The sequence below is a fragment of the Microbispora sp. NPDC046973 genome (assembly GCF_040644495.1).
Taxonomy (GTDB): Bacteria; Actinomycetota; Actinomycetes; order Streptosporangiales; family Streptosporangiaceae; genus Microbispora.
In genome coordinates this window covers 115,343-169,380 of sequence record NZ_JBEYWQ010000017.1, presented here as the reverse complement: position 1 = coordinate 169,380, position 54,038 = coordinate 115,343, and the positions used below count along the sequence as shown (strand labels likewise).

61 protein-coding genes and 2 tRNA genes (1 of these 63 cut by a window edge) are annotated in these 54,038 nt (G+C 69.1%); 36 read left to right on the top strand and 27 right to left on the bottom strand.

Annotation, left to right across the window (positions count from 1 at the left end; all coding sequences use genetic code 11):
* Positions 1 to 636, top strand: partial view of a hypothetical protein gene (locus tag ABZ860_RS28205; protein WP_357225594.1) — the end only. Its footprint begins 819 nt before the window's first position; 636 of the gene's 1,455 nt are visible here — the last part of the coding sequence; its start codon lies beyond the left edge, outside the window; the stop codon is at positions 634 to 636.
* 96 nt (positions 637 to 732) lie between these two features.
* On the opposite strand, the gene ABZ860_RS28200 is transcribed toward ABZ860_RS28205, so the two are convergent.
* The 5 genes from ABZ860_RS28200 to ABZ860_RS28180 all read right to left on the bottom strand — a co-directional run bounded on the left by ABZ860_RS28200 (position 733) and on the right by ABZ860_RS28180 (position 7,304).
* Positions 733 to 2,541, bottom strand: a complete 1,809-nt coding sequence (locus ABZ860_RS28200; protein WP_357225591.1) for an ABC-F family ATP-binding cassette domain-containing protein — start codon at positions 2,539 to 2,541, stop codon at positions 733 to 735.
* Positions 2,542 to 2,553: 12 nt separating this feature from the next.
* Positions 2,554 to 3,480, bottom strand: coding sequence for a 4-(cytidine 5'-diphospho)-2-C-methyl-D-erythritol kinase (locus ABZ860_RS28195; RefSeq protein WP_357225590.1), 927 nt, complete (start codon positions 3,478 to 3,480; stop codon positions 2,554 to 2,556).
* A gap of 166 nt (positions 3,481 to 3,646) precedes the next feature.
* Entirely contained in the window at positions 3,647 to 5,104 is a 1,458-nt protein-coding gene (locus ABZ860_RS28190) for a hypothetical protein (RefSeq protein ID WP_357225588.1), read from the bottom strand.
* A gap of 393 nt (positions 5,105 to 5,497) precedes the next feature.
* Positions 5,498 to 6,529, bottom strand: coding sequence for a M4 family metallopeptidase (locus tag ABZ860_RS28185; protein ID WP_357225587.1), 1,032 nt, complete (start codon positions 6,527 to 6,529; stop codon positions 5,498 to 5,500).
* A gap of 106 nt (positions 6,530 to 6,635) precedes the next feature.
* A complete protein-coding gene (locus ABZ860_RS28180) occupies positions 6,636 to 7,304 on the bottom strand; it encodes a TetR/AcrR family transcriptional regulator (protein ID WP_357225584.1) in 669 nt (222 codons plus the stop codon).
* Between the two features lie 93 nt (positions 7,305 to 7,397).
* Here ABZ860_RS28180 and ABZ860_RS28175 point away from each other — a divergent pair, with 93 nt between their 5' ends.
* Positions 7,398 to 7,988: a TIGR03086 family metal-binding protein gene (locus ABZ860_RS28175; RefSeq protein WP_357225582.1), complete on the top strand. Its 591-nt coding sequence runs from the start codon at positions 7,398 to 7,400 to the stop codon at positions 7,986 to 7,988.
* Here ABZ860_RS28175 and rsmA read toward each other — a convergent pair.
* The 4 genes from rsmA to ABZ860_RS28155 form a co-directional block, all read right to left on the bottom strand.
* Positions 7,985 to 8,842, bottom strand: a complete 858-nt coding sequence (gene rsmA, locus ABZ860_RS28170; protein WP_357225579.1) for a 16S rRNA (adenine(1518)-N(6)/adenine(1519)-N(6))-dimethyltransferase RsmA — start codon at positions 8,840 to 8,842, stop codon at positions 7,985 to 7,987. The genes ABZ860_RS28175 and rsmA overlap by 4 nt on opposite strands.
* 19 nt (positions 8,843 to 8,861) lie before the next feature.
* A complete protein-coding gene (locus ABZ860_RS28165; RefSeq protein WP_357225577.1) occupies positions 8,862 to 9,719 on the bottom strand; it encodes a TatD family hydrolase in 858 nt (285 codons plus the stop codon).
* 2 nt (positions 9,720 to 9,721) lie between these two features.
* A complete protein-coding gene (gene metG, locus ABZ860_RS28160) occupies positions 9,722 to 11,308 on the bottom strand; it encodes a methionine--tRNA ligase (protein ID WP_357225575.1) in 1,587 nt (528 codons plus the stop codon).
* 70 nt (positions 11,309 to 11,378) lie between these two features.
* On the bottom strand, positions 11,379 to 12,620 hold the full coding sequence (locus ABZ860_RS28155; protein WP_357225574.1) for a glycosyltransferase family 2 protein: 1,242 nt from the start codon (positions 12,618 to 12,620) through the stop codon (positions 11,379 to 11,381).
* 395 nt (positions 12,621 to 13,015) lie between these two features.
* On the opposite strand from ABZ860_RS28155, the gene ABZ860_RS28150 reads away from it, so the two are divergent.
* Positions 13,016 to 14,554 carry a hypothetical protein gene (locus ABZ860_RS28150; RefSeq protein ID WP_357225572.1) on the top strand — a complete coding sequence of 513 codons (1,539 nt, stop codon included), beginning with the start codon at positions 13,016 to 13,018 and terminating at the stop codon, positions 14,552 to 14,554.
* Positions 14,555 to 14,587: 33 nt separating this feature from the next.
* Here ABZ860_RS28150 and rsmI read toward each other — a convergent pair whose 3' ends face one another.
* On the bottom strand, positions 14,588 to 15,409 hold the full coding sequence (rsmI, locus tag ABZ860_RS28145) for a 16S rRNA (cytidine(1402)-2'-O)-methyltransferase (RefSeq protein WP_357225571.1): 822 nt from the start codon (positions 15,407 to 15,409) through the stop codon (positions 14,588 to 14,590).
* 208 nt (positions 15,410 to 15,617) lie between these two features.
* Here rsmI and ABZ860_RS28140 point away from each other — a divergent pair, with 208 nt between their 5' ends.
* Together ABZ860_RS28140 and ABZ860_RS28135 are read left to right on the top strand one after the other, a co-directional pair.
* Positions 15,618 to 17,123 carry a phospholipid carrier-dependent glycosyltransferase gene (locus tag ABZ860_RS28140; protein WP_357225619.1) on the top strand — a complete coding sequence of 502 codons (1,506 nt, stop codon included), beginning with the start codon at positions 15,618 to 15,620 and terminating at the stop codon, positions 17,121 to 17,123.
* Between the two features lie 116 nt (positions 17,124 to 17,239).
* On the top strand, positions 17,240 to 18,604 hold the full coding sequence (locus ABZ860_RS28135; protein ID WP_357225568.1) for a hypothetical protein: 1,365 nt from the start codon (positions 17,240 to 17,242) through the stop codon (positions 18,602 to 18,604).
* A gap of 5 nt (positions 18,605 to 18,609) precedes the next feature.
* Here the strand turns inward: ABZ860_RS28135 and ABZ860_RS28130 are convergent, their stop codons facing one another.
* Positions 18,610 to 19,023 (bottom strand): VOC family protein, encoded by a 414-nt coding sequence (locus ABZ860_RS28130; RefSeq protein WP_357225567.1) that lies wholly within the window; start codon positions 19,021 to 19,023, stop codon positions 18,610 to 18,612.
* A gap of 79 nt (positions 19,024 to 19,102) precedes the next feature.
* Between ABZ860_RS28130 and ABZ860_RS28125 the strand changes: the two genes are divergently transcribed.
* Positions 19,103 to 20,059 carry a WYL domain-containing protein gene (locus ABZ860_RS28125; protein ID WP_357225566.1) on the top strand — a complete coding sequence of 319 codons (957 nt, stop codon included), beginning with the start codon at positions 19,103 to 19,105 and terminating at the stop codon, positions 20,057 to 20,059.
* 11 nt (positions 20,060 to 20,070) lie between these two features.
* Complete coding sequence (locus ABZ860_RS28120) at positions 20,071 to 21,003, top strand: amidohydrolase family protein (protein WP_357225563.1); 933 nt, start codon at positions 20,071 to 20,073, stop codon at positions 21,001 to 21,003.
* On the opposite strand, the gene ABZ860_RS28115 is transcribed toward ABZ860_RS28120, so the two are convergent.
* The 4 genes from ABZ860_RS28115 to ABZ860_RS28100 all read right to left on the bottom strand — a co-directional run bounded on the left by ABZ860_RS28115 (position 20,979) and on the right by ABZ860_RS28100 (position 24,273).
* On the bottom strand, positions 20,979 to 21,353 hold the full coding sequence (locus ABZ860_RS28115) for a VOC family protein (protein WP_357225560.1): 375 nt from the start codon (positions 21,351 to 21,353) through the stop codon (positions 20,979 to 20,981). The genes ABZ860_RS28120 and ABZ860_RS28115 overlap by 25 nt on opposite strands.
* The gene (locus ABZ860_RS28110; RefSeq protein ID WP_142566126.1) at positions 21,350 to 21,970 is read right to left on the bottom strand and encodes a TetR family transcriptional regulator; all 621 of its coding nucleotides are present in this window, start codon (positions 21,968 to 21,970) and stop codon (positions 21,350 to 21,352) included. The genes ABZ860_RS28115 and ABZ860_RS28110 overlap by 4 nt, the downstream gene beginning before the upstream one ends.
* A 69-nt stretch (positions 21,971 to 22,039) precedes the next feature.
* Positions 22,040 to 23,482: a HAMP domain-containing sensor histidine kinase gene (locus ABZ860_RS28105; RefSeq protein WP_357225556.1), complete on the bottom strand. Its 1,443-nt coding sequence runs from the start codon at positions 23,480 to 23,482 to the stop codon at positions 22,040 to 22,042.
* 533 nt (positions 23,483 to 24,015) lie between these two features.
* Entirely contained in the window at positions 24,016 to 24,273 is a 258-nt protein-coding gene (locus tag ABZ860_RS28100) for a hypothetical protein (protein WP_357225554.1), read from the bottom strand.
* A gap of 1,037 nt (positions 24,274 to 25,310) precedes the next feature.
* Here ABZ860_RS28100 and ABZ860_RS28095 point away from each other — a divergent pair.
* From ABZ860_RS28095 to ABZ860_RS28080, 4 genes are all read left to right on the top strand, one after another.
* A complete protein-coding gene (locus ABZ860_RS28095) occupies positions 25,311 to 26,243 on the top strand; it encodes a hypothetical protein (protein WP_357225552.1) in 933 nt (310 codons plus the stop codon).
* A 58-nt stretch (positions 26,244 to 26,301) separates the two neighbouring features.
* Entirely contained in the window at positions 26,302 to 26,751 is a 450-nt protein-coding gene (locus ABZ860_RS28090; protein WP_357225549.1) for a DUF488 domain-containing protein, read from the top strand.
* A 1,080-nt stretch (positions 26,752 to 27,831) separates the two neighbouring features.
* The gene (locus ABZ860_RS28085) at positions 27,832 to 28,377 is read left to right on the top strand and encodes a GIY-YIG nuclease family protein (RefSeq protein WP_357225546.1); all 546 of its coding nucleotides are present in this window, start codon (positions 27,832 to 27,834) and stop codon (positions 28,375 to 28,377) included.
* Positions 28,378 to 28,706: 329 nt separating this feature from the next.
* The gene (locus tag ABZ860_RS28080; RefSeq protein WP_357225545.1) at positions 28,707 to 29,645 is read left to right on the top strand and encodes a hypothetical protein; all 939 of its coding nucleotides are present in this window, start codon (positions 28,707 to 28,709) and stop codon (positions 29,643 to 29,645) included.
* Between the two features lie 945 nt (positions 29,646 to 30,590).
* Here the strand turns inward: ABZ860_RS28080 and ABZ860_RS28075 are convergent.
* Positions 30,591 to 31,019 carry an NUDIX domain-containing protein gene (locus tag ABZ860_RS28075; protein WP_357225543.1) on the bottom strand — a complete coding sequence of 143 codons (429 nt, stop codon included), beginning with the start codon at positions 31,017 to 31,019 and terminating at the stop codon, positions 30,591 to 30,593.
* A 61-nt stretch (positions 31,020 to 31,080) separates the two neighbouring features.
* Between ABZ860_RS28075 and ABZ860_RS28070 the strand changes: the two genes are divergently transcribed.
* The 18 genes from ABZ860_RS28070 (at position 31,081) to ABZ860_RS27985 (ending at position 40,641) form a co-directional block, all read left to right on the top strand.
* Positions 31,081 to 31,872: a GntR family transcriptional regulator gene (locus tag ABZ860_RS28070; protein WP_357225542.1), complete on the top strand. Its 792-nt coding sequence runs from the start codon at positions 31,081 to 31,083 to the stop codon at positions 31,870 to 31,872.
* Positions 31,873 to 31,962: 90 nt separating this feature from the next.
* Complete coding sequence (locus tag ABZ860_RS28065) at positions 31,963 to 32,316, top strand: hypothetical protein (protein ID WP_357225540.1); 354 nt, start codon at positions 31,963 to 31,965, stop codon at positions 32,314 to 32,316.
* 99 nt (positions 32,317 to 32,415) lie between these two features.
* On the top strand, positions 32,416 to 32,643 hold the full coding sequence (locus ABZ860_RS28060; RefSeq protein WP_357225539.1) for a hypothetical protein: 228 nt from the start codon (positions 32,416 to 32,418) through the stop codon (positions 32,641 to 32,643).
* Between the two features lie 9 nt (positions 32,644 to 32,652).
* Positions 32,653 to 33,816 carry an FtsK/SpoIIIE domain-containing protein gene (locus tag ABZ860_RS28055; protein WP_357225537.1) on the top strand — a complete coding sequence of 388 codons (1,164 nt, stop codon included), beginning with the start codon at positions 32,653 to 32,655 and terminating at the stop codon, positions 33,814 to 33,816.
* Between the two features lie 109 nt (positions 33,817 to 33,925).
* Positions 33,926 to 34,633, top strand: coding sequence for a DUF2637 domain-containing protein (locus tag ABZ860_RS28050; protein WP_357225534.1), 708 nt, complete (start codon positions 33,926 to 33,928; stop codon positions 34,631 to 34,633).
* 22 nt (positions 34,634 to 34,655) lie between these two features.
* The gene (locus ABZ860_RS28045) at positions 34,656 to 34,973 is read left to right on the top strand and encodes a hypothetical protein (protein ID WP_357225532.1); all 318 of its coding nucleotides are present in this window, start codon (positions 34,656 to 34,658) and stop codon (positions 34,971 to 34,973) included.
* 9 nt (positions 34,974 to 34,982) lie between these two features.
* Positions 34,983 to 35,141 carry a hypothetical protein gene (locus tag ABZ860_RS28040; RefSeq protein WP_357225530.1) on the top strand — a complete coding sequence of 53 codons (159 nt, stop codon included), beginning with the start codon at positions 34,983 to 34,985 and terminating at the stop codon, positions 35,139 to 35,141.
* Between the two features lie 15 nt (positions 35,142 to 35,156).
* Positions 35,157 to 35,855, top strand: a complete 699-nt coding sequence (locus tag ABZ860_RS28035; protein ID WP_357225527.1) for an NUDIX domain-containing protein — start codon at positions 35,157 to 35,159, stop codon at positions 35,853 to 35,855.
* Positions 35,852 to 36,358 carry a Pycsar system effector family protein gene (locus tag ABZ860_RS28030; protein WP_357225524.1) on the top strand — a complete coding sequence of 169 codons (507 nt, stop codon included), beginning with the start codon at positions 35,852 to 35,854 and terminating at the stop codon, positions 36,356 to 36,358. The genes ABZ860_RS28035 and ABZ860_RS28030 overlap by 4 nt, the downstream gene beginning before the upstream one ends.
* A 201-nt stretch (positions 36,359 to 36,559) precedes the next feature.
* Positions 36,560 to 36,703 carry a hypothetical protein gene (locus ABZ860_RS28025; protein WP_357225521.1) on the top strand — a complete coding sequence of 48 codons (144 nt, stop codon included), beginning with the start codon at positions 36,560 to 36,562 and terminating at the stop codon, positions 36,701 to 36,703.
* Positions 36,700 to 36,873, top strand: coding sequence for a hypothetical protein (locus ABZ860_RS28020; RefSeq protein ID WP_357225520.1), 174 nt, complete (start codon positions 36,700 to 36,702; stop codon positions 36,871 to 36,873). Before ABZ860_RS28025 ends, ABZ860_RS28020 begins: the two co-directional genes overlap by 4 nt.
* A 110-nt stretch (positions 36,874 to 36,983) precedes the next feature.
* Positions 36,984 to 37,184, top strand: a complete 201-nt coding sequence (locus tag ABZ860_RS28015; RefSeq protein ID WP_357225517.1) for a hypothetical protein — start codon at positions 36,984 to 36,986, stop codon at positions 37,182 to 37,184.
* A gap of 1 nt (position 37,185) precedes the next feature.
* Complete coding sequence (locus ABZ860_RS28010) at positions 37,186 to 37,311, top strand: hypothetical protein (protein ID WP_357225515.1); 126 nt, start codon at positions 37,186 to 37,188, stop codon at positions 37,309 to 37,311.
* A 235-nt stretch (positions 37,312 to 37,546) separates the two neighbouring features.
* A complete protein-coding gene (locus ABZ860_RS28005) occupies positions 37,547 to 37,681 on the top strand; it encodes a hypothetical protein (protein ID WP_357225512.1) in 135 nt (44 codons plus the stop codon).
* Positions 37,678 to 37,914: a hypothetical protein gene (locus tag ABZ860_RS28000; RefSeq protein WP_357225510.1), complete on the top strand. Its 237-nt coding sequence runs from the start codon at positions 37,678 to 37,680 to the stop codon at positions 37,912 to 37,914. The genes ABZ860_RS28005 and ABZ860_RS28000 overlap by 4 nt, the downstream gene beginning before the upstream one ends.
* The gene (locus ABZ860_RS27995; RefSeq protein WP_357225508.1) at positions 37,911 to 39,311 is read left to right on the top strand and encodes a replication initiator; all 1,401 of its coding nucleotides are present in this window, start codon (positions 37,911 to 37,913) and stop codon (positions 39,309 to 39,311) included. The genes ABZ860_RS28000 and ABZ860_RS27995 overlap by 4 nt, the downstream gene beginning before the upstream one ends.
* On the top strand, positions 39,308 to 39,511 hold the full coding sequence (locus ABZ860_RS27990) for a helix-turn-helix domain-containing protein (protein ID WP_357225506.1): 204 nt from the start codon (positions 39,308 to 39,310) through the stop codon (positions 39,509 to 39,511). The genes ABZ860_RS27995 and ABZ860_RS27990 overlap by 4 nt, the downstream gene beginning before the upstream one ends.
* Positions 39,511 to 40,641, top strand: a complete 1,131-nt coding sequence (locus tag ABZ860_RS27985; RefSeq protein WP_357225504.1) for a site-specific integrase — start codon at positions 39,511 to 39,513, stop codon at positions 40,639 to 40,641. Before ABZ860_RS27990 ends, ABZ860_RS27985 begins: the two co-directional genes overlap by 1 nt.
* 65 nt (positions 40,642 to 40,706) lie before the next feature.
* On the opposite strand, the gene ABZ860_RS27980 is transcribed toward ABZ860_RS27985, so the two are convergent.
* The 8 genes from ABZ860_RS27980 to galU all read right to left on the bottom strand — a co-directional run bounded on the left by ABZ860_RS27980 (position 40,707) and on the right by galU (position 45,948).
* Positions 40,707 to 40,783 (bottom strand) — tRNA-Ala (locus ABZ860_RS27980).
* Positions 40,784 to 40,833: 50 nt separating this feature from the next.
* Positions 40,834 to 41,556, bottom strand: a complete 723-nt coding sequence (locus ABZ860_RS27975) for a hypothetical protein (RefSeq protein WP_357225502.1) — start codon at positions 41,554 to 41,556, stop codon at positions 40,834 to 40,836.
* A gap of 308 nt (positions 41,557 to 41,864) precedes the next feature.
* Positions 41,865 to 42,074, bottom strand: a complete 210-nt coding sequence (locus ABZ860_RS27970; RefSeq protein WP_357225500.1) for a hypothetical protein — start codon at positions 42,072 to 42,074, stop codon at positions 41,865 to 41,867.
* A 116-nt stretch (positions 42,075 to 42,190) separates the two neighbouring features.
* The gene (locus ABZ860_RS27965) at positions 42,191 to 42,832 is read right to left on the bottom strand and encodes a GNAT family protein (RefSeq protein ID WP_357225497.1); all 642 of its coding nucleotides are present in this window, start codon (positions 42,830 to 42,832) and stop codon (positions 42,191 to 42,193) included.
* A 67-nt stretch (positions 42,833 to 42,899) separates the two neighbouring features.
* Positions 42,900 to 43,376 carry a MogA/MoaB family molybdenum cofactor biosynthesis protein gene (locus ABZ860_RS27960; RefSeq protein ID WP_357225496.1) on the bottom strand — a complete coding sequence of 159 codons (477 nt, stop codon included), beginning with the start codon at positions 43,374 to 43,376 and terminating at the stop codon, positions 42,900 to 42,902.
* Between the two features lie 4 nt (positions 43,377 to 43,380).
* Positions 43,381 to 43,857 (bottom strand): cyclic pyranopterin monophosphate synthase MoaC, encoded by a 477-nt coding sequence (gene moaC, locus ABZ860_RS27955; RefSeq protein WP_142566122.1) that lies wholly within the window; start codon positions 43,855 to 43,857, stop codon positions 43,381 to 43,383.
* Positions 43,854 to 45,038, bottom strand: a complete 1,185-nt coding sequence (gene glp, locus ABZ860_RS27950; protein ID WP_357225493.1) for a gephyrin-like molybdotransferase Glp — start codon at positions 45,036 to 45,038, stop codon at positions 43,854 to 43,856. Before glp ends, moaC begins: the two co-directional genes overlap by 4 nt.
* A gap of 4 nt (positions 45,039 to 45,042) precedes the next feature.
* The gene (gene galU / locus ABZ860_RS27945) at positions 45,043 to 45,948 is read right to left on the bottom strand and encodes a UTP--glucose-1-phosphate uridylyltransferase GalU (protein WP_357225491.1); all 906 of its coding nucleotides are present in this window, start codon (positions 45,946 to 45,948) and stop codon (positions 45,043 to 45,045) included.
* Positions 45,949 to 45,981: 33 nt separating this feature from the next.
* Between galU and ABZ860_RS27940 the strand changes: the two genes are divergently transcribed.
* From ABZ860_RS27940 to ABZ860_RS27920, 5 genes are all read left to right on the top strand, one after another.
* Positions 45,982 to 46,548 (top strand): 5-formyltetrahydrofolate cyclo-ligase, encoded by a 567-nt coding sequence (locus ABZ860_RS27940; protein ID WP_357225617.1) that lies wholly within the window; start codon positions 45,982 to 45,984, stop codon positions 46,546 to 46,548.
* A 33-nt stretch (positions 46,549 to 46,581) separates the two neighbouring features.
* Positions 46,582 to 48,087: a potassium/proton antiporter gene (locus ABZ860_RS27935; RefSeq protein WP_357225489.1), complete on the top strand. Its 1,506-nt coding sequence runs from the start codon at positions 46,582 to 46,584 to the stop codon at positions 48,085 to 48,087.
* 154 nt (positions 48,088 to 48,241) lie between these two features.
* The gene (locus ABZ860_RS27930) at positions 48,242 to 48,568 is read left to right on the top strand and encodes an FmdB family zinc ribbon protein (RefSeq protein ID WP_357225486.1); all 327 of its coding nucleotides are present in this window, start codon (positions 48,242 to 48,244) and stop codon (positions 48,566 to 48,568) included.
* Positions 48,569 to 48,630: 62 nt separating this feature from the next.
* On the top strand, positions 48,631 to 49,437 hold the full coding sequence (locus ABZ860_RS27925; protein WP_357225485.1) for an S-methyl-5'-thioadenosine phosphorylase: 807 nt from the start codon (positions 48,631 to 48,633) through the stop codon (positions 49,435 to 49,437).
* Between the two features lie 12 nt (positions 49,438 to 49,449).
* A complete protein-coding gene (locus tag ABZ860_RS27920) occupies positions 49,450 to 50,109 on the top strand; it encodes an SAF domain-containing protein (protein ID WP_357225482.1) in 660 nt (219 codons plus the stop codon).
* A 27-nt stretch (positions 50,110 to 50,136) separates the two neighbouring features.
* Here the strand turns inward: ABZ860_RS27920 and ABZ860_RS27915 are convergent, their stop codons facing one another.
* Positions 50,137 to 50,589, bottom strand: a complete 453-nt coding sequence (locus ABZ860_RS27915) for a MarR family transcriptional regulator (protein ID WP_357225480.1) — start codon at positions 50,587 to 50,589, stop codon at positions 50,137 to 50,139.
* A gap of 120 nt (positions 50,590 to 50,709) precedes the next feature.
* On the opposite strand from ABZ860_RS27915, the gene ABZ860_RS27910 reads away from it, so the two are divergent.
* Entirely contained in the window at positions 50,710 to 51,060 is a 351-nt protein-coding gene (locus tag ABZ860_RS27910; RefSeq protein WP_357225478.1) for a DUF1801 domain-containing protein, read from the top strand.
* Positions 51,061 to 51,094: 34 nt separating this feature from the next.
* Here ABZ860_RS27910 and ABZ860_RS27905 read toward each other — a convergent pair whose 3' ends face one another.
* Positions 51,095 to 52,225 carry a D-alanyl-D-alanine carboxypeptidase family protein gene (locus tag ABZ860_RS27905; RefSeq protein WP_357225476.1) on the bottom strand — a complete coding sequence of 377 codons (1,131 nt, stop codon included), beginning with the start codon at positions 52,223 to 52,225 and terminating at the stop codon, positions 51,095 to 51,097.
* A 129-nt stretch (positions 52,226 to 52,354) separates the two neighbouring features.
* Positions 52,355 to 52,942: a hypothetical protein gene (locus tag ABZ860_RS27900; protein ID WP_357225475.1), complete on the bottom strand. Its 588-nt coding sequence runs from the start codon at positions 52,940 to 52,942 to the stop codon at positions 52,355 to 52,357.
* A gap of 160 nt (positions 52,943 to 53,102) precedes the next feature.
* Between ABZ860_RS27900 and ABZ860_RS27895 the strand changes: the two genes are divergently transcribed.
* A tRNA-Arg gene (locus ABZ860_RS27895) sits at positions 53,103 to 53,175 on the top strand.
* The last annotated feature ends 863 nt before the right edge of the window (positions 53,176 to 54,038 follow it).

Below are 54,038 nucleotides of genomic sequence, written 5' to 3'. Positions count from 1 at the left end.
GGCACCCCGGCCGACGGCCCCTTCAAGGAGGGCACCGGCGTCACGGACAAGGAGTACACCTCCAAGCCCGACGGCTGGGACGAGGGCAAGACCTCGGCCGACGGCAAGGCCTTCTACCTCAAGAAGGGCGACAAGTACGTCGTCCGCACCTACTGGATCAACTACGACGTCGACTACCGCCTGACCGGCCGGGTCCTGTCGATCGGTCTGAAGGACGTCGGCACCCTCGGCTCCAACGTCGGCGGCCAGGGCCTCGCCTACAACCAGAAGATCGGCAGCGGCACCTTCGTCTTCGGTTACCCGAGCGGGTCGCACCCGGACGGCAACCACGCCTTCTCGGGCAACACCCTCAAGTGGTCGTACGGCAAGACCTTCAAGGCCAGCTCCCCCACCATCAACGCCCAGGAGCTCGTCGGGATCAAGTCGTCGTTCACCGGTGAGGGCGCGCTCGGCTCGGCGTGGCTGTACCGCTACAGCAACACCAAGCGGCTCGGCTACCTGAACGGCGTGACCATCGGCGTCGCCGACCGCGACGGCAATCAGCGCTTCGACACCAGCGTCTCCCCGTACTTCGACGGCGAGACCTACGGCGTCTACAAGACCGCCGCGAACAACTGGTCCGGCAAGATCGTCTGATCCGCCACCGCGCACGCGAAGGGGCCCGGCATCCAGCCGGGCCCCTTTCCGTTACTCAGCCCATCGGCGACGACGACGCAGCCGGCCGACGGCGCTCTACTCCCCGTCGAGGCGCTCCGCCACCGTCATCCACTCGAGCTCGGCCGACTCCTTCTGCGCGGCGATCTCCCGCAGCTCGGCGTCGAGCTTGGCCAGCCGTTCGAAGTCGCTCGCCGCCTCGGCCATCTCGGCGTGCAGCTTCGCCTCACGCTCGCCGAACTTGTCGATCTGCCGTTCCAGCCGGTTGAGCTCCTTCTGCAGCTCCCGCAGCTCCTTGGCGGACAGCCCGCCCGCGGGCGCCGGCTGGTCGTCCTGGCCGGTCCGCTCGGGAGCGCTTGCGGCAGAGGCCGCCCGGGCCGACAGGGCCGCGCCCGCCGCACGGCGTTCCAGGTATTCGTCCACGCCGCCGGGCAGCATCGACAGCCTGCCGTCCCCGAGGAGCGCGACGCAGCGGTCGGCCACCCTCTCCAGGAAGTACCGGTCGTGGCTCACCACCACCAGCGTGCCCGGCCAGCTGTCGAGGAGGTCCTCCAGCTCGGTGAGCGTCTCGATGTCGAGGTCGTTGGTCGGCTCGTCGAGCAGCAGCACGTTCGGCTCGTTCATGATCAGGCGGAGAAGCTGCAGTCGCCGCCGCTCGCCGCCCGACAGGTCGCCGATGACCTTCCACTGGGCCTCCCCCCGGAAGCCGAGGCGTTCGAGCAGCTGGGAGGCCGACCACTCCTTCTTGCCCACCTGGACGTACTTGCGGATCTCCTCGACCGTCTCCAGCACCCGCCGCGTGGGGTCCAGCTCGGCGAGCTCCTGCGACAGGTGCGCGAGCCGCACCGTCTTACCGCGCACGATGCGGCCGGAGTCGGGCTCGACCGTGCCGGACAGCAGGCGCAGCACCGACGACTTGCCCGAGCCGTTCACCCCGATCAGGCCGATCCGGTCCCCCGGGCCGAACTGGTACGTGGCGTGGTCGAGCACCAAAGGACCCGACGCCGGGCCGCCCGCGTGGAGCGTCACGTCCTCCAGGTCCACGACGGTCTTGCCGAGCCGCGCCGAGGCGAAGTTGAGCAGCTCGACGGTCTCCCGCGGCGGCGGCTCGTTCGCGATCAGCGCCTCGGCCGCGTTGATCCGGAACTTGGGCTTGGACGTCCGGGCCGGAGGGCCGCGCCGCAGCCAGGCGATCTCCTTGCGCATGAGGTTCTGCCGGCGCTCCTCCGCGGCCTGCGCGATACGCGCCCGTTCGGCCTTGGCCAGCACGTACGCCGCGTAACCGCCCTCGTATCGCTCGACGGAGCCGTCCACGACCTCCCAGGTGCGGGTGGAGACCGCGTCGAGGAACCACCGGTCGTGGGTGACGACGAGCAGCGCGGACTTGCGTTGCACGAGATGCCCGGCGAGCCAGGCGATGGCCTCGATGTCGAGATGGTTCGTGGGCTCGTCGAGGATCAGCAGGTCGTGCTCCTCGACCAGCAGCCGCGCCAGGGCCGTACGGCGGCGCTCCCCGCCCGACAGCGCGCCCGCGGGAGCCGCGAGGTCGATGTCGCCGAGCAGGTTGGCGAGGATCTCCCTGATCGCGGCGTCACCGGCCCACTCGTGCTCGGCCCGGCCGGCCAGGACGATGTCCTTCACGGCGGCGTCCGGGTCGAACTGGTCACGCTGGGAGAGCGCGCCGACCCGCAGCCCGCGGGTGTGGGTGACCCGGCCGCTGTCGGGCTTCAGCGTTCCGGCGATGATCGAGATGAGCGTGGTCTTGCCACCGCCGTTGCGGCCGACGACGCCGATCCGGTCGCCCTCCTCCAACCCGAGAGAGACGTCGGCGAGCAGGGGCTTGGGCCCGTAGGCGTGGGAGACGGACTCCAGATTGACCAGATTCATCGCCCGTAAAGCTTATCCGGCCACGGTGGCCCCGGGGACGGGCCCGTGGGCGGTGACGACGGACCTGCAGCCGTCCACGTCCTTGACCAGGGCGGCCAGCTCGTGCGCCCGCTCGGCCGACTCGACCAGGAAGGCGCAGGTGGGGCCGGAGCCGGAGACGATCGCGCCGAGTGCGCCGTGCTCACGGCCGGCGGCGAGCGTGTCCGCGAGCGAGGGACGCAGCGCCAGCGCCGCGGGCTGCAGGTCGTTGGACAGCGCCTGCCCGAGCGCCTTCGCGTCGCCCTCGCGCAGGGCGGCGAGCAGTGCCTCGCTCACCGCGGGCGTGGGCGCGGCCACCCCCGCCTCCTCGCGCAGCCGGTCGCACTCGCCGTACACCCTCGGGGTGGACAGACCGCCGTCGGCGAGCGCGAAGACCCAGTGGAAGATTCCTGCGGTCTCCAGCGGGGCGAGCCGCTCGCCGCGTCCGGTGCCTACGGCGGTGCCGCCGAGCAGCGCGAACGGCACGTCGCTGCCGATGTCGGCGGCGATCTCCATCAGGTCCTCGACGGGCAGGCCGAGGCCCCACAGCTCGTTGCAGGCCACCAGCGCCGCGGCGGCGTCGGCGCTCCCCCCGGCCATGCCGCCCGCCACGGGGATCGACTTGCGGATCAGCAGATCGGCCCGGTAGGAACGGCCCGCTCGTTCGGCCAGCGCCCTGGCGGCCCGGACGGCGAGGTTGTCGTCGCTCACCGGAACCTCTCCGGTGAGGTCCCCCTCGACCCTGACTCTGAGCGGGGCGGCGGAGGGGTCCGCGTCGAGCGGCTCGGCCGCGGTGACCTCGTCGAACAGCGAGACCGCGTGGAAGACGTTCACCAGGTCGTGGTAGCCGTCCTCGCGCAGCGGGCCGACCGCGAGCTGGAGGTTGACCTTCGCCGGCACGCGCACCGTGATCGCGCTCATCGCCCGCTCACCGCCTCGCGTCGCCGTCGCTCGTCGCCGTGCCTGAACCGCCTGGACATGGGACCCGAGCTTAGCGTCACCCTCGCCCCCGGAGACTCGGCAGAGGTCCGGGCAGCGGAAAGGGGCCCGGCTGGATGCCGAGCCCCTTCGCGTGCGCGATGGCAGATCAGACGATCTTGCCGGACCAGTTCTTCGCGGCGGTCTTGTAGACGGCCAGGGTCTCACCGTCGAAGTACGGGGAGACGCTGGTGTCGATGCGCTGGTTGCCGTCGGTGTCGGAGACCGCGATGGTCACACCGTTCAGGTAACCGAGCCGCTTGGTGCTGCTGTAGCGGTACAGCCAGGACGAGCCGATGGCGCCCTCACCGGTGAAGGAGGACTTGATGCCGACGAGCTCCTCGGCCTTCATCGACGGCGCGGCCGCCTTGAAGGTCTTGCCGTACGACCACTTGAGGGTCTTGCCCGAGAAGGCGTAGTTGCCGTCCGGGTGCGAGCCGCTCGGGTAACCGAACACGAAGACGCCCGTGCCGATCTTCTGGTTGTACGCCAGGCCCTGGCCGCCCACGTTGGAGCCGAGGGTGCCGACGTCCTTCAGACCGATCGTCAGAGCCCGGCCGGTCAGGCGGTAGTCGACGTCGTAGTTGATCCAGTAGGTGCGGACGACGTACTTGTCGCCCTTCTTGAGGTAGAAGGCCTTGCCGTCGGCCGAGGTCTTGCCCTCGTCCCAGCCGTCGGGCTTGGAGGTGTACTCCTTGTCCGTGACGCCGGTGCCCTCCTTGAAGGGGCCGTCGGCCGGGGTGCCCTCGGGGTTGAGCTTCTTCCACTCGTCCCGCTTGACGTAGACCCTCTCCGACTCGCGGGTGCCCTCCTTGACCACGTGGTCGGTGTCGATCACGGGACGGATGCTCACGTGCGAGTAGGCGCTGTCCTTGTCGAGCTTGGCCTTGGCCCACCGAGCCTGACGGGAGGTCTCGAAGGTGTGGTCGTAGCTCTTGCCGGAGGCGCTGGTCGGCAGGACGCCGTTGTAGACGGTGACGAACGCGTAGTCGCGGTCGCCGTCCTCGTAGACGTCGAAGTCGTAGTGGGTGTACGCCGTCTTGCCGACGTAGATGCCCCACGGGGTCTTGCCCTGGTAGTAGCCGGGGACGAAGACCCACTTGTCGAGGGTCGCCTTGTTGCTCTTGGTGTCGTACACGCAATGGCCGGCGGTCGCCACCAGGTTCTTGTACTGGCTCTGCACGGCGGTCGCCGAGCACCAGTGCGGCTTGTGGTCGGCGCCGATGAAGAACACCTTGCCGGTCGTCTTCGGCAGGTTCACGTTCTTCGACGTGCCGGAGGAGGCCTTCTGGTCACCGCTGGAGCCGACGACGCCGGCCTTGCTGTCCGCGGAGGCGCCGCCCGTGGAGACGTGCTTGGTGGGCAGCGTGGTCTCGACCGCGTACGGGGTGGCGTTGACCAGGTTGGCCTTGTTCTGGCCGTACCAGAAGGCGGCCACCTGCTTGGCGGCGAAGTTGGTGCTGGCCAGGGTGTCGTGCGGAACGGAGTCCGCGTGGGCGGGGGCGGCGACGGCCGCAGAGGCCAGCAGGCCGACCGCGATGCCGCCGAGGGTGAGGGTGCGCTTCAACTTACTTCTCCCTGGTCTGATCGTCGGGCGCCTCTCGCGCCCCATCCGTCAGTAAAGGACGGCTAAAAACTATCTGAGGATTTGTGAGAAGTGACCGCCTTAGTGGTTTTCAGTCTGATCATCAGGTCAAGATCGCGACTTTGACCGTCCTCCGCGCCCTCACCGCGGCCGCCGCGTTTCCGCTGATCACGAGGGCCTCCGTCGCCGACCCGTCACGAAGTGTCACTGATCGACACAGGTGGTTTGTGTGACGTAAATCACACTCGCCCGATGGAACGGGATCACTTGTCGATCACGTCAAAGTCAGCCCGCCGGAGCACTCGCGGAGCCCGGGCGCCGGGCGGTTCGGGGAGCGCCCCGCCCGGAGTCGCCGGGCGGGGCGGGGCACGATGCTCAGAGGATGCCGCGGTCGGCGAACGCACCGGTGACGGCGCTCGCCGCGCTCGCGCCGTACAGTCGCCGGGCAGCGGCGACGGTCGCCTCGGCGGCCGCCTTGAACGTGGTGTCGGGGGCGAAGTCGAACTGCGCCTCGATGATCAGAGTGCTCGCCTTCCGGTCGCCGAGCGCCCGCCGGATGTCCCACAGGGCGCGGGACCAGATCTCGCCGTCGGCGTGGACCTCGCCCCTGACGTCCTCCGGGTAGTGCTTGGTCCCGTCCAGGCGGCGCAGGCAGTGCGGGGCGGGCGAGTAGCTCACCGAGTCCCAGTCGGCCACGCACGCCTCGTCCGTCCTGATCGGAACACCGGTCGCCCAGCTGCTCACGGCCACGGCCAGATAGTCGCCGAAGGCCTCGCCGATCGCGCCGGACTCCAGCGTGGTGCCGAAACCGGGCACCTGGCCGTCCTGGACGCTGTGGCCGTACTCGTGGACGATCACCTCGGCGTCCTCGCCGTCGTCGATGCCGCCCTTGCCGAGGGTGATGTTGGCCTTGTCGTCCCGGAAGAAGGAGTTGTCGCCGCCGTACTGGTTGATGCGCAACTCGATCTGCCGCTGGTTCACCGGCCGCAGCGTGCCGCCGAAGCCGAGCGACTGGATGTAGTGCTGCGCGGTGGTCACCCAGTGGTAGCCCATGACCTGCTCGAACTGGTCCACGTCACGGTGGTACGCGGGGAAGGCGCCGCCGGTGGCCTTGGCGGCGCCGCCGGTCGAGCTCTTCACGACGACGTACCGGCCGGTGAGCGTGCCGGAGCCGTCGAGGTCGGTCAGCGTGACCTTCGTGTACGCCGGCCCCAGCTCGGGCAGGTCGGCGTCCTTGGCGTCGGTGAGGTTCTGCAGGCCGAGCTGCTGCACGGGGTTGGGGGCGAAAACGGTCGCCGTCGCGGTCGCCGTGTACGCACCGCTCTGCGCGGCGGCGGGCGTGACGGCCGCGCCCGCGACGACGGCGGCGAGGGCGGCGGCCAGGGCGGCGGAGCGGGTGGGGAGCATGAATCCTCCGGAGAAAGGTGCACAAGTACCGGAGATCGTCGTCTCGCCCCAGATTGGCCGCAAGGGCCGATACACGTCCGTAATGATCAAATTCGGTCAGATCCGACTAACCCGCCCGCCGCCACCGCCAGTTCAGCTCGCCCGGCTCCGGAGCCGGGCCGGGGAGAGCGGCCCCATCGGCCCCGGTGACACCGGCTCCGGTGAGACCTTCGAGCACCATCGACAGGAAGCGCCGCCGCAGCTCCCGCGTACGCTCCGGGTCGGGCACGCGGACGGCGGCGCACCCCTCCAGCACGAGACCGATGTCGTCGGCGACCAGGTCGCGGCGCAACCGTCCGGCGGCCCGGGCCCGCTCCACCAGCCGGCCCATCAGTTCGGCGGCCCGCCGCGCGTCGCGCCCCATCTCCTCGGTCGGCGTGAAGGTCCCGGCGAGGTGGACCGTGAGCGAGTGCACGTCGGCGTCGACGATCCGTTCGAGGAAGGCCACGAGCGCCTTTCCGGCGTCCGGCTCGGACTCGACGGCCTCCGCCTCCTCGATCCAGCGGCGCAGGCCGTCGTGGCACAGCCTGCGCAGCAGGTCCTCCTTGCCGGGATATCTCCGATAGAGCGCACTCATTCCGACCCCGGCCCGCTCCGCGACGGCCGCGACCGGCGCCTTGGCATCGGCGAGGAAGACCTCCCTGGCGGCGTCGAGGATGGCGGCGTCGTTGCGTGCGGCCCGGCCCCTCCGTCCGGCGAGGCCGGGGGAACCGTGGTCGTCCGTCTGCTTCGGCATGCGGTCACAGTAGCAGTGGAACAGAGCGTTCCGTTCTGCTAGAGTAGAACTAGCGGAACGGAACATTCTGTTCCAAAAAGAGAGGAAGCACCGATGAACGAGACCACGACGGCGAGCTGGCGGACCCTGCTGACCCAGGCGCACGACGCGCTGCGCGCCGCCGTCGCGGGCGTCGGCGGCGAGGCGTGGGACTGCGCGACCCCGTGCGAGAAGTGGACGGTCACCCAGGTGCTGCAGCACGCGACCGGGGACCAGATCGCCTTCGCCGCCGCGATCACCGGTGGGCCGTGGCCCTCCGAGGATCCGTTCTCGCCCTCCGGCCGTATCGAGGGCGACCCCGGGGCCTACCTGGCGGCGGCGCTGGACGCCTCGGCCGGCGCCTGGGCGACCGTGGACGACGACGCCGAGCAGGTGGCGGTGCCGCTCCCCCAGGGCCCCATGCCCGCGTGGCTCGCGGCCGGCGCGTGCGCGCTCGACGCGGCGGTGCACGCGTGGGACATCGCCGTTGCCACGGGGCAGCCCTCACCGCTCACCCCGGAGATGGCGCTGCCGCTGACGGAGGTCGCCACCCGGATCGTCGAACCGCTGCGGGCCTACGGCGCGTACGCTCCCGCGATGGACGCCGGCGACGACGCCGATGCCGTGGCCGTGCTGCTGGCCTACCTCGGCCGCCGGCCGATCTAGTCCGTCGCCGCCGCGGCCCGCTGCTCGGCGATGCGGGCGAAGTCCTCGATCCTCAGCTGCTCCCCGCGCGCCGAGGGGTCGATCCCGGCCCCGACCAGGGCCTTCTCGGCGGCGGCCGCCGTGCCGGCCCAGGAGGCGAGCGCGGCGCGCAGCGTCTTGCGGCGCTGGGCGAACGCCGCGTCGACGGCGGCGAACACCTCCTCGCGGGTCGCCGTCGTCGCCGGCGGCTCCCGCCGTACGAGCGAGACCAGGCCGGAGTCGACGTTCGGCGCGGGCCAGAAGACGTTGCGCCCGACCGGACCGGCCCGGCGCACGTCGGCATACCAGGCGGCCTTCACCGAGGGAACGCCGTAGATGCGCGACCCGGGCGCCGCGGCGAGCCGGTCGGCGACCTCCGACTGCACCATCACCAGCCCGCGCCGCAGCGACGGCAGCACCTCCAGCAGGTGCAGCACGACCGGCACGGACACGTTGTAGGGCAGGTTCGCGACCAGCGCGGTCGGCTCGGTCCCGAGCTCGGCGGGCCCGACCTTGAGCGCGTCGGCGTGCACCACGGTCAACCGGCCGGCCACCTCGGGGGCCCGTTCGGCGACCGTCAGCGGCAACTGCTGTGCCAGCACCGGATCGATCTCCACGGCGACGACCTCGGCGACCTCCGGGAGCAGCGCGAGGGTGAGCGAGCCGAGCCCCGGGCCGACCTCGATCGCCACGTCGTGCGGTGCGACCTCGGCGAGCCGGACGATCCGGCGGACGGTGCCGCCGTCGATCACGAAGTTCTGCCCCAGCTTCTTCGTCGGCCGGATGTTCAGCTTCTCCGCGAGCGCACGCACTTCGACCGGCCCGAGCAGACTCATGCCTCCAGTGTCTCCCGCCCTACCAGGCGCCGAAGACGGTCTCGCCGTTGGCCGTGATCCGGGCGGCGAGGTCGGCGACGTCCATGCCCTTGACCTCCGCGAGGCAGCGGAGCGTGAGCGGGATCAGGTAGGGCGCGTTGGGCTTGCCCCGATGCGGCGTCGGCGGCAGGTAGGGGGCGTCGGTCTCGACCAGGATCAGCTCGGGCGGGGCCACCGCCGCCGCCTCGCGCAGATATCCGGCGTTCTTGTACGTCACCGGGCCCGAGAACGACATGAAGTAGCCGGCGTCCACGCACCGCTTGGCCATCTCGGCGTCGCCAGAGAAGCTGTGGAAGACGACCACGTCGGGGGCGCCCTGGTCGGCGAGCACGGCGAGCACGTCGTCGTGCGCGTCGCGGTCGTGGATCACCAGGGCCCTGCCGGTCCGCTTGGCGATCTCGATGTGCGCGCGGAAGCTGGCGTGCTGGTCGTCCTTCGACGCCCAGTCGCGGAAGTAGTCGAGTCCGGTCTCCCCCACCGCCCGCACGTCCGGCCGCCGCGCGAGGTCCTCGATCTCGGCGAGGACCTCGGGCGTGGAGGCGTGCGCCTCGTTCGGGTGGATGGCCACGGCCGCGTAGACGTCCCGGTGCTCGCCGGCCACCTCGGCGTTCCACCGCGAGGACGGCAGGTCGTATCCCACCGTCACCAGGCGCGTCACGCCGACCGACTTCGCCTCGGCGAGGATCGACGCGACATTCGCCCCGGCCGACTGGGCCGCCAGCGCGACGGGATCGCCCGAGGACGCCTGCCGGTTGCCGACCATGATGTCCAGGTGGCAGTGACTGTCGAACACCTCCGCCGGCAGCGCCTCGGGCGGCGCGGGACGCTCACGCGACATGGTCAGGCGTTCTCCAGCCGCGGGAAGAGGATCTCGCCCTTGACGACCTGCGCCCCCGCGGGCAGCTTGCCCCAGGTGGCGACGTCGGCGATCCGCTGGTCGGCGAGCGCGCCCAGATGCGGCTCCGCCCCGAGGGACGCCCAGAGCTTTGCGCTCGTGGCCGGCATGATCGGGTGGAGCAGGACCGCGATCGCGCGCAGCGACTCGGCCGCCGTGTAGAGGATCGTCGCGAGCCGCGCCTGTCCCTCGGGCGAGTCGTCCTTGGCCACCTTCCACGGCGCCTGGTCGCTCAGGTAGCCGTTGACCTGCTTGACGAAGTCGAAGACGGCGCCGATGCCGCCCGCGAAGTCCAGGTTGTCACCGATCATGGTGTCCGCCTGGGCCACCGCCGCGGCCAGGCCGTCCGCGATCGCCTGCTCGGCCGGGCCCGCGTCCGTCGCCTCCGGCAGCACCCCGTCGAAGTACTTGCCGATCATCGCCGCGACCCGCGACGCCAGGTTGCCGAAGTCGTTGGCGAGCTCGGAGGTGTAGCGGGCGGAGAAGTCCTCCCAGGAGAACGAGCCGTCCTGGCCGAACGGGATCGCCCGCAGGAAGTAGTAGCGGTAGGCGTCCACACCGAAGTGGCTCGTCAGGTCGCGGGGCGAGATGCCGGTGAGGTTGGACTTGCTCATCTTCTCGCCGCCGACCATGAGCCAGCCGTTGGCGAAGACCTTGCGCGGCAGCGGCAGGTCGTTGGCCATCAGCATGGCCGGCCAGATCGCCGCGTGGAACCGGAGGATGTCCTTGCCGACCAGATGCACGTTGGCCGGCCAGGTGGCGTCGAACTTGGCCTGGTCGGAGCCGTAGCCGACGGCCGTCGCGTAGTTGAGCAGCGCGTCGATCCACACGTAGATGACGTGCTTGGGGTCCCAGGGAATCGGGACGCCCCAGTCGAAGGTCGACCGCGAGATCGACAGATCCTGCAGGCCCTGCTTCACCAGCTGCACGATCTCGTTGCGCGCCGATGCGGGCTGGATGAAGTCCGGGTTCTGCTCGTAGTGCTCGAGCAGGCGCGGGCCGTACGCGGACAGCCTGAAGAAGTAGTTCTCCTCCTTCAGCCACTCGACCGGGCGCTTGTGGATCGGGCACAGGTCGCCCTCAAGGAGGTCGCCGGGCGACTTGTACTCCTCGCAGCCGACGCAGTAGGGGCCCTCGTACTCGCCCTTGTAGATCTCGCCCTTGTCGTACAGGTCCTGCACGAACTCCTGGACGCGGTCGGTGTGGCGCGGCTCGGTCGTGCGGATGAAGTCGTCGTTGGCGATCTGGAGGTGCTCCCAGAGCGGCTTCCAGGCGTCCTCGACGAGCTTGTCGCACCACTCCTGGGGCGACACGCCGTTCGCCTCGGCCGTACGCATGATCTTCTGACCGTGCTCGTCCGTGCCCGTGAGGTACCACACCTTCTCGCCGCGCTGGCGGTGCCAGCGGGTGAGCACGTCGCCCGCGACGGTCGTGTAGGCGTGGCCCAGGTGCGGGGCGTCGTTGACGTAGTAGATCGGCGTCGTCACGTAGAACGCCGACTCCCCGGATGCAGTCGTTCCTGTAGCCGCCATGTGCGAATCCTATCGGCCCCGGGGAGATGACTCCCCGGGTTAAACGCCGGTGGCGTCGTCGGGGATCGACCTAGGCCACGGACTCGCGACCGGCGGCGGTCTCCGACTCGCGGCTGACGGCCTCGGCGGCCTCCTCGGCGGCGGACGCCGCGATGTCGACCGGGTTCTCCCGCGTACGGCGGATGCCGAGGATGCTGATGAACAGCGACGCGAAGATGGTCTGGAAGCTCATGACGAACGCGGTCGCCGAGGGCACGACGAGGCGCAGCGACTCGGCCGGGATCAGCTCGCCGAAGCCGCGGCCGCCCCAGTGGGCGAGCGAGGCCACCAGGCCGACGAGGCCGGCCACGGCCAGGGCGCCACCCGCGAGCAGGCCCTTCTCCAGCGTGACGACGTCCACCAGCCTGCGGATGCGCCGGTCTTCGGGGAGGAAGCCCTCCTCGGCCGCGTACACCTTGGTGAACAACGCGAACAGCACGGCCTGGAAACCGCTGATCACCATCGCGGACGCGCCGACCAGCGTGTCGACGTCGAAGGCGAGCTTGCCGATGTAGACCGGGCCGAACGTCAGCGCGGCCCCGGCGACGAGACCGAGGCTCATGAGCACCAGGCCCGGGATGAAGAACAGCCAGCGCGGGCTGTAGAGCAGCAGGAAGCGCAGGTGGCGCCAGCCGTCCCGCCAGGAGCGCAGGTGCGGCGGGCGGGAGCGGCCGTCGGGCGACAGGGTGGTGGGCACCTCGCGGACGTCGAGCCCCTGCAGGGTCGCCTTGACGACCATCTCGGAGGCGAACTCCATGCCACCGGTCTGGAGTCCCAGCCGCAGGATCGAGTCGCGGCGGAATCCGCGCAGGCCGCAGTGGAAGTCGCCGATCTCGCTGGGGAAGAACAGCCGGCCGATGAACGACAGGACCGGGTTGCCCAGGTAGCGGTGGAGCGGGGGCATGGCGCCCGGGGCGATGCCGCCGCGGAACCGGTTGCCCATGACCAGCTCGGCGCCGTCCCGGAGCTGCTCGACGAAGGGCATCAGGCTGGTGAAGTCGTAGGAGTCGTCGGCGTCGCCCATGATGACGTACTTGCCGCGGGCGGCGCGGATGCCGCCGATCAGGGCGTTGCCGTAGCCCTTCTCGTCAATATGGACAACCCGGGCGCCCGCGTCACGGGCCAGCTGTTGCGAGCCGTCGGTGCTGCCGTTGTCGGCGATGACCACCTCGCCGTCGATTCCGTTCTCGCGCATGCAGGTGAGAGCCTTGCGAACACAGATCTCAACGGTCTCGGCCTCATTGAGGCATGGCATGACAACGGTAAGTTCCACGTCGCAACTCCTCGCATATGACGGCAGGACACCAATGATGCCCGCTTCCCAGTAGCGTCCGAGTCAAGTCCGCGAAACGGCTGGCATTCTGTAACCGTGACTCCACCCACCGCTGGAGCGGCGGGCTCCCCGCGCCGCCGGCCAAGCGGCGTCGCAGAGGACGAGCCCGGCCCGGAGAATTCTCAGCGCGCCGGCGACGCCGGCGTGCGCGGCATGCCCGCAGCTGACGTGCCGGAACTCCGGTCGGGTGGCGCCGTTCTCCGCCACATGTCCGCGGGCGTCCGTTCAAAGGCATCGGCGAATTTCGAGGGGGGGAAGCGCGGACGCACCCGCCGGCTGAAGCAGGCGGCCGGCTCCGCGCGACTTTGATGGTCGCGATCGCGGATCCTCCGTCGGTGAACGCCTCCCCGGCCGGCGGCTGGGGCCGTCCGCTCGCCCTGCTGCGCCGGCACCGGGTCTTCGTGGCCACGCTCGGCGTCGCGTTCGTGCTGCGGATCGTCACGATGCTGGGCTTCGGCCCGGCCATGTGGTTCAACGACTCCTACGACTACGTGTCCGTGGCGCTGCGCCCGCGTCCGCACCCGATCCGCCCGGACGGGTACAGCTTCTGGCTGCTGCTGCTCAAGCCGTTCCACAGTTTCTCGCTCGTGGTGTTGACCCAGCACCTCATGGGCCTGGCGGCGGCGCTCCTTATCTATGCACTGCTGACCAGAAGATTTGGGATGCCAGGCTGGGGGGCGACGCTGGCCGCCGCCCCCGTGATGTTCGACGCCTACCAGATCCAGCTCGAACAGCTGATCATGTCGGACACCATGTTCATCCTGCTCGTCGTGGGCGTGGTGACGCTCGTGCTGTGGCGGGAGCGGATGACCTGGCGGAGCGGGACCGTGGTCGGGCTGCTGCTCGCGCTGACGGCGCTGACCCGGAGCATCGGCCTGCCCATCCTCGCCCTGGTCGTGGCCTATCTGGTGATCAAGCGGGCGGGCTGGAAGCCGATCGCCGCCATGGTCGCCGCGTGCGCGCTCCCCGTGCTCGCCTACATGGGCTGGTTCAAGGCGGTGAACGGCCAGTTCGCGATGACCAACAGCGACGGGGTGATCCTCTATATGAGGACGTCGCTGTTCGCCGACTGCCACAAGATGAACATCGACGAGCGCCGCGAGCTGGAGCTGGCGCTGCTGTGCATCAACGTCCCGCCCAAGGACCGCGGCCTGTCGGCGCAGGCGTACCTGTGGTGGGACGACCAGAACCAGCTCCACGTCTTCGGCTCGGGCATGAAGTTCACCCCGGAGATCAACGCGAACGCCAGCGCGTTCGCGAAGAAGGCGATCCTGTCCCAGCCGGGCGACTACCTGGCCGCGGTGGCCAAGGACTTCTTCCGCGCCTTCCAGTGGGGCCGCCCGCGGTTCCCCGACGCCAAGACCTACCTGCAGTACGAGTTCGACAACGAGTACACCCGCAAGCTGCCCAAGTGGGCCTCCTACCACAGCACCACCGACAAGGACGCCGAGGCGTACGAGAACGGCCCGGCCGCGACGCACGTGGTCTCGCCGTGGTCGGACATCATGATCGGCTACCAGAAGGTCGTGCGGCTGCCGGGCCTCGTGCTCGGCCTGCTGCTGCTGTTCGGCCTGTACGGCGTGGTGCGGCGCTGGCGCGATCTCGGCGGACCCGAGCTGCTGCCCTGGCTGGGAGCGGTGGGGCTGATCCTGGCCCCGGCGGCGACGGCCGAGTTCGACTACCGCTACCTGCTGCCCGCGGTGCCGCTCGCCTGCCTCGCCGCCGGCATCACCGCCGCCGGTCTACTGGGCCGCCCCTCGCCGCGGCTGTCGTCCCTGCGCCCGTCCTCACTGCGCCTGTCGTCCCTGCGCCTGTCGTCCCTGCGCCTGTCGTCCCTGCGCCCGTCCTCGCGGCGGCGCCCCTCGCTCCGCTGACCCGGCGGGCGGCGCCCGGGCCCTCCTCGGGGCTCAGGCGCCGTGGACGGCGTTGTAGAGGTCGCGCTTGGGGACGCCGGCCGACTTGGCCACCTCGATGATGGCCTGCTTGCGCGGCATGCCCGCGCCCTCGCGCCTGGCCACCTCCTCGACCAGTTCCTCGATGCCCGGCGCGGCCTCCTCGGGGCTCCGCCCCGCCACCACCAGCGTGATCTCGCCCCTGACCTCGCCCGCTGCCCACTCGGCCAGCTCGCCGAGGCCGCCGCGCCGCACCTCCTCGTAGGTCTTGGTGAGCTCCCTGCAGACGGCGGCGGGCCGCTGCGCGCCGAACGCCTCCGCCATCGCCTCCAGCGTCGCGTGCAGGCGGTGCGGCGCCTCGAAGAACACCATCGTGCGCTCCTCGGCCGCCAGCGCCGCCAGCCGCCTGGCCCGCTCCCCCGGCTTGCGCGGCGGGAACCCCTCGAAGCAGAACCGGTCGCTCGGCAGGCCGGAGACGGCGAGGGCGGTCGTCACCGCCGACGGGCCGGGCAGCGCCGTCACGGGCAGGCCCGCCTCGACCGCGAGACGGGTGAGCCGATAGCCGGGGTCGGAGACGCCCGGCATCCCCGCGTCGGTGATCACGACGACGGTGCGGCCCTCGCGCAGCGCCTCCAGCAGCTCGGCGGCCCGCGCGCTCTCGTTGGCGTCGTAGTAGGACACCACGCGGCCCCCGATGGCGATCTCCAGGTCGGCCGCGAGCCGCCGCAGCCGGCGGGTGTCCTCCGCGGCGATCACGTCGGCCGCGGCGAGCACCTCGCGCAGCCGTGGGGACGCGTCTTTGGGCTGGCCGATCGGGGCTGCGGCGAGAACGAGCACCCGTCCACCCTATGGCGGGCGTGAAACATTCATTCACGAACGGCCGGATGCCCCAATCCACGCGCGACCCGTGTCCTCGACGGGGACTCACCAGTAATCTGTCGGCGTGGCCGTGACCGACTATTCTCACAAGGCGTTCGAGCAGCCGGAAGAGGGACCACAGGACAAGGCTCCCGCGGTTTCCCTGCGCGACCGGCTCGTGCCGCCCATGCCCGGCAGCGCCATGTGGGGCTGGCTCGGCCCCATCCTGGTCGCTCTCTTCGGCGGGTTCCTCCGCTTCTACCGGCTGGGCACGCCCCACTCGGTCGTCTTCGACGAGACGTACTACGCCAAGGACGCCTTCGCCACCGTGAAGTACGGCGTCGAGCGGCAGTTCGTCGACGGCGCGGACAAGCTCCTGCTCGCCGGCAACGAGAACATCTTCAAGCAGTGCGGCTCGGTGAGCGAGTGCGCCTCCTACGTGGTGCACCCGCCGGTCGGCAAGTGGCTGATCGGCCTCGGCGAGATGATCTTCGGAGCGAACCCGTTCGGCTGGCGCTTCGTCGCCGCGCTGCTCGGCACGCTGTCCATCCTGATCCTCGCCCGCACGGCCCGCAGGATGACCCGCTCGACGCTGCTCGGCTGCGCGGCGGGCCTGCTGCTGTCCCTCGACGCCCTCCACTTCGTGCTGTCCCGTACGGCGCTGCTGGACATCTTCCTGATGTTCTGGGTGCTCGCCGGCTTCGCCTGCCTCGTGGCCGACCGGGACTGGTCCCGCAACCGGCTCGCCGAGTGGCACGAGGCGGGGTCGCCCGCGGAGGGGCCGCGGCTGGGCCTGCGGCCCTGGCGCCTGGCCGCCGGGCTGTGCCTCGGGCTGGCCTTGGCCACCAAGTGGACCGGCGGCTTCTACATCGCCGCCTTCGCGATCATGACGCTGCTGTGGGACGCGGGCGCCCGGCGGGCCGTCGGAACGCCCCGGCCGTACGGCGTGGTCGTCCGCCGCGACCTGCCGCTCGCCGCGGCGTGGATGGCGGTCGTGCCGATCGTCACCTACGTCGTGTCGTTCACGGGATGGTTCGTCACCGACAAGGGGTACGGCCGCAACTGGGACCAGGCCACCTCGAGCGGCCCGGTCTACTTCGTCATCGACTCGCTCCGCTCGTGGTTCGACTACCAGAAGCAGGTGCTCACCTTCCACACCGGCCTGGAGACGAGCCACCCGTACCAGTCCGAGCCGTGGCAGTGGCCGCTGCTGCTGCGCCCGGTGGCGTTCTTCTACGAGTCGCCGAAGAACTGCGGCGCCGCCTCCTGCTCCTGGGCGGTCCTCGGCACCGGGACGCCGATCATCTGGTACGCCGGTGTGCTCGCGCTGATCGCCATGATCGCCTGGTATGTCGCGACCCGCGACTGGAGGGCGGGCGCGGTGCTCCTCGGCTACGCCGCCGGATGGCTGCCCTGGTTCTACTTCGCCATCTCGGACAACCGGACGATGTTCATGTTCTACGCGATGCCGATGGTGCCGTTCATGATCCTGGCACTCGTGCTGGCCTGCGGACTGATCATCGGCAGGGAGGATCCGGCCCGGCCCAACCGGCGCGTGGTCGGCACGGCCGTGGTCGGGGCGTTCGTGCTCCTGGCTCTGGTCAACTTCGGCTGGCTCTATCCCGTGATCGCCGCCGAGTCCATCCCGTACGACTCCTGGCACGCGAGGATGCTGTTCGACTCGTGGATCTGACACCCCCGTATCGTGGGGCGCGTACCGTGCGCCCTAGGGTGCACCCAGAGGGGGGGTGGTCGCGAGTGATGCCGGGTCGTCGTCAACGATGGGGCCGATACGGCAGACTTCGGGTCATGCCCGCACCTGACGTCGCCGCGCTCCTCGCCCAACTGGAGCGCTCCGAGCCGGACGTCGCCGAGCCCGCCCGCGTCGCGGTCGAGTGGCTCGCCGGCGGCGAGGCGCTGGAGACCATCAGCCAGTTCGACGTGTGCGAATTCCTCTGGTACACGCTGCCGATCAAGGTGCCGGGCGACCAGGCGACCATCGCCGGGGCCCTCGGCCGGCTGCTCAGGCTCGCGGGCATGGAGCGCTACGCCGCCCTGTGCGACTCCCCGGCCACCGCCCGGATCCTGCTGACGTACGCCAGGGAGGGCGAGGAGGCCGGGGCCGCGGCCTACCACCGTGAGCTCGAGGCCACCGGGGTGCTGCCGCCGGACATCGCCGAGCTGTCGTGGAGCTCGATCATGGGGCCGGAGGAGCTCGGGGCGCACGTCGCGTGCGCGGCCGCCCTGGAGCTGGCCATCGTCACCGGCGATCCGGTGGACCGTGAGGAGCTGACCCGCCGCTGGCTCACCTCGCCCCGGGCGGAGCTGGGCGGCGACTGCTGGCTGCACCGGGTCCACGGCGAGCGGCTGAACCGCTGGGTGCTCGGACGCGGCACCGCCCGCCGCGAGCTCGCCCAGCCCTTCGAGGTGCGGCTGCACGCCCCCATCGCGGCTCCGGACGAGTTGCACCTGGAACCGCTGCGCTGGCTGCTCGGCCTGGCCCGCACCGGGGTCCGCCTGACCGAGCGGCTCAACGTCGGGCGCGCCGTGGCCGCCGAGGCCGCCGACCGGTTCGGCTGGGGCAATCGGAGCAGGTCCGGGGTCGTGCGCGGCGAGGCCGACGTGCCCGCTCTGACCGAGCTGCGGCAGATCGCCGTCCACGACCTCGGGGCGCTGCGGCGCAGCGGCCGGAGGCTGGTGCTCACCACCACGGGCAGGAACCTGCTGGACGACCGTGCCGCGATGTGGGAGGCGGCCACGCCCACGCTGCTCGCGCCGGCCCCCGGGGAGCACGACTTCGAGGTCTCCATCCGCGAGTCGGCGCTGATGATCCTGGTGGACGGCGGCGTGGTGCGGGACGGCGACCTGCGCGACCGGGTCGCCGAGGTGGTCAACGGCGAGGGCTGGCGCGGGACGGACGGCGGACGGGTCGGCGGCGCCGACCTCGCCGGCCCGCTCGCCCGGCTCCGGCACCGCCTCGACGCCCTCGGGCTGGAGGCCTCGGCCCATACGCCGGAGGCGGCGGGCCCGGCGCCCGGGAACGCGAGCCGCGAGCCCGCGAGGCGCGCGGCGGACGCCATGCCCTGGCGGCTCACGGACGCCGGGCGGCGCGCCGCGCTCGCCGCGCTGCGCGCCCAGGCCCTGCGCCCCCGCCAGTACGCCGGCCTCGGATAGGTCTCTCAGGCCCGCGGAGCCTGGAGGACGTCCAGGTAGTGGGCGTTGTACATGATCCCCAGGATGTTGCCGAACGGGTCGGCGACCGAGGCGGTGACGAACCCGGGGCCGCGCTCCGTCGGCGCCTCGTGCTGGACGGCGCCCATCGACAGCAGCCTGGTCAGGCTCGCCGTCACGTCGTCGACATGCCAGTAGACGACGGCCCCGCCCGGCCCGCCCGCGTCGTATGGGGCGTAGCGGCGGTCGATCAGTCCCAGTTCGTGCTGGTAATCGCCCAGACGGAACTCGGCGTAGGCGAGCCGCCCGTCCGGCCCCCGGCGCTCGAAGTACGCCTCCACGCCGAGCAGCTCCGCGTACCACCTCTTCGCCTGCTCGACGTCGTCCGCCCAGAAACTCACGGTCGTCATTCCGCGCAACATTCGTGCTCCCTTCGTCTGAGAGGAACGCTAGGAGGCCTTGAGGAACCTGCGGTTCCGCAATGCGCGGGAGACTGTGGTCATGCTGGAAACCTCCGTACGGCTGCTGCGGTTGCTGGCGCTGCTCCAGGCCCGTCCCGGCTGGTCCGGTGCCGAACTGGCGGAACGGCTCGGGGTGACCACCAGGACCGTGCGCAACGACGTCGAGCGGCTGCGCATCATGGGCTACGAGATCCGGTCGGTCACCGGCACGGCCGGCGGATACCGGCTGGGCGCGGGGTCCGCGCTGCCTCCGCTGCTGCTGGACGACGAGGAGGTCGTCGCGGTGGTCGTCAGCCTGCAGGCCGCCGCGGGCAGCACCGTGACCGGCATCGAGGAGACCTCGCTGCGCGCGCTCACCAAGCTCCAGCGCATGCTGCCGTCCCGGCTGCGCCACCGGATCGAGGCCGTACGCGCCGCCACGGTCGCGGTGCCGGGCCACGGCCCCACCGTGGACCCCGAGACGCTCACATCGATCGCCGCGGCCGTCCGCGACCACGAGACCCTGCGCTTCGACTACCTCGATCACCGGGGCGGCGAGGGGCGCCGTACGGCCGAGCCGCACCGGCTCGTGTTCACCGGGCGGCGCTGGTATCTGCTGGCCTGGGACGTCGACCGGCGCGACTGGCGGACCTTCCGCGCCGACCGCGTACGGCTCCGCACTCCGAACGGCCCCCGCTTCACCCCGCGGGAGCCGCCCGAGGGCGACGCCGCCGCCCACGTCGTACGCGGGGCGGGGTCGGCCGCCTGGAGACACCGGGCCGTCGTGCGGCTGCACGCGCCCGTCGAGGTCATGGGCGAGCGGCTCACCGCCGCGGCCGGACTGCTGCGCGCCGACGGCGCCGACGCCTGCGTGCTGGAGACCGGCGGCGACTCGCTCCACAACCTGACGGCCTTCCTCACCGCGCTCGACGTGCCCTTCACCGTGCTCGACCCGCCCGAACTGCGCGCCCACCTGCGTGCGCTCGCCGAGCGCTACCGCGCCGCGGGGGACGGGTAGCGTGTGGGGCCATGCCGGACGAGACACTTGCCGCGGACGACGACATCCGACGCGTGAACGCGTTCTGGCGGAGGCTGGGCCTGCCCGGTCTGATCGACGTCCACACCCACTTCATGCCGGAACGCGTCCTGACCAAGGTGTGGGCCTACTTCGACTCCGCCGGGCCGCTGGTGGGCCGGACCTGGCCGATCACCTACCGGCTGCCCGAGGACGACCGCGTGGAACGGCTCAGGGCCTTCGGTGTCCGGGCGTTCACCTCCATGCTCTATCCCCACAAGCCCGGGATGGCGGAGTGGCTGAACGACTGGGCCGCCGGCTTCGCGGCCCGGGTGCCCGGCTGTCTGCACACGGCGACGTTCTTCCCCGAACCCGGCGCCGCGCGGTACGTCGCCCGCGCGATCGCGGCGGGCGCCCGGGTGTTCAAGGCGCACCTCCAGGTCGGCGCGTACGACCCGAACGACCCGCTGCTCGACGAGGTCTGGGGGCTGCTGGAGGACCACGGACTCCCGGTGGTGACGCACTGCGGGTCGGGCCCGGCCCCCGGCCCGCACACCGGGCCGGAACCGATCGCGGCCCTGCTCGCCCGGCACCCCCGGCTGCCGCTCGTGATCGCCCACATGGGCACTCCCGAGTACGCCGAGTTCCTCGCCCTGGCCCTGCGCCATCCGGCGGTCTGCCTGGACACGACGATGGCCTTCACCGGCTTCACCGAGGAGACCGCGCCCTTCCCTCGGGAGGCCCTCCCGCTGCTGCTGGACCTTCAGGACCGCGTGCTGCTCGGCACCGACTTCCCCAACATTCCTTATCCGTACGCGGAGGCGCTGTCGGCCCTGGCCGGTCTGGGCCTCGGGGACGGGTGGCTGCGCGCCGTCTGCCACGACAACGCCGCCAGGATCTTCGGTCTGCGGGAGGCGGACCGTCACGCGGGAGACATGACCTCGTAGAGGTTGCGCGCCGCGTCGACGAAGAACAGCCCGCGCGGGCACAGCGGATGATCGATGCGGCCGTTGTCGGGATGGGTCGGATCGCTGCCGTAGGGCACCCCGGCCTCCCGCAGGCGGGCCAGGATCCCGTCGAACGTGGCCGGATCCACGTCGAACGCCAGATGCACGCCGACGGGGTGCTCCACGGTCATGAAGTCGAGGGTCAGCGTCTCGTTCACCCGTACGGGCGCGAAGTGGCCGTTCCGGCCGGCGGGCGGCAACTCCGCCAGGCCCATGATCGAGGCGAAGAACCGGGCCCCCTCGCGGTTGTCGACGGCGGGGACGATGGTGTGGTTCAGCGTGACGGTCATTCCGCGCTCTCCGGATTCTTGAGGGTGCCGTGCAGGAGGACGTCGACGAGCTCCTCCGATGACGGGTCCTGGGAGCGGGTGAAGAGCATCCCCAGCAGGACCGAGGCGATCTTCTCGGGCTCCAGGCGCAGCACCGCCCTGTCGGGTTCGATCAGCTCGACGATCGCCTCATGGGTCGCCTTCATCGAGGCCTCCCTGCCCCCCGGGGCATGCCCGTCGCCGGGGGCACGCCGGTCACCGGAGCTTCGCCCGCGGCGGTGACCGGTGGCGTGCAGGGCTCCGATCACGGTCCCCATGCGTCCCAGGTGGGCGCGCAGCGCCTCGGCCGCCTGCGTCAGCCGTTCGGCGAGCGGTTCGTCGAGGGAGATCGAGGCCAGCTCGCGCAGCACGTGATCGTGGTTCATCGCCTCGGCCATGCACGCGTCGAGCAGTTCGTCCTTGTCGCCGAAGGCCCGGAAGACGGTGCCCTCACCGATGCCGGCGGCCCGGGCGATCTGACCTGTGGTGACGGCCGCGCCGTGCTCGGCGACCAGCGGAAGCGCCGCGGCGACGATCATCGCCCTGCGCTGCTCGGGGCTCATCGCCGGCGCCCGCCGGCGGGAAGTGGAGTCTGTCATGCGGACAACAATATGGAGTGAGCACTCACTCCGTCAATGCGTTTCCGCGACACCTCCGGTCAGGCGGGTTCAGGAAGACAGGGTGTCGTCGGCCGGTGCGGTCGTCGCCTCGGCAGGAGCGGACGGAAGGCACAGGACGAAGCGGGCGCCGACCGGGCTGTCCTCGATCGTCAGGCTGCCTCCGTGGGTCTGCGCGATCTGCCGCGCGATCGGCAGCCCCAGCCCCGCACCCCCGGCGTCCCTGCTGCGCGCCGAGTCCAACCGGGTGAACCGCTCGAACACCATCTCGCGCTTGTCCCGTTCGATGCCCGGCCCGTCGTCGACGACTTCCAGCACCGCCGCACCCTGCGGATAGCACCGATCTCCGCAGTCGCCGCCGGGCTCGTGCCGTACGGACACGGTGATCGTCGTCCGGGCGTGCCGTTCGGCGTTGTCGAGGAGGTTGGTCAGCAGGCGGGCGAGGCCCACCCGGTCGCCGATCACGAGCGCCCCGGGCTGGAGGACGCATTCGATCCGCTTGGCCGGGTGACGGCGGTTCCGCAGCTCCACGGTCACGATCTCGGCCAGATCGAGCCGGTGCTGCTCACCGCGCATGCCGTGGTCGAGTCGTTCGAGGGTGAGCAGGTCGTGCACGATCGCCTGCAGCCGGTCGAGGCTGGGCAGAAGGACCGAACCCAGCTCGGGCACGCTGGTCTCCTCCGGTGCGAGAAGCCCGTCCTCCACCTCCGCCCGCATGGCGGCTATCGGGGTGCGCAGGTCGTGGGAGGCGTTGGAGACGAACTCACGCTGTTGCCTCAGCGCGCCCTGCACCTGCCGCAGCGCGGTGTCCAACCGGCCGAGCGTGTGGTTCACGCTTTCGGCCATCCCCTGGATCTCGTCGTCGGTGGCCGGCACCGGCACGCGGCGACCGGGACAGTCTCCGTTGATCTCGTCGAGTTCCGCCCGGATGGCGTTCACCGGCCTGAGCGACGCCCGCACGTTCCGGTAGCCGAGGTAGGTGATGGCCGCGGCCAGCGCCGCCGCGCTTACCCCCACCAGCCCGGCCAGGCGGGGGTCGACCCACGGGGGCACTGCCGGGGAAGCGCTGTAGACCATCCACCTCTCGCCGGCGCGGTGCGCCCACTGCCCCACGACGATGTTGCAGCCGGCGGCCCGGAAGACGCCGCCGCACACGACGCAGGTCGCACTGTTCCTGCTGTCCTTCGGAGTGAAACCCGCCATCCTCGGCATGCCCCGCACATCGGGGGTCGAAGCGACCACGCGGCCGGAGGTGTCGACCACCTGAAGGTTGCGGAACTCGCGCTCGGCGAGGGGATAGGCCAGCTGTCCCCGCTCCATCTGGACGGCCACACGGCCGCCCGCCGCCGCGACCTCCTTCGTGACGGTTTCGCTGGCGTAGCGGTGGATGGCCGTCATGAGAAGCAGGGCCAGCAGCGCGCACAGCAGGGTGGCCACCACCCCGGTGAACAGGGTGATGCGACTGGTGATGGAGAAGCGGCCCTGCAGGTTCATCCTGTCCCCTCGGGCCAGTGGACCACATGGGACGGAAAGGGCCGGGAAAGAGGCGACCCCGTAATCTCGGCAGGGCGTCAAGGCCCTGCCCGCATCTCCCCTGGAACGCCAAGGGTTCTTCCTTGTCTCCCCCCGCGGGACTCCACAGAAGACAGCCGCTGATCCCCTTGCCGGCTCCCAGCGGCGGAAACGAGGCGCCGGCCGTACCGGTGAACGGTCCGGGACGCAGCGGTACGGCCGCGAGCAGCGAAAAGGCACTGAGCAGCGAAAAGGCCCGCCAGGTGGATCACCTGACGGGCCTTCGTCGTGGTGGAGCTATGGGGATTTGAACCCCAGACCCCTTCGATGCGAAGCCAATTCCCCGGTGACGTGAGCTGGATGAAAACACCACCTGAGCTGTCGAGACTGTTCATCGCTGTCCGCGAGAGTTCGCGGCCGTTCGTGGCGGTCGTCACTCAGTTGGTCACGCATCTTCACCTGACTCTGACCGGGGGTGAGGCGGCCCCGCTGGTGCGAGACCGCCTTCGCCCTCGTCACTGCCGCCGGCGGAACCGAAGGATCCGGTCGAACATCTCGGCCGCTGCCTGCCGGCGCTCCGGCTGCCCCGACCAAATAGCCGGGAGAACAACGAAGACGAACACGGCGGCACTGATCATGAAGAACCAGAGCTTCGCGTCGGTCCAGATGTTGATCACGAGGTCGATGACCTGCGGGATCAGTGCGGCGTACGAGCCGATACCAGGCACGGCGACTTCGCTAGCCGCGCCCAAACTCGCTACGATGGTCAGCAAGTATGACCCCTTTCGGGTTGTACTTTGTGGTGAAGGGCGGCCTCCCGTGCCCGCGGGAGGCCGTCGCCGTTTCCGGCGACAGGCCGATGGCCGCTGCGGCGGACCCCGTTGATCAACCGCTAAGCCGTAGCCTAGCGCGCCTCAGAGCGCCCGTGCGACACGGAAGGCTCGGGGTAGATCCTTTTTCCTCCGGCGCCAAGTTCGCCCGTCAGCGAGCTTTACGGGGCCGCACAGAGGGTGCTAGAACGCCTGCGCGCGCGAGGGTAGCACCACTCGTGCCGATCTGGACACAGTGCACCCCATCAACCCGGTGGCACCCCCGTCGCGCCTGGCCGCCCCTCTTACAAGATCAAGCGCTACGCCCCCACCAAGGTCCTAGTTGTACGGGAATGGCATTAATTATCTCGGAAGCAACGGATATTCTGGCGCATGGACGAGACATTTGCATGCATAAAGCTGCATCCATAATGAGACTCGGGCAGACACTTAATGATTGCAAGTCCGAACATTTACACCCGCCACAGAGCAGACAAATGCGATGCGAGTTACTTCATTCATTCATAGCCAATTCGGAAGGTGAGTCCGAAACCCGACCTGGCCTCGATGGGACATGAAGAACGGCCACTGGCTTGAGTATATATCGCCCCTTTTGGGTGAGAATAAGCCATGAACTACTGGCAAGTTTTCCCGGAACTACCTGCGGGTTTGCGAACAACTCTTAGGTGATCTCTTTCTAACGGTTCGGAATCAACCCCTTGCTTCGAGGTTCACGTATGTGGTATTCGCGCGTGCGCGCGCACGTTAGGTAGATAGGTGGGACAGATCGGGAGGTGAGATGTGGCAACCACCATGTAGTCGCGTCCATGTCAGCGAACTTGCGGGACGTTGCGCTGTTGTGCTACGCGCGCGCGTGCGCGTAGATATAGTGGACAAGCTGCTTGGGACCGGGGCCTCGCGTAGCGAGTTGACCTGTTACTCGGGCTAGGTAGAGGTCTAACTCGCTCGCTGCTGTCCCTGCTGAGGCGTACGGTGGCTCCGTGATCAGCAGCAGATGGGACACCCCTCTTGGTGCCTCGCTCACCCGCGACGAGCGTATGGCACGGTATGGCGGGGCGAAGTATGGCGGGATAGAGCCGTCCAGCAGTACCGCCAACACCTTCATCTACTCGGACCCTGCACGCGGCGAAGCCTTCGGCTACAACTTCGACGGTTGGAACGAAGACGGCACAGTCTTCCTCTACACGGGTGAGGGCCGCTTAGGTGATCAGGTCTGGAGTGCGGGCAATCGTGCCATCCTCGAGCACCAGGCTAAGGGGCATGACCTGCGGGTATTCGTAGCTGACGGTGTTGTCCCAGGGACCGCGAAGAAGAGCCATCGCTACATCGGACGCTTTGAGCTCGACCGCGAGAGCCCCTACTTCCTTGAAGAGGCGCCCGACGAGGCCGGGGAATTGCGGACAGTCTTCGTCTTCAGGCTTCGCCCGTTGGGGGAGGCCTTCCAGCGGGAGGTGGACCGTAGCGCCGTAGGAGATGCCAGCGAGGAGACGCAAGCGAAGCTGATCTCCACGGAGAGTCACAACTCTCCTACCTTCGCAAGCCGCGGATCGGCACCCACAACCGCAGAGCGGCGGGAGGCTGAGCTTTGCGCCAGGTACATCAAGTTCCTAGGAAGACCGTTGCAGCGCTGGAGCATCCTGCCGGCCGGCGAAACCCGACCTCTGCTTACAGACCTCTACGATGAGCAAGAGAACGAGCTGTATGAGGCTAAGGGAACGGCGACTCGAGATGCGATCCGACGGGGCATCGGTCAACTTCTCGACTACCGACGCCACATCAAACCCACGCCTAAGATCACTCTGTTGCTGCCCCATCGCCCTAGTGCCGACCTTTTCGACCTGTTGCAAGAGCTCGGTATCTCTTGTGTCTATGAGGATGTGGCTCGAGGCTTCCGTCGAGCGCCTGCGGGATGAGGTATGGAGGTTTGCAAGCGGGCCAAAGCATCTGCATGAAAGGGTATGCACTATGAGCATGGGTGAACGCGGCGGCGTTGTCGGTCTCGGATACGAAGGACTTGATCTCGACGGGTTCGTTCGAGGTGTAGTCGAGATGGGCTTGGAGACTTTGGTAGACGTTCGACTGAACCCGATCTCGCGTAAACCAGGTTTCAGTAAGAGGCGCTTGGCGGAAGCGTTGGCCGGGCATGGGATTAGTTATGTTCACTTCCCGCAGCTTGGTAATCCGAAGTGGAACCGAGCTGGGTTCGGTGCCGAAGGAATAGAGCTTGCTGAGGCGATGGCTTCATATGCGGAGGAGATCAGCTCACCGGAGGCAGGTGAAGCTATCGACGACATCGTGATAATGGCGCAAAAGGGCCTAACGGGTGTCCTGTGTTTTGAGGCCAGCGAACGCAGATGCCATCGGCAAGTGGTGCTCGAACAGGTGAACTCCCGACTAGATCTCCTCTCAGCTCCACGCTAACGGCGAGGATAGAAGACCCCTAGAATGCTGAACACGTGCTGCCTCTTTGCTTGATTTCCAACAAAGAAGATGGTATCGCGGTTCGGGGCGCAGATCTCCTCTAGCCAGCGCTCCCGTAGCTTCCGCTGCGCGGTAGCATCGTCGTCTCCTCTGAGATGTCGCTGATGAGCAACGAATTCCCAGTCCAGCAATCCTTGGCGATGCCCTCTACAAGATTGAGCGTGGCATCGGTAGCGATACCAAGCTCGGAAACGGGGAGCTTCGAGAGCTGTGCGCGGTCCGCTCTCAAAGAGAGCGTCTTGCCGAACGTAAGCGTCTATTTTGGCTTGTTCCTCCTTGGTCCATCCAGGGTGCAACTCAATATCTAACCCGTCGATCCGACGAGGTCGGATGGCTGCTAGCGACCGTGCTGGCGGGGTAGCCCGGACTGCGTTAAGCAGGTCGCACATCGACTCTTCGATATGGTCAGAAATCCATGGCAGTCGTTTTTGCCAGCCGTCGAGATGGCCGACTGTTCGCAACGTTGGCATAATCGGGCGCCAACTTTCATGTCGGGGATCGGCACTGGCAGGTCTTGCCTCGAGGGTTACTATGTCGTACTTGCGAAATGCGTTTGGATCTTCAAGGGCTCGAAAGTTGATGGGATATAGCCGTACCCACTGATTTTTCTCCGGATCCAGTCGCAGCGCCGCGACGCAGACCGTTTCGCCATAAGTCTGTGACGGATTCGGCGCAGCTTTGACAACGATCAATAGTTTCATACTTACTGGGTGATTTCCCGCCGGCTTGTGACTCACAGCGTCCGGATCTGGTGCGAAGAGAGATTGCTGTGTCACGGGCATGGCTCCCTCACGTGCCGATGCAGCTCGGCGCAGTATGGACCGTTGCATGGGACTCTGACTATGCATAACCCATAGATCGATCGATGTCACCAGTCGAGATGTGAAGGGGCGCAGCCGCGGTCTGCTCTGCGACTCCGGTGGATCTCGTCTAAAGAGACCATCCCCTGCCTCAACATGGCCGTGCGTGGGCCCGTCAGTGTGTTCTAGTCTCTCCACCAGCGACCAGGTAGGAGATGCGATGGATGCTGTTGTGCTCCTAGAGCCCGACAAGTTGTGGCGTGCACACGAGGTGCTGAGCCGGCCTAGCCCGATTCCTGCCGCCGCTGGTGTCTACGGGTGGCACTTCGTCCGGTCACCTGACGCGCAGTTGCCGGCCGGTCGTCTTCTCTACGTCGGCATCGCTCCGCGTCGAATGGCGAACCGATCAAGCAGGCAAAACCTGCGCACCCGGATCCGCTACCACTACCGCGGGAATGCCGAGGGTTCCACCTTGCGGCTTACCTTGGGTTGCCTACTTGGGCTTGAGCTCCGCCGCGTTGGCAGTGGGAAGCGTCTGACCTTCGGGCAATCCGGAGAGCGCGAGCTGACAGCTTGGATGGCGGAGTACGCACATGTGTGCTGGTTGGAGCATCCCGAGCCCTGGATCGCAGAGTCTGCACTGATCGCCCAACTGGACCTTCCGCTGAACCTCGACCAGAACCGGCGCCACCGCTTCCATGAATACCTAAGCGATCTACGAGCTACCGCACGGTCACGTGCCCGATCTCTTCCTATCCTCGTTTGAGAGGGCGCGCGGGACCATGTGGCCCCTCAAGGTGTTTTCCCACGTCAATGACGGGTGAGAACAAGATGAGGGCCCGCGCTGGGCGTTCGGCCCTGCGCATAGCGTGTGACCCCTGGATGGTTCCTTGGAGCACCGAGCGGGAACCCTACTTTGCATGGCATCGTTCTCAGATGTTCCGAAATCGGCAGATCTAGAAGATTACAGAGATACCGGTTGTTCACGGGTGGATGCCGAGACTAGCGAGCTTGCTCGTAATCCCCCACACCGTGGACGTTGATGGACTATAGTGGTCGTTTCCAACCGCCCACGCGCAGCAAGAGGCTGAGTTTATGAGCTTCAGTGACATTCTTGCCATCCTCGGCCTTGTCGTATCCCTGATTGGAATCCCCCTTACATTCATTCTGGCAAGGCGTGGACGACAGAAGCCCGATGTAGCATACGCAGTAGACTTCACGGTACTTATTAGGCCGTTTGGCGACCTTCTCGACAGGGGTCTAAAATTAACCTTCGACGATCGGGATATCAGGCGGGTCAGCAGAACGAGATTCGCCGTGTGGAACCGGCGCGGGGACACAGTCCGAGGATCAGATATCGTTGAATCAGACCCCTTTCGTATTGAATTAACTGAAGGGGATGAGATTCTGCAGGCGCGCATCGTGAGTCGCAGCAGGAAGCAGATCGGTGCCGAGCTGGGCCTTGACTACTCCCGAGAAAAAGAGGCGGTCAGTATAGGGTTCGACTTTCTCGATCCGGGAGACGGGGTAATTATCGAGATCGTTCATCAAGGCACCCAGGCACCCAAGGTTGCTGGTACGATCCGCGGCGCGACCGTTGCGAAAGTGCAAGATATCGACCTGACTCCTAAAGCGCTGGAGTTGGCAGGCATAAGGTCACCAATGCGCCGATTTATAAAGAAAGCACGCAACAGACGATTCGCAGTTCGCGCATTTGCGATGATTGCGCCTATCGGGTCTGCGGGATATATCATCGTGGACTATATTCGCAGACTTGGCGCGGGACATCTCGTGGACCCGAAACAGTATAATTTAAATTCCCTAGAAGGCCAAGCGGCCTTTGCGATAGAAGTGCGCGATACAGGCATTCGTAATTATGGACTACTTGAGAACGCCTCGCTCGGCATCCTGGTCCTTGCAGTTGCATTCATGTTTATTACAGAAATTGCTTCTCGGAAGCGCCTTATACCATCGACGCTACTGGGGGAAATCCTCGAAGAGAGACGAGAAGCGGAGGTGGACGATGCGGCATAGCGATAAGGCGGCTGGGCCAGCTTTGCGTGTGTCCTTTGAAGAACAGCCGCTAGGTTCTGATCTTCCCGTCTGCCTTCGACCCCGCCCCGGAGGGGCAGCGGGCCGGCGACGGAGGGTCAAGCTCGGCTTCGCGTGTACATGATCCCGGTGAGCTTCCTCGCACGCTGGTTGTCCTGCGTGCACAGCCGGGCTTGATCTGGAGGAGTTGGTCTGCTGGGCTTTGCCCGGGTCGATGGCGGGCGGGACGATCAGGGCGCCTACCTCAGCCCTCTACGGTTCTCCTGGTCAGCGAAGTCGATCATCCCGGAGTCTGAGCGCCCTCGGGGTTTGGGGCGGAGCCCCAAGGTCGTTCCATGTCTTCTTCGCCTGCTACTTCTTCGTCTTCCCCACCATTTGTCGCCAGCGTCGCCCTTGGTCTCCGGGCTTCCTCGGCTTGTTGGGCTGCCTGCTCGTGGCCTTCGTGCATTTCCCCAACCCTCACCAGTTTTAGGGCGGGCTCTCCATCGGCACTAGCGTCTATGCCGCCATCACACCGCTGCGCCGCTTGCCGGCGCGGTGCGCGGCCGCCTCGACGGCGGGTCGGCCCGAAGAGGCCGCACGCCCGCCGGAGAAGGCGAGGCGCGCGGCCCAGTGGATCGCTATGTGGTTCGCGTGCAGTTCTTGAAGTGCGGGCCGTGACTGGCTTCTCAGGCTGCGTTGTGCCTCTTTCCCCTCCTCGCCCCTTCATCAGGTGCTGTCAGGGACCGGCAAGCGTCGCCCACCTCCACGGCTTCCCGTAGTGGCGATCTCACTTCCCGGCGGTGTCCTCCTCTGGACACCGCCTATCTCTGGATCGTCCATCGCGAACCCTCTTGAGACTCCCCTCCCCTTCCCCGCTCGCTCCTCGGTCTGGCGGGGGCTGTCCCGCCGAAGGCGGCTTGAAGACGTAGGGAAATCTGTAACAGATCACACCAGGTGGACGCCGTCGTGCTGTCTGATGGCGGGGGCACCTTCGTGAAGGGCATCGAGCACGCGAACCGCAAAGGCTTCGGTGACCATCTCGGGCACCTCTTCGGGCGTGGCCCAATGGAAGCGTTGCACCTCGTCATTAATCTTGAGGCTGCCTCCCGTCGCTTTGCAGCGGAAGACTAGGGCGACAATGCCCCGCGCCATGTTCTTGTAGACGCCGGTCAACGCGACTGGCTCCACCGTCAGCCCAGTTTCTTCGCGTACCTCTCGTGCTAGACCCTCGGTGATGCCCTCGCTGATCTCCAGAACCCCGCCAGGCGCCTGCCACTGACCGTTATCGGCTCGCTGAGTGAGCAGCACCCGGCCTCGATCGTCCACGATGACGCCGGCCACGCTTACTGAGTGGCGACGGTCTGCCTCAGTCATCTGTTACCTCCAACGGTTAGGCTGACAGTAGTAGACGTGTGGACGAGTTGAGGAGCTTGGCGTGGTGGGTCACGATGTTCTTGTCCAGCAGGTTGACCCCACAAGTGACCGCGCTGTGTTCCGTCAGATCGCTGATCATCTCCGTGACGCTATCCAGGATGGGCGCTTGCGCACCGGCGAGAAGCTGCCGTCTGAGGCGCAACTGATGGAGCACTACCACGTAGCTCGCATGACCATTCGCCAGGCGATCCAAGAGCTGAAGACGGAAGGACTTGCGGTCTCCGAGCACGGCCGCGGGGTGTTCGTACGCTCTCGCCCCAATGTCAAGCGGTTGGCATCTGACCGGTTCGCTCGACGCCACAGGAAGGAAGGCAAGGCCGCCTTCCTGGCCGAGTCGGAGACCGTAGGCGCCAAGGCGAGTGTGGACAGAATCGAGGTGCGAGAAGTTCCCGCCCCCGATGACATCGCCGAGCGTCTCAGGGTTCGCCCGGGGGAAGTTGTCGTCTCGCGTAGTCGGCGCTACTCGATGGACGGCACTCCTGTCGAGGTCGCTACGTCCTACATCCCGATCGAGTTGGCTCGTGGTACGCGGATCATGGATGACAACCCCGGGCCTGGCGGGATCTACGCGCGGATCGAGGAGCAGGGCCGGCAGTTGGAGCGCTTCGTTGAAGATGTCTCCACGCGCATGCCCACGCGAGAAGAGGCACGGCTCCTGTTGCTGGGGCCAGGCATCCCTGTGTTTCGGCTTGTCCGGACGGCATACGACCTGGAAGGCCGTGCCGTGGAGGTCTGCGACACCATCATGTCCGGGGACGCCTATCAGCTCTCGTACGAACTTCCTGCTCACTAGCTCTTGACGCAATTTCTCCACTCCTCTATACATGTAGTAACTCCTCTAGAGGAGCATACGACTAGAGGATACGAGCCAAGGGAGAAGCCGATGCGCAACATCCCGGTAGACATCTCGGGCCTGTCGTTCACGGTCGCGGGTGAGCCGGAGCCGAAGATCGTGGATCGGGCGACGGGTGAGGTGAAGAAGGACGCGGAGGGGCGGGACCTGTACGTGATTCCGCTGCTGCCGAAGCCGAACGATGACCGGCGTAACCCGGTCATCAACGTGACGTTCCCCTCGCTCGACTTCCCGCGCATCCCGGAGGGGGTGCAGGTGCGGCCGGTGGGGCTGTCGGCCTTCTACTGGCAGATGAACGGCCGTTCGGGGCTGGGGTTTCGCTGCGAGGCGATCCGCCCGGCGAACGAGCCCGCCCCCGCCCCCGTGCCCGCGCCGGCGGGCTGAACGGTCAGAAGGTAGGTCCCGGGACGGCTGTGCTTGGCGGCTTCGACCGTCCCGGGGTCTCCGATCCGCTCATCAACTGATGGAAAGGAGGACTCCAGTATGGCCGACTTCCTGATCCGCGCGACGATCGTCGCCGCGGTCGTGGTGGTGGCGCTGCTGGTGTGGCGTCGACTGCACCGGGTCTCGTTCTGGCTGGTGCTGGGCTTCCCGGTCAAGGCGCTGATGGTCTACGGCACCTGGAGGGCGGTGGCCTCGGGGTGCGGGCTGGCGCGGCGTCGCCGGCGTCTGCGCTGGACCTTCCCCGGCTTTCCCTACCTGGGGGGCTGAGCGGTGGTCATGATGTTCACGGGCCAGCGCCGCAAGCTGCGCCGGGTGGAGGTCGAGCGAGCTCCGCGGCTCGGGCTGATCCGCCCGACCGCGCTCGGTTTCCGCGTCACGGTCCGCCTGCATGACGGACAGACGCCGGAGGACTACACGCGGGTGCTGGACAAGCTCGCCCACGCCTGGAAGGTCCACTCGGTTCGGCTGGCCGGCTGGAAGCCCGGCAAAGTCACCCTGGTCGCGACGCTGGTCGATCCCCTCGACAGTGTGACGATCCCGGTCCTGTCGGATGGGCTGCTGCGGGTCCGCGTCGGGCTGCTCGACACCGGGGCACCGTTCGTGGTCGACTTCCGCACCGTGCCGCACTGGCTGAACGTCGGCGCGACCCAGTCCGGCAAGTCCAACCTCGCCAATGACCTCGTCGTCGGGCTGGCGCCGCAGCCGGTCGCCTTGGTCGGTTTCGACCTCAAGGGCGGGGTGGAGTTCACCCCGTATGAGGCGCGGATGTCCGCCCTGGCGACCGAGCGGGCCGAGTGCGCGGACCTGCTGGCCGACCTGGTCGGCATCATCAAAGACCGCATGGCCTTGTGCCGCCGGCACCGGGTCAAGAACATCTGGCACCCGCGCCTGCCGGAGGCGGAGCGGCCGGTCCCGATCGTGGTGCTGGTGGACGAGGTCGCCGAACTGTTCCTCATGGCCGACAAGAAGAAGGAACAAGACGAGGTGTCCGCGGTCGCCACCAGGTTGCTGCGGGTGGCCCAGCTCGGCCGCGCCTTCGGGATCTACCTCGTGGTGTGCGGGCAGCGAGTCGGCTCCGACCTCGGCTCGGGCGTGACCGCGCTGCGTGCCCAGCTCACCGGGCGGATCTGCCACATGGTCAACGACGAGGAAACCGCCAAGATGGCGCTCGGCGACATGGACCCCGGCGCGCTGGTCGCCGCCCGGCAGATCTCCCCGGACAAGCCTGGCACTGCGGTTGTGATCGGCTCGGAGGGCCGCTGGCACCGCATGCGGTCGGTTCATGTGACCGAGGAACAGGCCGAAGCCGCCGCCGCCGCGAACGCGCACCTGACCCCCACCTGGGCGCAGTTGACCCGCGGCGCCGCCGCGACCGGTGACCTCGATCCGCGTGAGGTGGAGGAGTTCACCGAACCGGACCTGGAAGACCTCCCCGTCTAACCCGCTTCGCTTTCGACCGCTTCTGGGGCTTGGCGTGAGCCCTCAATCACGCCAGGTCCCTACCCGACTCATGCCAAAACCCCGTTCCTCACCTGCTGGGAGTCCTGTGATGTTGCGTCGTCGTCTGCGCTCGCTGCTGGCCGATTCCGGGCCGGTGGTCGTGCTCGCGGGGATCGCGGCCGTGGGCTCCTTCGACCACATCAGCAAACTGGCCGCCAAGCACGGCCAGAGAGATTGGCGCTCGTGGGCGGTCGCGGTCTGCATCGACCTGATGTGCGTGATGGCCGCCCGCGAGATCCAACGCGACAAGCGCACCGGCCGGCGCCGCCGCAGTCTGGTGTCGTGGCCGTCGCTGGTGCTGGCCGGCGGGATCGTCCTCACGCTGGCGGCCAACCTCGCCGAAGCCGAACCCTCGGCGTGGGGATGGATCGTCGCCGCGACCCCTGCGGGGGCGTTCCTGATCGCGATGTCGATGCTGGAACGCCGCGCCGGCCACACCCCCGCCTCGCCGGTGGTGGATGGCGAACTGGTCGCTGACCAGGTCTCCCCGACCCCGGCCACCTCCGGCGACGACCGGACCGAACTGCCGACTCCGCATGAGGCGCCGGCCGAACTCAACCCCGCCCCTGTGCCGTCATCGGTGCGCCCGGAGATCAGCCCGGCCGTGCTCGATGACGCCCGGTACTTCGCCGGCGAGTACACCCGCCTGCACAACGCGCCGATCCCGGCTGACGAGCTGGTCCGCCGCATGCGGATCACTCCCGACCTCGCCCGTGAGCTGCTCGACCAGCTCACCCCCACCACTCAGAACGCCTGAAGTGCAAAGGAGCCGAACCATCATGACCACCGACCCCACCGCCCGCGCTGAGTTCATCGCCGGACTGCGCCGCCTGGCCGCGTTCCTGGCCGACAACCCCAAGGTCCCCGTCCCCGACTACGGCGCCGACATCTCCATCTACGTGGACGGCACCGACGTCCAGCAGCGAGCCGCGATCGACCGCATCGCCGACCTGATCGGCGCCCCCACCTCCGAGGGACTGAACTACACCACCGCCCGCGACTTCGGGCCGATCAACTACCGCGCGGTCGCGGTGTGGGAGCAGACCTCCCGCGACTGGGACGCGCTCATGAGCTACCACGGCACCGTCTCCGTCTGAGGCGGCCCCGTGATGCTACGCAAGCTGACCGCCCGCGCCCTGCTGCTGTTCGCCCTGTTCTACCTGTTCACCCGCCCCGTCTCTGCCGCCGACCTCGTCAACGCCTCCGTCCGCGTACTGCACGTCGCCGCGGACAACGTCGCCGGCTTCCTCACCCGCCTGAACTGACCGGAGGAGAGACCCGTGAGTGACCAAATCACCTACACCCATCCCGACGTGCTGACCATCGGCGTCCGCCAGGGCTGGGCCGACCCGCAAACTGACCCCACCCGGATCGACTGGGCGCCTCGTCAGGCCCGCGCCGCGATCCCGTTTCAGCTGATCGACGGCCGTCCGGTCAACCCGTGTGAGCGCACCGGCATCCGCTACGGCCGCAACGAGCTGGGCCACTGGGGCGAAGCCCTCGCCGCTGACGCCATCGTCACCGCCACCGACCACGACGGGCATCACTGGCTGGTCATGGTGGAGCGCGGCGACGGCCACGGCTGGGCGCTGCCCGGCGGGCACGTCGATCCCGGCGAAGACCCGGTGCACGCCGCGATCCGCGAACTGCACGAAGAGACCGGACTGACCGGCATCACCTCGCCCTGGGAGGCGCTGCCGCCGCGGTATGTGCCCGATCCCCGCGCCAGCGACGAGGCATGGATGGTCACCGTCCCGGTCCGCACCCACCTGGGCACCTACCACCGCGACCACCTGCCCACCGTGGTCGGCGCCGATGACGCCGCCCGCGCCGCCTGGGTCCTGGCCGACACCTACAACGACCTCGTCCACTACCTGGCGCACGCCTACGGCGGGAAGGTCTTCCCGGCCCACCGCGGCATGCTCTCTGAGGCCTTGACCCCCAGCGCTGCGGCTTCAATCAGCAGGGGGCAGCGGTGAACAGTTCGCGGTCGCTGATCACGCCGTCAGATGTCGATGCGTCTGCGCTGGCCGACCTTTACGAGCAAGCGGCTCTGGTGCGGGCTGAGCTGGCCCGGGTGGACGCCAAAGCGGGTCTGCTGCTGTCGTGGGCGGGCGCCGCGCTCGCCGTCGTCATCACCGTGACGACCGCGGCGACCTCCACCACCCGTATGCCCGCGGTGGCGCTGGCCGGCCTGTGGGCTTCGGCTGGCCTGCTCGGCGTGGCGGTCGCGGTGCTGCTGCTGGCCGTCCGCCCGCGCATCCCCCGAATCGGCGGCACCGGCTTCGTCGTCCACGCTCGTGCCGCCTCCCCGGCCGCGCTCCTGCACACCCTCACCACCACAGATGCGGCCGGCCACGTGGCCGCGGATGTGTGGCTGCTGTCCCGCCTGGCCGTGACCAAGTACCGGCGCCTGCGCCTAGCCGTAGATCTGCTCATCGTCGCGCTACTGGTCCTGGCCGCCGCGCTGCTCGCCGCTTAGCTCCCCTCGATCTCAACCAGTCACACAGAAAGGAAGCCCCCGCAATGGCACGGGATGAATACGAGGACTACCAGGTCGTTGCCTGGTGCGTGCCGTGCGGATGGTCCACCGACGACCCCGCTGACACCGTGTGCGACTGCCCCGGCGGCGTCCCGCACTGCTGACCCCCGATCCCGCCCACCTGTGACAAGGAGTTCCCGCATGAAGTCTCAGCGTCCGATCTGCGGCACCTGCCGCGGCTACCGCACCGTCGGCGTCCTCAAGTCTGCCAAGCGCGGCGGCCAGACCGTCACCATCGAGACCCGCCAGACCTGCCCCACCTGCGCCGGACGGGGCGAACTGTGACCCCCACCGCCGGCACGACCGAGGCGCCCGAGACCTGCCCCGACTGCGACGGCGAGCGCCAAGTCCTCACCGCGATGGTGCTCGGCCGCGGCCTGCGCCGCCGCACCGTCGAGCAGTACGCCGCCTGCCTCACCTGCGACGGCACCGGAACCCAACCCTGCACCGAATAACCGTGATCATTCATCAGCCCGACCGTCAGGCGGTCACCCGAGCTTGAGCCTCGGGCGGGCACGCCGCACCCCCGCTGTCCCCCTTGCGACATCAGGAAGGAGACCCACTCGTGGGAGACCAGGAGATCAACAACTGGCGCGCAGCTCAGAGGAGGTACCTCAAAGAGGAGCGCAAGGCATCCCGCCGCGGAGAGTTCGACGGCCCCTCGGCCCCCGGCAAGGCGTACCTCAAGGCACTGAGGCGTCGCGTCGAAGCAGACGAGCAGCTCAGCCCCGAAGACATCGCCGCGATGCAGCAGTGGGGCCTCTGAGATGACTGCGCGCGAGGAGTTCCCCGTCTACGCCTACCGCTGCTGCACCTGCAACGGCACCGGCATCGACGCCGACAACCAGCGGTGCCGCGACTGCGACGGCAGCGGAATCGACAACCACAACTGATCACACACGGATGCGACGCCTCCACGGGGCGGCCTGAGCTTGCCGGCACTGCCGTCCCGCGGGGCGTCTCCCTCGCCTCTCAGCAAGGAGCTACCAGTATGCGCCACCTTCGCCCTGTCACGCCCGTACTCGGGTCCGGTCGGGCCTGGCTGCCGCCCGGCACCGCCTCCACCTGGGTCTGCCGTTGCGGCGGGATCAACCCCCGCACCTCGACCACCTGCGCCAGGTGCGGTAAATGAGCACCGGCCACTACCGCACCTGCCCCACCTGCAACGGCTTCTGCTCCACCGGCCTCGATCCCAACCGGCGCCGCGTGCCCTGCCGGACCTGCAACGCCACCGGCCGCATCTACGTCCGGGGCCGCAAATGAGCCGCTACCAGGTGCAGGTCACCGAGACCTACGCCCCTGGCGGACAGCGCCCCTGGTCCACCGTCCGCCGGGTGCTGGCCGTGGAGTCCGGGCCGTGCCTCGCTCCGGTCCTCGTCCGGCTCGGCCACCTCCGGCGCCGTATCGCCTGCGGGCGCCGTCTCTCGCTCGACAAGCAGTGCCGCAACTGCTGCCCCCGCATCGTCGTCACCGAGGTAAGGAGGATCACCGCTTGAGCGCGCCTACGCCGCTCGCTGAGCTGGTCGGGCCGGTCATCCGTGACCTGGCCCGCCGCTCGGGCAAAGACCTCACCCGCTGGCTCGACCAGGTCGCCCGCCTGCGCGGCTGCACAGAACCCGTCCGCCTCACCGGCGAAACCCTGACCGTGGATGCCGGCACGGGCGAGGTCCTACACACCTACACCACCAGCAACGAGCCGCACGGGCAGCTTCTCGTCCGCTGCGGCAACCGCCGCGCCTCCCGCTGCCCCTCCTGCGCCGAGCTCTACCGCGCCGACACCTTCCACCTGATCCGCGCCGGCCTGATCGGCGGCACCAAAGGCGTCCCCGAAACCGTCCGCACCCACCCGCGGGTCTTCGCCACCCTGACCGCCCCGTCCTTCGGTCCCGTCCACCGCGGCCCCGGCAAGAACGGCGCCCCGCAGGTCTGCCATCCCCGCCGCTCGGGGCCTGCCTGCTTCGACCGCCACGCGGCCGACGACCCTCGCATCGGGCAACCCCTCGACCCCGACAGTTACGACTACGTCGGGCATGTGCTGTGGAACGCCCACGCTGGGGACCTGTGGCGCCGCTTCACCATCTACCTGCGCCGCCACCTCGCCGGCGCCGCCGGCATGTCACAGGCGGCGTTCAACCGGCAGGTCAAAGTGTCCTTCGCCAAGGTCGCCGAATACCAAGCCCGCGGCGTCGTCCACTTCCACGCCATCATCCGCCTCGACGGCCGTCCCGACGATCCCGAGGACACCACCCCGATCCCGCCGCCGGACTGGGCGACCGTGCAGCTCCTCGACGGTGCGATCCGCTCGGCCGCCGCGTCGGTCTACATCGACGCCCCCGACCTCGGCCAACCTACCCTCGATCTCCGCTGGGGCGATCAGGTAGATGTCAAGCTCATCAACCCCGCCGACCTCGACGGGGAAGGCGATCAGCTCACCGAGCAGAAGGTCGCCGGCTACGTCGCCAAGTACGCCACCAAGGCCGCCGAATCCGCCGGCACCCTGGACCGGCGCATTCGCTCCCACGACCTGATCCACCTGCGCGACAAGGGTGCCAGCGAACACGCCGCCCGGCTGATCCGAACCGCCTGGACCCTCGGCGACCCCGTCACCCATCCCGAACTGCTGGTTCTCAAGCTGCGTAAGTGGGCGCACATGCTCGGCTTCCGCGGCCACTTCTCCACCCGCTCCCGGGCCTACGCGACCACCCTCGGCAAGATCCGGCAGGAACGGGCCGACTACCGCCAAGCCCAACTCCGCGAAACCGGCTGGGCCTACGACCCCGACACCACCCTCGTGCTCGCGCACTGGACCTTCGCTGGCCAGGGCTACACCCCTGGCGAATCCCTGCTGGCAGGACACCTCAGCGATCAACCGCCGAAGGAGGAACCACGATGACGCGGCCCCTCAGCGAGCCCGCGCTGTACCGCGTTCCCGACGCCGCCCGCGTGCTCGGCCTCGGCAAGACAAAGATCTATGAACTGATCCGCGGCAAGCGCCTGCGGTCGGTCACCGAGGGCCGTACGCGACTCATTCCCGCCGAAGCGATCACCGAATACCTGACCCTGCTCGAGAAGGAAGCCGAGGAAGCCGCCTGATGACCAAGCGCCGTAGCCGCGGGGATGGCGGCCTGCACTGGGACGAGGCGCGTCAACGCTGGATCGCCTCGGTGACCGTTGGCTACACCCCACAGGGCAAGAGGATCGTGAAGAAGGCCAGCGGCAAGACCAAGACCGAGGCCAAGACCAAGCTCAAGGCGATTATCCGCGATTACGAGGACGGTCTCCTCGTCGCCTCGACCGGTTACACGGTGGCGGACGCCGTACGGAACTGGCTGGAGTTCGGGCTGAGCGGACGCGACCGCGGCACCCTCGACAAGTGCACGATCCTGGCGAACAAGCACGTGATCCCTGCCCTGGGCGCACGGAAGCTCGTTGATCTCACTGCCGACGACGTTGACCGCTGGCTGGCGGACAAGTCGAAGGAGCTGAGCACACGCAGCCTCCGGGAGGTGCGCTCGATCCTCGTCCGTGCGGTCTCTCGCGCTCAGGCCCGGGACAAGGTCAAGCGCAACGTGGTCATGCTGTGCGAGATCCCCAAGGGCAGACAGGGGCGCCCGTCGAAGTCGCTCACGCTCGACCAAGCCGAAGCCGTGCTCGCGGCGGCCGAAGGAACGAGCATGAACGCCTACATCGTGGTCTCACTCCTGACCGGCGCCCGGACCGAGGAGCTGCGCGCGTTGACCTGGTCACATGTGGACTTGGAGGGCGAGCCGCCGTCAATCATGGTGTGGCGATCCGTCCGGGCCGGCGGGGACACGAAAACCGAGAAGTCTCGCCGGACGCTCGCCATGCCGAAGCGCTGTGCGGACGCGCTCAAAGCTCACCGTGAGCGGCAGACCGTCGCGCGCAAAGCGGCTGGCGCCCGATGGCAGGACCATGACCTCGTCTTCGCCTCCGCGGTCGGGACTGCCCTCGACTCGCACAACGTCCGGCGTGCCTTCCGCAAGGTGGTCAAGAAGGCGGGACTGAATGAGAAGGAGTGGACGCCCCGGGAGATGCGGCACAGCTTCGTCTCACTGCTGTCGGCCAGCGGCGTGCCGATCGAGAACATCTCGCGCCTGGTGGGTCATAGCAACACGAAGGTCACTGAGACGGTCTACCGCAAGCAGCTCCGTCCGGTGCTCCTGGAGGGGGCCGAGGCGATGGACGACCTCTTCAAGCCGTAGTCACTCAGTTAGTCACCCAGAAGATCAAAGAGGCCGGTCCCGCTAGGCGGAACCGGCCTCTGTCGTGGTGGAGCTATGGGGATTTGAACCCCAGACCCCTTCGATGCGAACGAAGTGCGCTACCGGACTGCGCTATAGCCCCAACGACCTCGACTAGATTAGCAAACTCTGCGGGGTGTTCGCGCCACCCAATCAGTCTCCGGCCGCGCGGCGCCCGTCGGCGTACTGGTCGAAGACCTGGACGCGCTTGCGCGCCTCGAACTTGATGATCTCCGCCTCGCGGGCCGCCTCGGCCAGGGCACGGCGGCGTTCCCGCCGGCGGCGCAGCTGCTCGGCCCGCGCCCGGGCGGCCTTCTCCCGCTGCTCCCTGTCCGCGCGTACGGCCACGCGCAGCACGGCGAGGTAGCCGACGAGGAGCACGCCCGAGGGAGCGACGGCCCACCAGGGCATCACGCGGACGGCCGCGGTGACCACGGAGGCCAGCACGAGCAGGATGCTCCACAGGAGCCGCCGCCGGCGCCGGGCGAGGATCCGGGCACGACGGTGGGCGGCGACCCGGCGGGCCCGCGCGTGCCGCTCCGCCGCGATCTGGTCCGGCGTGACTGCCTCGGCGCCCGGCGCAGCGGCGGAGGACGCGGCGGGGTCGGCGGAGTCCGCGGACGCGGCCGGCGGGGTGACGACGGTGTCGGCGTCGCCGCCGTCCGCGTCACCGCTGCCGTCGGAGTCGCCGGAGGCGTCCTCGGTGGCGGCGGCCTCCGAGGAGTCGTCGGCGGCGGGCGGCTCGGACAGCGTGGCCCCCTCCGCCTGCTCCTCGAACAGCTCGTCGTCGCTGTGCCGGTCCCGGCGCAGCCACATGGGCAGCAGGACGCTGAGCCACATGACGACGATGGCGAGGTAGAGCAGGGCGCTACCCATGCGCCCACCCCCGCGCCCCCGGAAGAAGGGCATGGTGAACACGTCCGTGGCCCTGGGTCGGCGGAGAGGTGTTCACGTCACGCACCGTAGGACTGTGTGTCACTGAATGACGAGCATTCAGTCCGGTGTGTCGCGAGATCGTCAAAGCTCTTCATGTAATTCGATCCCGAGGAAGTCGCGTGCTCCTCACAGACCACGCGGCTCGACGGGCTCGACCGGCCGGTCTCGCGATATCCACCTGGGCCGTCCCGGGCCGGATGATCGTGGCACGGCCGGGGCCGGTCAGCCGGCCGGTGTGCTACGGGAGATCAGCCCTCGAAATACACGGTGGCGAACCGGTACGTGGTCTTGCCGTTCTCGTCCCCGTAGTGCGTGCGACCGGTCATGACCGCGCCGGGCTTCGCCTGCCATTTGTGGCTGCTCTCCGTGTACTGACCGGTGGTGACCCTCGCTCGTCGCCGTAGTGCGAGCGGCCGGTGAGCACCTGGTTCGGCGGGCAGGTGAACGGGTCGATCCACTCCCGGACGGTCTCGGTGCGGGCGGGCACGATCTGGATCTTCACCGCCTCGGCGGACGCGGATGCGGGGGCGCCGCGGTCACGGCCGCCGAGGCGGCCGGGCACAACCGCCGGCCCCTACCCGGGGCTGGACTCGCTGCGGCGGGCGGCCGAGTTCACGGTGCGGCGCCACTGGACGAGCAGTCCGCGCGGCACGTCCTCGACGGTCAGCGCGTAGCAGATGTGGTCGCGCCATGCGCCGTCGATGTGCAGTTGACGCCGGCGGATGCCCTCCTCGCGGAACCCGAGCTTCTCCACGACCCTGCGGCTGGCGTGGTTCTCCGGCCGGATGTTGGCCTCGAGCCGGTGTAAACCGGTCGTGAAGAAGCAGTGGTCCACCGCCATGGCGAGCGCGGTCGGGATGATGCCCCGTCCGGCGAGCGCGCCGTCGACCCAGTAGCCCACCTGCGCGGAGCGGGCCGACCCCCACACGATCGCCCCCACGGTGAGCTGCCCGGCGAACCGTCCCTCGTACGTGACGACCCAGGGCATGGCGAGCCCCTGGCGGGCCTCGCGGCGCAGCGTGCCGACCATCGAGACGTACGGCCCGAGGCCGGTGCGGAACAGCGGGGTCTCGGGGTTGCTCGGCTCCCAGGGGCGGAGCCATTCGGCGTTGCGCAGCCGGGTGTCGCGCCAGTCCCGTACGTCACGCAGACGCAGCGGCCGCAGCCCGACGGGCCCCTCGGCCATGGATGCCGGCCAGCCGCGAAGTCGATCCATTCGTCAATCATCCACCGGAACACGGTCAACGCGCCACGCAGGACGCGCCTCTGCCACCGCGGGCTCCTCAGCGCGCATGGTCGCCGCCGTGGATCTGGTCGACGACGTGGGCCAGGATCGGGGTCAGCACGGCCATGCCGTCCCGTACGCCGCCGGAGGACCCCGGCAGGTTGACCACCAGCGTCCTGCCGGCCTGCCCGGCGAGGCCGCGGGACAGGATCGACGTCGGCACCTTCTCCCGGTTGACCTGGCGTATGGCTTCGGCGATGCCGGGGATCTCCCGGTCCAGCACCCGGCGGGTCATCTCCGGGGTGAGGTCGAGAGGCGTCACCCCGGTGCCGCCCGTGGTGACGATCACGTCGTAGCCCGCGGCGACGCCCTCGCGCAGCGCGGCCTCGACGGCGTCCCCGTCGGGGACCACGCGGGGCCCGTCCACCTGGTCGCAGCCCGCCTCCTTCAGGAGGGAGGCCAGCAGGGGCCCGGAGCGGTCCTCGTAGACGCCCGCGGACGCCCTGTTGGACACCGTCACCACCAAAGCGCGCACGCCCTCACTCCTGTCCGGACCGCGTCCAGTGGCCCGTCTTGCCGCCCGTCTTCTCTTCGACCCGGACATCGGTGATCACCGCCGCCGGGTCCACCGCCTTGACCATGTCCACCAGCGCGAGCGCCGCGACGGTGACGGCCGTGAGCGCCTCCATCTCGACGCCCGTCCTGTCGGCCGTACGGACCCGGGCGGTGATCTCCACGCCCTCGTCCACCACGGCCAGGTCGACCTTCACGCCGGTCAGGGCGATCGGGTGGCACAGCGGCACGAGGTCGGGGGTGCGCTTGGCGCCCATGATCCCGGCGATCCGCGCCACGCCGAGCGCGTCGCCCTTGGGCACGTCCCCCGCGCGGAGCACGGCCACCGCCTCCGGCGACAGCAGCACCCGGCCGGTCGCGACGGAGGTGCGGGCGCTGACGTCCTTCTCGGAGACGTCCACCATCCGTGCGGCGCCCGACTCGTCCACGTGAGTCAGCTTCATAGCGGTATCACCTCCACCTCGGCGCCCTCGGGCAGCGAGGTCACGTCTTCCGGCACCACGATCAGCGCGTTCGCCCCGGCCAGCGCCGCGAGCTGGTGCGAGCCCTGCCGGGTCACCGGCGCCACAGTCTCCCCGGCCAGCACGGCCCGCAGGTACGACCGCTTCCCCGCCGGAGAGCGCAGCGGCGCGGTCGTGGTCGCCCGTACGGCCGGGGGCGGCCCGGCCGGCAGGCCCTGCATCGCCCGCAGGGCCGGCTTGACGAAGAGCACGAACGACACGAACGACGAGACCGGGTTTCCCGGCAGCGTGAAGATCGGCACGCGGTCGGGCCCCACGACGCCGAAGCCCTGCGGCATGCCCGGCTGCATGGCGACCTTCTCGAAGGTCACCGTCCCCAGCGGGGACAGGGCCTCCTTGACCGGCTCGTACGCCCCCATCGAGACGCCACCGCTGGTGATCACGGCGTCGGCCCGCAGGAGCTGGGCGTCCAGGGTGTCCATGAACTCCTTGGGGTCGTCGGTCACGGAACCGGCCCGGAACCCCTCCGCCCCGGCCTCGCGTACGGCCGCGGCGAGCATGAAGCTGTTGGACTCCCAGATGCGGCCCGCGCCCAGCGGGGTGCCTGGCTCGGCGAGCTCGGCACCCGTGGACAGCACGACCACCCTCGGCCGGGGCCGCACCAGCACCCGGCGCCGGCCGACCCCGGCGAGTATCCCGACCTGGGCGGGCCCGATCCTGGCGCCCTCGCGGAGCACCACGTCGCCCGCCCGCACGTCCTCGCCCGCCCGCCGGATCGCGTTGCCGGACGGCGCCGGCCTGTCGATCCGTACGCGGGCGGTGCCGCCGTCGGTCCACTCCACCGGGACGACGGCGTCGGCGCCGGCGGGCAGGGGCGCCCCGGTCATGATGCGGGTGACCAGGCCGGGGCCGAGGGCGTTCAGCCCGCCGTCCCCCGCCGCCACGTCCCCGATCACGGGCAGCGTGACGGGCGCGGCGGCCACGTCCTCGGCCCGTACGGCGTAGCCGTCCATCGCCGAGTTGTCGAACGGCGGCAGCGGGACGGGCGAGGCGACGTCCTCGGCCAGCACGGCGCCGAGGGCGGCCTCGATCTCGACCTCGAGCGGTGCGAGCGGTCGCACCGCCGCGAGGATGTCGGCGAGATGGCGGTCGACGGGCTTCATCGGCTCACTGTCCGGACTTGTTCAGGAACTCCCGCAGCCAGGGCAGGAACTCGGGGGCGAGGTCGTCCCGGTTCGCGGCGAACTGCACCACGGTCTGCAGATACTCGAGCTTGTTGCCGGTGTCGTAGCGACGGCCGCGGAACAGCACGCCGTGCACCGGACCGCCCTCCTCCGGGCCCAGCGAGGCCAGGGTGCGCAGGGCGTCGGTGAGCTGGATCTCGCCACCGCGCCCGGGCGGGGTGCGCTCCAGCACGTCGAACACGGCGGGGTCGATCACATAGCGGCCGATGATGGCCCAGTTGGAGGGCGCCTCGTCGGCCGGGGGCTTCTCCACGAGGTCGGTGACGCGGACGACGTCGTCCTCGTCGGTCGGCTCGATGGCGGCGGCGCCGTACAGGGAGACCTGCTCGCGCGGCACCTCCATCAGCGCGACGACGCTGCCGCCGTAGGTCGCGCGCACCTCGATCATGCGCTTGAGCAGCGGGTCGCGGGGGTCGATGATGTCGTCGCCGAGCAGGCAGGCGAACGGCTCGTGGCCGACGTGCTGCTTGGCGCACAGGACGGCGTGGCCGAGGCCCTTGGGCTCGCCCTGCCGCACGTAGTGCATGGTGGCGAGGTCGACGGGCTCCTTCACCTGGTTGAGCCGCTCCTCGTCGCCCTTGGCGCGAAGAGCGTCCTCCAACTCGTACGCTACGTCGAAGTGGTCCTCGATCGAGCGCTTGTTGCGGCCGGTCACCATGAGGACGTCGAGCAGCCCGGCGGAGACGGCCTCCTCCACCACGTACTGGATGGCCGGCTTGTCGACGATGGGCAGCATCTCCTTGGGGGTCGCCTTCGTCGCGGGAAGGAATCGGGTGCCGAGACCCGCGGCGGGCACGACGGCTTTGGTCACGGGATCGAAGTCAGCCATGAGTAGACACTAACGGAGCAGTCTTTGGACAAGATGAACCTGCGTCGGCGTATCCTGCGCGGCCGGTCGGAACTGGACCCCGGGACGCTGCGCGAGTCGTCGGCGGCCGTCAGGGAGTTACTTCTCGACCAGCCGTGGGTGCAGATGGCGGGGCTGGTGGCCTGCTACTGGTCGACCGGCACCGAGCCGTCCACGCAGGGGCTGATCCTGGCCCTGTGGAAGCACGGCGCCACGGTGATCCTGCCGGTGCAGCGCCCGGACGGCGAGCTCGACTGGGCGGTGTACGACGGCCCCGACTCGCTGGCCCCCGGCCCGAACGGGATCATGGAGCCGGTGGACGTCCGGCGCGGCGTCGACGCGATCCGGACCGCCGCGCTGGTCATCGCGCCGGCCCTGGCCGTGGACCGGGTCACCGGCGTACGGCTCGGCCGCGGCGGCGGCTTCTACGACCGGGCGCTCGCCCGCGTCGGGCCGAACGTGCCGACGGTGGCGCTCCTGCACGAGGGCGAGCTGATCGAAGGAGTTCCCGCGGAGCCCCACGACCAGCGCGTACGCTTCGCCGCCCTCCCGAGCGGAATCAGCCGATTGGTACAGATGTGACAAGATTGGCCTAAGAGACGGCGAAGGGAGCGGATGGGTCTGAACGTCTGGCTGCTCCTGTCCGCCGCCGTCGTCATCGCGGCCATCGCGTCCGTTCGGATCGCGCACCGCACCGGCCTTCCCGCGCTCCTCATCTACCTCGGCCTCGGCTTGCTGCTCGGCGAGGGCGGCATCGTCGGCATCAACTTCGACAACGCCCAGACGGCCCAGCAGCTCGGCCTGGTCGCGCTCGCCGTGATCCTGGCCGAAGGCGGTCTCACCACCAACTGGACCCACGTACGCGACGCCGTGCCGACCGCGCTCGTGCTCGCCACGGTGGGCATCGCGATCAGCGTCATCGTGCTGGCGGCGACCGTCGCGGCCCTGCTCGGCATGGAGTGGCGGATGGCGCTGCTGCTCGGCGCGTTCCTGGCGTCGACCGACGCGGCGGCCGTGTTCTCCGTGCTACGGCGGCTGCCGCTGCCGCCCCGGCTCGCCGGGATCCTGGAGGCGGAGTCGGGCTTCAACGACGCCCCCACGGTCATCCTGGTGATGATGCTGAGCGCGGGCGCGTCCCGGACGCTCTCCCTGCCGTCCGTCGCGCTGGAGACGGTCGCCGAACTGGCCATCGGCGCGGCCGTCGGGCTCGCGGTCGGCCCCGCAGGCGCGTACGCGCTGCGCCGGGTCGCGCTGCCCGCCTCCGGCCTCTACCCGATCGCGGTCCTGGCGCTGGCGTTCGTCACCTACAGCGGGGCCGCGCTGCTGCACGGCAGCGGCTTTCTCGCGGTCTACCTGACGACGCTGATCCTGGGCAACGCCCGTCTCCCCCACCGCGCCGCCACTCGCGGATTCGCCGAGGGCGCCGCCTGGCTCGCCCAGATCGGGCTGTTCGTGATGCTCGGCATGCTCGCGGACCCGCGCGAGCTGCCCAGCGTGATCGTCCCGGCCCTGGTGTCGGGCCTGCTGCTGGTCCTGCTCGCCCGCCCGGCGTCGGTCCTGGTTTCCGGCGTGGTGGTGCGGCTCCTGCGGCTCGGCTCCCTGTCGTGGCGCGAGCAGGTGTTCCTGTCGTGGGCCGGACTGCGCGGCGCGGTCCCCATCGTGCTGGCCGCGATCCCCTGGGCCGCCGGCCTGCCGGGGGCGAAGGGCCTGTTCAACGACGTGTTCATCATCGTCGTCGTGTTCACGATCCTGCAGGGGCCCACGTTGCCGTACCTCGCCAGGCGGCTCGGCCTGGCGGCGGAGGGCGAGGCCCGCGACCTCGACGTGGAGGCCGCACCGCTGGAGGAGCTGAACGCCGACCTGCTGCAGATCCGCATTCCGCCCGGCTCGCTCATGCACGGCGTGGAGATCTTCGAGCTCCGACTGCCCGCGAACACCATGGTCACGCTCGTGGTGCGGAAGGGGCAGTCGTTCGTGCCCACGCAGACGACCCGGCTCCTGGCCGGTGACCAGATTCTCGTGGTCACCACGGCCGCGCAGCGGGAGACGGTCGAACGCCGCCTGCGTGCCGTCAGCCGCCGCGGCAAGCTCGCCGGCTGGTACGGCGAACGCGGCGGCTGACCTCCGTCGCCCGGGGTTGCTTCGCGTGAGCGGATCGCGGTGCGTGCGAATGGGACGGCGCGGGGCAATAAACCGGGCTGGAGTGGCGTTTGGGCTTGTTGATTGCCTACCATTAGCAATCGACCCGGTCGAGTGCCAGTCTCAGGAGGAGCGAGTGCCTACCTACCAGTACGCCTGTACCGCTTGCGGTGAGCAGCTGGAGGCCGTCCAGAAGTTCTCTGACGACCCGCTCACGGAGTGCCCGGCCTGCCAGGGCAAGCTGCGCAAGGTCTTCTCCGCCGTTGGCATCGTGTTCAAGGGCTCCGGCTTCTACCGGACCGACAGCCGTTCGTCGAGCTCGTCGACGACCACGTCCACCACGACGACGTCGTCCGCGAAGTCGTCGGGCGACTCGGGCAAGAAGGAGCCCGCGACCTCCACGAGCTCGTCGAGCACCTCCTCCTCGAGCACGTCGTCGTCCGGCTCCACCGCCGCCGCCTGAGGTTATCCACAGGGGCCGACGGGGCGCGGCGGGTGTGCGGCGCCGTTCGCTAGTGTCGGCCCATGGTCAATCGCGCAGACATCGGGGTCATCGGCGGTTCGGGGTTCTACTCCCTGCTGGAGGACGCCGAAGAGATCGACGTGACGACGCCGTACGGCCCGCCGAGTGACTCGATCACCGTGGGCCGCATCGGCGAGCGGACCGTCGCGTTCGTCCCACGGCACGGCCGCGGCCACACCTTCCCTCCCCACCGCATCCCCTATCGGGCGAACATGTGGGCCCTGCGGTCCCTCGGCGTCCGCCAGGTGCTCGCGCCCAGCGCGGTCGGGTCCCTGCGCCCGGAGATCGGCCCGGGCGCTCTCGTGATCCCCGACCAGCTCGTGGACCGCACACAGGGCCGTGAGCAGACCTACTACGACACGGGCGGGGCCGTTCACGTGTCGTTCTCCGACCCCTACTGCCCCTCCGGCCGGGCGGCCGCCGTGGCCACGGCGCACGAGACGGGCTGGGACACGGTCGACGGCGGCACCCTGGTCGTGGTGGAGGGTCCCCGGTTCTCCACCCGGGCCGAGTCGAAGTGGTTCGCGGGGGCGGGCTGGTCGATCATCGGCATGACCGGGCACCCCGAGGCCGTGCTCGCCCGCGAACTCGCCCTCTGCTACACGACGCTCGCCCTCGTGACCGACCACGACGCCGGTGTGGAGGCCGGCGAGGGGGTCACCCACGAAGAGGTCCTGGCCTTCTTCGCCGCCAACGTGGAGCGGATGCGCACTCTGGTCGCGCAGGTCGTCGAGGCCCTGCCGCAGGAACGTCCCTGCCCCTGCGGCAACGCCCTCGACGGGATCAAGCTGCCGATCGAGCTCCCCTGACGTGAGATGGCCATGCGTGATCTGAGGCGGCTGACGGCGCGCCGTCGCCGTCCGATCGCCGCCGTTCTCGCCGGTCTCGCGGTGGCCTGCGTGCTGCTGGCCGTCCGTTCCCCTGACGGGGTGGAGGTCCTCGCCGCCGCCCGCGACCTCACCGGCGGCCGCCTGGCCGCCTCCGACCTGGTGGTCGTGCGGCTCCCGCCCGACACGGTGCCCGCCGGGGCGTACACGCCGGGCGCCCCGGTCACGGGCCGCGCACTCGCCGGTCCGCTACGCCGCGGCGAACTCCTCACCGACGCACGGCTGCTCGGCCCGGGCCTGTTCCGCCAGACCCTCACCGGGCAAGCGTCCGGCGGGTCGGCCGGCGGCGGCCCGGCCGCGCAAGCGGGGGCTTCGGCCGCGGAGCCGGGGTTGGTCGCGACGCCGGTCAGGATCGCCGATCCCGACGCCGCCCGCCTGCTGTCGCCGGGAGACGTGATCGACGTCCTGGCGGCCTTGGAGGACGGCCCTTTCCAGGCCCGGACCGTCGCCCAGGAGGTGCGGGTGATCGCCCGGCCATCGGGCCGTACGGACGGCGGCGCGCTGCTCGTGCTGGCCACGACCCTCGGCCAGGCGGCCGAGCTCGCCCAGGCCCAGGCGCAGGGCAGGCTCTCGGTGACCATCCGTCCCCACTGATCGGCCGTGTCCGGGCGGGGACGCCGATCAGGCGGTGCTCGCCCCGGCCTGCCGCCAGGCCCGCTGGTCACGCGTGACCTGCTGGAGCATCTCCTTGAACCCGGCGTAGCGCTCGGCGCCGAGGGCTTGTTCGTGCCGCTCCTCGATGGCGGCGAGAATGGCGCGCGCCTTGGTGATCTCGTCGATGCCACGCTCGGTGGGGACGATGAGCTTGGCCCGGCGATCGGCGGGATCGGGTTCACGGGTGACGTAGCCGAGCCTGACGAGCTCGTCGAGGATCGTGCCGATGATCTGCTTGTGCTGGCCCGACCGGGCCGCGAGGTCCGTCGCGCGCACGCCTTCTGGATCCAGGAACGCCAGCACCGTCCCGTGCCGCGGGCGCACGTCGGGGTGCCCCTGCTCGGCGAGGGTCTCGAACAGCTCCTCCTGGAGAGCGCGCATCAACTGGCCGGCCAGCATGCCGATGTCTGGAACCCTCACCGTCCACCGTTCTCTTCAGAATTAATCACGATCATTGACTATCACTAATCTTGATTATAGTGTCGTGCTCGGAACACGCACAGCCCATCCAGGAGAACAGACGGCGAGGAGATCATGACCATGACCGGCAGCGAGATCGACACGTACGTCGAGACGAAGCTCGACCCGAAGTACCGCGAGATCGTGGCGGCTCTGCGTGCCCTTGTCGCCGAACAGGCACCCGAGGCCGTCGAATGTCTCACCTACGGCTCGCCCGCCTGGCGAGGCAACAAGATCCTCGCCGTCATCAGCCAGAGCAAGACGCATCTCACCTTCGCCTTCGAGCGGGGCGCCGAGATGTCCGACCCGCACGGCCTTCTTGAAGGAGTCGGCAAGAAGACCCGCCACGTCAAGATCAAGACGTTGGACGGGATGAACGAGGCCGCGCTGCGCGACTACATCAGCCAGGCCGTCCACCTCGACGCGCACTGACGCGACCCGCACTCCTCGTCGGGGGGCGCACCCGTCAGAGCTGCGCGCCGAGCTTGGGGTCGTACTCCCAGTGCCAGGGCTCGAAGGGGCTGTGGTACGACCAGTCGGGGTGGATCCAGCCGTACCGCTTGCTGTTGGCCTCCAGCCAGTTGAACTGCACGGAACGGAAGTTCTGCACTCCTCCGCACAGGTCGACGGCGAGCCCCAGACCGTGGTTGCTCTTGCCCGGAGTGGCCGCGAAACCCGGCCGCCGGTAGTAGATGGACTGCTGCTCGCCCAGGTTGCGATAGCTGTCGGAGATGCACATCGAGGTGCCGAAGCGCTTCTTGTAGGCGATGTTGAGATCGGCGAAGGCGATCGCCGCGTCCGCCCGCAGCTCCTCTCCCGCCTGCGGCAGGGGGCACAGGATGTTCTTGGGCAGCAGTCCGTTCGGGTACTGCTCCGCCTGACCGATCCTGGTCGGGTCGCAGCCACCCGCCCCCTGCGTTCCATCGCCGATCTTCACGCCGAGCTTGATCAGCGCCTTGGTCAGCGACCGGACCAGCGTGCTGGAGCGTTTGCGCAGCGCGGCGACCTGCGCGCTCAGCTGCGCCTCCTGCAGGAGGTTGGCCGCCCGCAGTTCCTGCGCCTCCTGCGCGAGCTGCTGCTGCCGCTCCAGCAGCTTCACCGCGTCGCCGAGCACGTTGTTGCGCCCGGCGACGATGTGGTCGAGGTCGGCGATCCTCCGGAGCGTCTCCGTGCCGTTCCCCGCCCTGAAGAACGGGCTGAGTCCGTCGAGCGAGGGGTCCTGGTACATCGACGAGGCGAGGTCGGACAGCGGCTTGCGCAGTTTGTTGAGCTCCGCCGTGGCCTGCTGGAGACTCTCCAGCTTGGTCGCCAGCTCCTTCTCCACCGCGCCGAACTTCTTCTGGCGCGCCACCAGCGCCCTGTTCGCGTCCGCGATGGACTTGTACGCCTTCTGGGCCTCGCGCCGCAGCTCGGTCAGCGTGGTGGGCTCCTTGTCGAGCACGCCGGCCGAGGCGCTTTGCCCGGCGGCCTCCGGGCGAGCGTTCGCGGTCGTGGTATCGGCCAGGGCCGCCGCGGCCGTGCCGTACGGCGCGGAGACGGCCAGCGAAGTCATCGCCGTGACGACCGCGATCAGCCTGGCCGATCGAGGAGATGACACGATCGACTCCCCCGTTTGCGAACTCGTGACCTGGGTCAGGGACGCACGTTACTACAGCGTCCTGTGTGCCCGGGCCCCGGTTCACGCAAGCGCTATCGACCGATCACGTCGCATTTGCGTGTTTCCAGCTCATCGCCCGCCTTCGGATTGGCCCTCACGCTCCCGGCAGAGCTCCCACAGCCACGTGTCCCGCCACTCCGGCGCGCACGTGAAGGTCGTCTCCTCGCGAGGTTTCGGCTTCTCTGCCGGCCGGCTCACCTTCGGGGCATCCCTGGGGACGACCTCACGGACGGGTTGGACGATGGGAAGGATCCGTACGAGCCCCTCGTAGAGACGCGCGGGACCGGCCGGCTCGGGCACCGGGGTCGGGTTCAGCAGGGGCTTGCGCACCGTCCCCGCCATCGGGACCACGTCGATCCTCCGGGCCTTCTGGCCATCCGCGAGATCCGGCGGCACGGCCGCCCGCGTACCGGGCGTCCCGGCGAGGTCCCGGTCTCCCGCGGTCGCGCCGGCAGGCTCGGCGGGCTTGCCGTCCCCCGTCCCCGCCGGTGCCGCACGTACGGCCGCGTCCCGGGAGAAGTCGCTCCGCGCCCGTTCCCCGTAGCCGGTGAAGTCGGCCATGAGCATGCCTGAGGCAAGGATCGCCGGCACGAGCAGCGCCGCGACGAGCACCACCGATCGCAGCCCGCGCGCGGATCCACGTCGCGTTACGGTCACGGCCAGCGACGCTAACCACCCTCCCCCACTCGGCGTACGACCACTTGCCATGCCTTTACCGCAGGTCAGCCCGCCGATGACCGGCGACCTCGAAACGACACCCCCTGGGGAGGCGCGAGCGGGCCCAACCTTTCGCTAGGCTTACTGATGCACGTCGTGCGCCTCCGTAGCTCAGGGGATAGAGCACCGCTCTCCTAAAGCGGGTGCCGCAGGTTCGAATCCTGCCGGGGGCACTCACCAAATCTTCGGCACAGGCGCCTGCCTCCGGCAGGCGCCTGTTTTCGTTTCCAGGAAGTTCTTCTGCCATCGCCGCGACTCCTTGGATCGTCTCGTGGTCCAGAGTGATTCGGATCAACGCCACCCCACGGCCGGCGTCATGGCGGATCTCCAGATGGAAGGCCGTGAACAGCTCGCGCTGAAGCTCTTCGGGCAGCTCAGCGATCTTCGTCTGCAGCATGGGGATCATGTGGAGCAGGCCGGCTTGGTGGTCGCGCGCGGGCGGACTCCCCTCGGCATCGGCAAGCTCCTCCGCCTTGATCCGGCGCTCGCCTTCCAGCTCCGTGAAGCGGGCCCGCAGACGTTGGCAGAACGCGTCGTCCGCGTCGGTGTCCTCGATCTGAGCGATCAGCCTGTCCTGCCTCCGCGTGATCTCGGTGATGCTCTTCTTGAGCGAACGGCACCGGGACTCCCACTCCTCCTCCGCCTGGCGACTGTTCTCCGGCAGGTCGGCGGCGAGAAGTTCATGCCGCTGTTGGCCGAAGACGCGTCGTTGAAACAGATCATGAACTGCGTCAACAAGCACGTCTTCTCGAACGCGGACAACCTTTGGGTGGCCAGGAAAACGGTCCTCCCGGCCGTGATGGTTGCGGTCGGGCTGGCACACGTAGTAGGCATCCTGGGCCTTGCGGCGCGTCTCGGTCTGGCCGAACATGCGCCGGTCGCAAAGATCGCAATGGACGAAGGACCTCAGCAGGTACGTTCGGCGCGCCTGCGAGTGCCTGTTGAGCTGAGCACCGGAACGCGACGTGTTGCGCGTCCGGCCGACCTTCTGGGCGCTCTCGTAGATCTCCCGGGTGATCAGAGGCTCATGGGTCGG

Bases quoted from the DNA above. Each gene is read 5' to 3' on its own strand.
- ABZ860_RS27910 (WP_357225478.1), top strand. From the start codon at position 50,710: ATGACCGGCAGCGAGATCGACACGTACGTCGAGACGAAGCTCGACCCG.
- ABZ860_RS28200 (WP_357225591.1), bottom strand. From the start codon at position 2,541: ATGAATCTGGTCAATCTGGAGTCCGTCTCCCACGCCTACGGGCCCAAG.
- ABZ860_RS28105 (WP_357225556.1), bottom strand. From the start codon at position 23,482: ATGAACCTGCAGGGCCGCTTCTCCATCACCAGTCGCATCACCCTGTTC.
- ABZ860_RS27920 (WP_357225482.1), top strand. From the start codon at position 49,450: ATGCGTGATCTGAGGCGGCTGACGGCGCGCCGTCGCCGTCCGATCGCC.
- ABZ860_RS28135 (WP_357225568.1), top strand. From the start codon at position 17,240: ATGCCCGCACCTGACGTCGCCGCGCTCCTCGCCCAACTGGAGCGCTCC.
- ABZ860_RS28165 (WP_357225577.1), bottom strand. From the start codon at position 9,719: ATGTCGCGTGAGCGTCCCGCGCCGCCCGAGGCGCTGCCGGCGGAGGTG.
- ABZ860_RS27965 (WP_357225497.1), bottom strand. From the start codon at position 42,832: ATGGATCGACTTCGCGGCTGGCCGGCATCCATGGCCGAGGGGCCCGTC.
- ABZ860_RS28180 (WP_357225584.1), bottom strand. From the start codon at position 7,304: ATGCCGAAGCAGACGGACGACCACGGTTCCCCCGGCCTCGCCGGACGG.
- ABZ860_RS27935 (WP_357225489.1), top strand. From the start codon at position 46,582: ATGGGTCTGAACGTCTGGCTGCTCCTGTCCGCCGCCGTCGTCATCGCG.
- ABZ860_RS28175 (WP_357225582.1), top strand. From the start codon at position 7,398: ATGAACGAGACCACGACGGCGAGCTGGCGGACCCTGCTGACCCAGGCG.
- ABZ860_RS27985 (WP_357225504.1), top strand. From the start codon at position 39,511: ATGACCAAGCGCCGTAGCCGCGGGGATGGCGGCCTGCACTGGGACGAG.
- ABZ860_RS28140 (WP_357225619.1), top strand. From the start codon at position 15,618: ATGCCCGGCAGCGCCATGTGGGGCTGGCTCGGCCCCATCCTGGTCGCT.
- ABZ860_RS28025 (WP_357225521.1), top strand. From the start codon at position 36,560: ATGAAGTCTCAGCGTCCGATCTGCGGCACCTGCCGCGGCTACCGCACC.
- moaC (WP_142566122.1), bottom strand. From the start codon at position 43,857: ATGAAGCTGACTCACGTGGACGAGTCGGGCGCCGCACGGATGGTGGAC.
- ABZ860_RS28130 (WP_357225567.1), bottom strand. From the start codon at position 19,023: ATGTTGCGCGGAATGACGACCGTGAGTTTCTGGGCGGACGACGTCGAG.
- rsmA (WP_357225579.1), bottom strand. From the start codon at position 8,842: ATGAGTCTGCTCGGGCCGGTCGAAGTGCGTGCGCTCGCGGAGAAGCTG.
- ABZ860_RS28085 (WP_357225546.1), top strand. From the start codon at position 27,832: ATGGATGCTGTTGTGCTCCTAGAGCCCGACAAGTTGTGGCGTGCACAC.
- ABZ860_RS28060 (WP_357225539.1), top strand. From the start codon at position 32,416: ATGGCCGACTTCCTGATCCGCGCGACGATCGTCGCCGCGGTCGTGGTG.
- galU (WP_357225491.1), bottom strand. From the start codon at position 45,948: ATGGCTGACTTCGATCCCGTGACCAAAGCCGTCGTGCCCGCCGCGGGT.
- ABZ860_RS28000 (WP_357225510.1), top strand. From the start codon at position 37,678: ATGAGCCGCTACCAGGTGCAGGTCACCGAGACCTACGCCCCTGGCGGA.
- ABZ860_RS28185 (WP_357225587.1), bottom strand. From the start codon at position 6,529: ATGCTCCCCACCCGCTCCGCCGCCCTGGCCGCCGCCCTCGCCGCCGTC.
- ABZ860_RS27990 (WP_357225506.1), top strand. From the start codon at position 39,308: ATGACGCGGCCCCTCAGCGAGCCCGCGCTGTACCGCGTTCCCGACGCC.
- ABZ860_RS28005 (WP_357225512.1), top strand. From the start codon at position 37,547: ATGAGCACCGGCCACTACCGCACCTGCCCCACCTGCAACGGCTTCTGC.
- ABZ860_RS28195 (WP_357225590.1), bottom strand. From the start codon at position 3,480: ATGAGCGCGATCACGGTGCGCGTGCCGGCGAAGGTCAACCTCCAGCTC.
- ABZ860_RS28075 (WP_357225543.1), bottom strand. From the start codon at position 31,019: ATGACTGAGGCAGACCGTCGCCACTCAGTAAGCGTGGCCGGCGTCATC.
- ABZ860_RS27925 (WP_357225485.1), top strand. From the start codon at position 48,631: ATGGTCAATCGCGCAGACATCGGGGTCATCGGCGGTTCGGGGTTCTAC.
- metG (WP_357225575.1), bottom strand. From the start codon at position 11,308: ATGGCGGCTACAGGAACGACTGCATCCGGGGAGTCGGCGTTCTACGTG.
- ABZ860_RS28010 (WP_357225515.1), top strand. From the start codon at position 37,186: ATGACTGCGCGCGAGGAGTTCCCCGTCTACGCCTACCGCTGCTGCACC.
- ABZ860_RS28110 (WP_142566126.1), bottom strand. From the start codon at position 21,970: ATGACAGACTCCACTTCCCGCCGGCGGGCGCCGGCGATGAGCCCCGAG.
- ABZ860_RS28115 (WP_357225560.1), bottom strand. From the start codon at position 21,353: ATGACCGTCACGCTGAACCACACCATCGTCCCCGCCGTCGACAACCGC.
- ABZ860_RS27940 (WP_357225617.1), top strand. From the start codon at position 45,982: ATGAACCTGCGTCGGCGTATCCTGCGCGGCCGGTCGGAACTGGACCCC.
- ABZ860_RS27975 (WP_357225502.1), bottom strand. From the start codon at position 41,556: ATGGGTAGCGCCCTGCTCTACCTCGCCATCGTCGTCATGTGGCTCAGC.
- ABZ860_RS28120 (WP_357225563.1), top strand. From the start codon at position 20,071: ATGCCGGACGAGACACTTGCCGCGGACGACGACATCCGACGCGTGAAC.
- ABZ860_RS28065 (WP_357225540.1), top strand. From the start codon at position 31,963: ATGCGCAACATCCCGGTAGACATCTCGGGCCTGTCGTTCACGGTCGCG.
- ABZ860_RS28045 (WP_357225532.1), top strand. From the start codon at position 34,656: ATGACCACCGACCCCACCGCCCGCGCTGAGTTCATCGCCGGACTGCGC.
- ABZ860_RS28080 (WP_357225545.1), top strand. From the start codon at position 28,707: ATGAGCTTCAGTGACATTCTTGCCATCCTCGGCCTTGTCGTATCCCTG.
- ABZ860_RS28125 (WP_357225566.1), top strand. From the start codon at position 19,103: ATGCTGGAAACCTCCGTACGGCTGCTGCGGTTGCTGGCGCTGCTCCAG.
- glp (WP_357225493.1), bottom strand. From the start codon at position 45,038: ATGAAGCCCGTCGACCGCCATCTCGCCGACATCCTCGCGGCGGTGCGA.
- ABZ860_RS28090 (WP_357225549.1), top strand. From the start codon at position 26,302: ATGGGTGAACGCGGCGGCGTTGTCGGTCTCGGATACGAAGGACTTGAT.
- ABZ860_RS28050 (WP_357225534.1), top strand. From the start codon at position 33,926: ATGTTGCGTCGTCGTCTGCGCTCGCTGCTGGCCGATTCCGGGCCGGTG.
- ABZ860_RS28055 (WP_357225537.1), top strand. From the start codon at position 32,653: ATGATGTTCACGGGCCAGCGCCGCAAGCTGCGCCGGGTGGAGGTCGAG.